The 55,622-nt window shown below is 57.8% G+C and carries 56 protein-coding genes and 1 rRNA gene (1 of these 57 running past the window's edge); 37 read left to right on the forward strand and 20 right to left on the reverse strand.

What is annotated here, in order from left to right:
* The first annotated feature begins 173 nt into the window (after positions 1-173).
* Positions 174-286: ribosomal RNA gene (gene rrf, locus G482_RS0104665) — 5S ribosomal RNA — on the forward strand.
* Positions 287-625: 339 nt separating this feature from the next.
* Here rrf and G482_RS19420 read toward each other — a convergent pair.
* Both G482_RS19420 and G482_RS0104680 read right to left on the reverse strand, forming a co-directional pair.
* The gene (locus G482_RS19420) at positions 626-2,374 is read right to left on the reverse strand and encodes an isomerizing glutamine--fructose-6-phosphate transaminase (protein ID WP_051258734.1); all 1,749 of its coding nucleotides are present in this window, start codon (positions 2,372-2,374) and stop codon (positions 626-628) included.
* An 89-nt stretch (positions 2,375-2,463) separates the two neighbouring features.
* A complete protein-coding gene (locus G482_RS0104680) occupies positions 2,464-3,897 on the reverse strand; it encodes a cryptochrome/photolyase family protein (protein ID WP_028449061.1) in 1,434 nt (477 codons plus the stop codon).
* Positions 3,898-4,048: 151 nt separating this feature from the next.
* On the opposite strand from G482_RS0104680, the gene G482_RS17315 reads away from it, so the two are divergent.
* From G482_RS17315 to G482_RS0104720, 8 genes are all read left to right on the forward strand, one after another.
* Complete coding sequence (locus G482_RS17315; RefSeq protein WP_034618954.1) at positions 4,049-4,423, forward strand: GntR family transcriptional regulator; 375 nt, start codon at positions 4,049-4,051, stop codon at positions 4,421-4,423.
* 3 nt (positions 4,424-4,426) lie between these two features.
* A complete protein-coding gene (locus G482_RS17320; RefSeq protein WP_051258735.1) occupies positions 4,427-5,308 on the forward strand; it encodes an ABC transporter ATP-binding protein in 882 nt (293 codons plus the stop codon).
* Positions 5,305-6,663, forward strand: coding sequence for a hypothetical protein (locus G482_RS0104695; RefSeq protein ID WP_028449062.1), 1,359 nt, complete (start codon positions 5,305-5,307; stop codon positions 6,661-6,663). Before G482_RS17320 ends, G482_RS0104695 begins: the two co-directional genes overlap by 4 nt.
* Positions 6,664-6,803: 140 nt before the next feature.
* Positions 6,804-7,376 (forward strand): YqgE/AlgH family protein, encoded by a 573-nt coding sequence (locus G482_RS0104700; RefSeq protein ID WP_028449063.1) that lies wholly within the window; start codon positions 6,804-6,806, stop codon positions 7,374-7,376.
* A complete protein-coding gene (gene ruvX / locus G482_RS0104705) occupies positions 7,373-7,786 on the forward strand; it encodes a Holliday junction resolvase RuvX (protein WP_028449064.1) in 414 nt (137 codons plus the stop codon). The genes G482_RS0104700 and ruvX overlap by 4 nt, the downstream gene beginning before the upstream one ends.
* A gap of 130 nt (positions 7,787-7,916) precedes the next feature.
* Complete coding sequence (locus G482_RS0104710; protein WP_028449065.1) at positions 7,917-8,879, forward strand: aspartate carbamoyltransferase catalytic subunit; 963 nt, start codon at positions 7,917-7,919, stop codon at positions 8,877-8,879.
* Positions 8,880-8,891: 12 nt separating this feature from the next.
* Entirely contained in the window at positions 8,892-10,166 is a 1,275-nt protein-coding gene (locus G482_RS0104715; protein WP_034619031.1) for a dihydroorotase, read from the forward strand.
* A gap of 180 nt (positions 10,167-10,346) precedes the next feature.
* Entirely contained in the window at positions 10,347-11,642 is a 1,296-nt protein-coding gene (locus G482_RS0104720; protein WP_028449067.1) for an erythromycin esterase family protein, read from the forward strand.
* A 109-nt stretch (positions 11,643-11,751) separates the two neighbouring features.
* Here G482_RS0104720 and G482_RS0104725 read toward each other — a convergent pair whose 3' ends face one another.
* From G482_RS0104725 to xseA, 3 genes are all read right to left on the reverse strand, one after another.
* Positions 11,752-13,833, reverse strand: a complete 2,082-nt coding sequence (locus tag G482_RS0104725; RefSeq protein WP_028449068.1) for a glycosyl hydrolase family 18 protein — start codon at positions 13,831-13,833, stop codon at positions 11,752-11,754.
* Between the two features lie 166 nt (positions 13,834-13,999).
* Positions 14,000-15,109, reverse strand: a complete 1,110-nt coding sequence (locus G482_RS0104730) for a PLP-dependent cysteine synthase family protein (RefSeq protein WP_028449069.1) — start codon at positions 15,107-15,109, stop codon at positions 14,000-14,002.
* 65 nt (positions 15,110-15,174) lie between these two features.
* Positions 15,175-16,533, reverse strand: a complete 1,359-nt coding sequence (gene xseA, locus G482_RS0104735) for an exodeoxyribonuclease VII large subunit (RefSeq protein WP_373277558.1) — start codon at positions 16,531-16,533, stop codon at positions 15,175-15,177.
* 369 nt (positions 16,534-16,902) lie between these two features.
* Here xseA and G482_RS0104740 point away from each other — a divergent pair, with 369 nt between their 5' ends.
* The 10 genes from G482_RS0104740 (at position 16,903) to G482_RS0104790 (ending at position 24,495) form a co-directional block, all read left to right on the forward strand.
* Entirely contained in the window at positions 16,903-17,514 is a 612-nt protein-coding gene (locus G482_RS0104740) for a MotA/TolQ/ExbB proton channel family protein (protein WP_028449071.1), read from the forward strand.
* Between the two features lie 146 nt (positions 17,515-17,660).
* Entirely contained in the window at positions 17,661-18,080 is a 420-nt protein-coding gene (locus G482_RS0104745) for an ExbD/TolR family protein (protein WP_028449072.1), read from the forward strand.
* A 57-nt stretch (positions 18,081-18,137) separates the two neighbouring features.
* Positions 18,138-18,755 (forward strand): alpha/beta hydrolase, encoded by a 618-nt coding sequence (locus G482_RS19425; RefSeq protein ID WP_051258736.1) that lies wholly within the window; start codon positions 18,138-18,140, stop codon positions 18,753-18,755.
* 128 nt (positions 18,756-18,883) lie between these two features.
* Positions 18,884-19,315 carry a cupin domain-containing protein gene (locus G482_RS0104755; protein ID WP_028449073.1) on the forward strand — a complete coding sequence of 144 codons (432 nt, stop codon included), beginning with the start codon at positions 18,884-18,886 and terminating at the stop codon, positions 19,313-19,315.
* A gap of 42 nt (positions 19,316-19,357) precedes the next feature.
* Positions 19,358-20,410, forward strand: a complete 1,053-nt coding sequence (lpxK, locus tag G482_RS0104760) for a tetraacyldisaccharide 4'-kinase (RefSeq protein WP_034618955.1) — start codon at positions 19,358-19,360, stop codon at positions 20,408-20,410.
* Between the two features lie 5 nt (positions 20,411-20,415).
* Positions 20,416-20,595 carry a Trm112 family protein gene (locus tag G482_RS0104765; protein ID WP_028449075.1) on the forward strand — a complete coding sequence of 60 codons (180 nt, stop codon included), beginning with the start codon at positions 20,416-20,418 and terminating at the stop codon, positions 20,593-20,595.
* Between the two features lie 4 nt (positions 20,596-20,599).
* Positions 20,600-21,382: a 3-deoxy-manno-octulosonate cytidylyltransferase gene (gene kdsB / locus G482_RS0104770; RefSeq protein WP_028449076.1), complete on the forward strand. Its 783-nt coding sequence runs from the start codon at positions 20,600-20,602 to the stop codon at positions 21,380-21,382.
* A gap of 119 nt (positions 21,383-21,501) precedes the next feature.
* Positions 21,502-22,158 (forward strand): adenylate kinase, encoded by a 657-nt coding sequence (adk, locus tag G482_RS0104780; protein ID WP_028449077.1) that lies wholly within the window; start codon positions 21,502-21,504, stop codon positions 22,156-22,158.
* Positions 22,159-22,540: 382 nt separating this feature from the next.
* The gene (locus G482_RS0104785; RefSeq protein ID WP_028449078.1) at positions 22,541-23,785 is read left to right on the forward strand and encodes a 6-phosphofructokinase; all 1,245 of its coding nucleotides are present in this window, start codon (positions 22,541-22,543) and stop codon (positions 23,783-23,785) included.
* A 35-nt stretch (positions 23,786-23,820) separates the two neighbouring features.
* Positions 23,821-24,495 carry a MarC family NAAT transporter gene (locus G482_RS0104790; protein ID WP_051258737.1) on the forward strand — a complete coding sequence of 225 codons (675 nt, stop codon included), beginning with the start codon at positions 23,821-23,823 and terminating at the stop codon, positions 24,493-24,495.
* A 226-nt stretch (positions 24,496-24,721) separates the two neighbouring features.
* On the opposite strand, the gene miaA is transcribed toward G482_RS0104790, so the two are convergent.
* Genes miaA through mutL form a run of 3 tightly spaced genes read right to left on the reverse strand, consistent with a single transcriptional unit; the run spans position 24,722 to position 28,474 of the window.
* Positions 24,722-25,663: a tRNA (adenosine(37)-N6)-dimethylallyltransferase MiaA gene (miaA, locus tag G482_RS0104795; RefSeq protein WP_028449080.1), complete on the reverse strand. Its 942-nt coding sequence runs from the start codon at positions 25,661-25,663 to the stop codon at positions 24,722-24,724.
* Complete coding sequence (locus G482_RS0104800; protein WP_028449081.1) at positions 25,656-26,429, reverse strand: hypothetical protein; 774 nt, start codon at positions 26,427-26,429, stop codon at positions 25,656-25,658. The genes miaA and G482_RS0104800 overlap by 8 nt, the downstream gene beginning before the upstream one ends.
* A complete protein-coding gene (gene mutL, locus G482_RS0104805) occupies positions 26,429-28,474 on the reverse strand; it encodes a DNA mismatch repair endonuclease MutL (RefSeq protein ID WP_028449082.1) in 2,046 nt (681 codons plus the stop codon). Before mutL ends, G482_RS0104800 begins: the two co-directional genes overlap by 1 nt.
* An 86-nt stretch (positions 28,475-28,560) precedes the next feature.
* Here mutL and G482_RS0104810 point away from each other — a divergent pair, with 86 nt between their 5' ends.
* Positions 28,561-28,947, forward strand: coding sequence for a response regulator (locus tag G482_RS0104810; RefSeq protein ID WP_028449083.1), 387 nt, complete (start codon positions 28,561-28,563; stop codon positions 28,945-28,947).
* A 61-nt stretch (positions 28,948-29,008) separates the two neighbouring features.
* Here G482_RS0104810 and G482_RS0104815 read toward each other — a convergent pair whose 3' ends face one another.
* Together G482_RS0104815 and tsaE are read right to left on the reverse strand one after the other, a co-directional pair.
* Positions 29,009-30,409: an N-acetylmuramoyl-L-alanine amidase gene (locus G482_RS0104815; RefSeq protein ID WP_051258738.1), complete on the reverse strand. Its 1,401-nt coding sequence runs from the start codon at positions 30,407-30,409 to the stop codon at positions 29,009-29,011.
* Positions 30,370-30,861, reverse strand: a complete 492-nt coding sequence (tsaE, locus tag G482_RS0104820; protein ID WP_028449085.1) for a tRNA (adenosine(37)-N6)-threonylcarbamoyltransferase complex ATPase subunit type 1 TsaE — start codon at positions 30,859-30,861, stop codon at positions 30,370-30,372. The genes G482_RS0104815 and tsaE overlap by 40 nt, the downstream gene beginning before the upstream one ends.
* Here tsaE and queG point away from each other — a divergent pair.
* Entirely contained in the window at positions 30,856-31,935 is a 1,080-nt protein-coding gene (queG, locus tag G482_RS0104825) for a tRNA epoxyqueuosine(34) reductase QueG (RefSeq protein ID WP_028449086.1), read from the forward strand. The two genes, tsaE and queG, sit on opposite strands and share 6 nt — an antisense overlap.
* Before the next feature lie 34 nt (positions 31,936-31,969).
* On the opposite strand, the gene G482_RS19430 is transcribed toward queG, so the two are convergent.
* Positions 31,970-33,853 (reverse strand): PAS domain-containing hybrid sensor histidine kinase/response regulator, encoded by a 1,884-nt coding sequence (locus tag G482_RS19430; protein ID WP_051258739.1) that lies wholly within the window; start codon positions 33,851-33,853, stop codon positions 31,970-31,972.
* Entirely contained in the window at positions 33,850-35,163 is a 1,314-nt protein-coding gene (locus G482_RS0104835; RefSeq protein WP_051258740.1) for a cyclic di-GMP phosphodiesterase, read from the reverse strand. Before G482_RS0104835 ends, G482_RS19430 begins: the two co-directional genes overlap by 4 nt.
* Before the next feature lie 62 nt (positions 35,164-35,225).
* Here G482_RS0104835 and pxpB point away from each other — a divergent pair, with 62 nt between their 5' ends.
* Genes pxpB through pxpA form a run of 3 tightly spaced genes read left to right on the forward strand, consistent with a single transcriptional unit; the run spans position 35,226 to position 37,581 of the window.
* Positions 35,226-35,867, forward strand: coding sequence for a 5-oxoprolinase subunit PxpB (gene pxpB / locus G482_RS0104840; protein WP_028449088.1), 642 nt, complete (start codon positions 35,226-35,228; stop codon positions 35,865-35,867).
* Positions 35,867-36,844 carry a 5-oxoprolinase subunit C family protein gene (locus tag G482_RS0104845; RefSeq protein WP_051258741.1) on the forward strand — a complete coding sequence of 326 codons (978 nt, stop codon included), beginning with the start codon at positions 35,867-35,869 and terminating at the stop codon, positions 36,842-36,844. The genes pxpB and G482_RS0104845 overlap by 1 nt, the downstream gene beginning before the upstream one ends.
* Before the next feature lie 5 nt (positions 36,845-36,849).
* Positions 36,850-37,581 (forward strand): 5-oxoprolinase subunit PxpA, encoded by a 732-nt coding sequence (gene pxpA / locus G482_RS0104850; protein ID WP_034618957.1) that lies wholly within the window; start codon positions 36,850-36,852, stop codon positions 37,579-37,581.
* An 8-nt stretch (positions 37,582-37,589) separates the two neighbouring features.
* Here pxpA and G482_RS17335 read toward each other — a convergent pair whose 3' ends face one another.
* Complete coding sequence (locus G482_RS17335; protein WP_051258742.1) at positions 37,590-38,393, reverse strand: alpha/beta fold hydrolase; 804 nt, start codon at positions 38,391-38,393, stop codon at positions 37,590-37,592.
* A 42-nt stretch (positions 38,394-38,435) separates the two neighbouring features.
* A complete protein-coding gene (locus G482_RS17340; protein WP_051258743.1) occupies positions 38,436-39,239 on the reverse strand; it encodes a fused MFS/spermidine synthase in 804 nt (267 codons plus the stop codon).
* A 214-nt stretch (positions 39,240-39,453) separates the two neighbouring features.
* Here G482_RS17340 and murI point away from each other — a divergent pair, with 214 nt between their 5' ends.
* Complete coding sequence (gene murI, locus G482_RS0104865) at positions 39,454-40,263, forward strand: glutamate racemase (RefSeq protein ID WP_028449091.1); 810 nt, start codon at positions 39,454-39,456, stop codon at positions 40,261-40,263.
* A 74-nt stretch (positions 40,264-40,337) separates the two neighbouring features.
* On the opposite strand, the gene G482_RS0104870 is transcribed toward murI, so the two are convergent.
* Positions 40,338-40,541, reverse strand: a complete 204-nt coding sequence (locus G482_RS0104870) for a hypothetical protein (RefSeq protein ID WP_028449092.1) — start codon at positions 40,539-40,541, stop codon at positions 40,338-40,340.
* A gap of 173 nt (positions 40,542-40,714) precedes the next feature.
* Between G482_RS0104870 and G482_RS17345 the strand changes: the two genes are divergently transcribed.
* The 8 genes from G482_RS17345 (at position 40,715) to G482_RS0104910 (ending at position 46,803) form a co-directional block, all read left to right on the forward strand.
* On the forward strand, positions 40,715-41,092 hold the full coding sequence (locus G482_RS17345) for a CidA/LrgA family protein (protein ID WP_034618961.1): 378 nt from the start codon (positions 40,715-40,717) through the stop codon (positions 41,090-41,092).
* A complete protein-coding gene (locus G482_RS0104880; RefSeq protein ID WP_028449093.1) occupies positions 41,089-41,817 on the forward strand; it encodes an LrgB family protein in 729 nt (242 codons plus the stop codon). Before G482_RS17345 ends, G482_RS0104880 begins: the two co-directional genes overlap by 4 nt.
* A gap of 158 nt (positions 41,818-41,975) precedes the next feature.
* Entirely contained in the window at positions 41,976-42,395 is a 420-nt protein-coding gene (locus tag G482_RS19435) for a hypothetical protein (protein WP_156905347.1), read from the forward strand.
* Between the two features lie 219 nt (positions 42,396-42,614).
* Positions 42,615-43,016 (forward strand): DUF2541 family protein, encoded by a 402-nt coding sequence (locus G482_RS0104890; protein WP_156905348.1) that lies wholly within the window; start codon positions 42,615-42,617, stop codon positions 43,014-43,016.
* 149 nt (positions 43,017-43,165) lie between these two features.
* Positions 43,166-43,588 carry a MaoC family dehydratase gene (locus G482_RS0104895; RefSeq protein WP_028449096.1) on the forward strand — a complete coding sequence of 141 codons (423 nt, stop codon included), beginning with the start codon at positions 43,166-43,168 and terminating at the stop codon, positions 43,586-43,588.
* Between the two features lie 290 nt (positions 43,589-43,878).
* Positions 43,879-44,892, forward strand: a complete 1,014-nt coding sequence (locus G482_RS0104900; RefSeq protein ID WP_028449097.1) for a helix-turn-helix domain-containing protein — start codon at positions 43,879-43,881, stop codon at positions 44,890-44,892.
* Positions 44,893-44,963: 71 nt separating this feature from the next.
* Positions 44,964-46,421 (forward strand): serine hydrolase domain-containing protein, encoded by a 1,458-nt coding sequence (locus G482_RS0104905; protein ID WP_084414460.1) that lies wholly within the window; start codon positions 44,964-44,966, stop codon positions 46,419-46,421.
* A 28-nt stretch (positions 46,422-46,449) separates the two neighbouring features.
* Positions 46,450-46,803: a hypothetical protein gene (locus tag G482_RS0104910; protein ID WP_028449099.1), complete on the forward strand. Its 354-nt coding sequence runs from the start codon at positions 46,450-46,452 to the stop codon at positions 46,801-46,803.
* 143 nt (positions 46,804-46,946) lie between these two features.
* On the opposite strand, the gene G482_RS0104915 is transcribed toward G482_RS0104910, so the two are convergent.
* Together G482_RS0104915 and fabI are read right to left on the reverse strand one after the other, a co-directional pair.
* Positions 46,947-48,287 carry a bifunctional enoyl-CoA hydratase/phosphate acetyltransferase gene (locus G482_RS0104915; RefSeq protein ID WP_028449100.1) on the reverse strand — a complete coding sequence of 447 codons (1,341 nt, stop codon included), beginning with the start codon at positions 48,285-48,287 and terminating at the stop codon, positions 46,947-46,949.
* A gap of 54 nt (positions 48,288-48,341) precedes the next feature.
* Complete coding sequence (gene fabI / locus G482_RS0104920) at positions 48,342-49,109, reverse strand: enoyl-ACP reductase FabI (RefSeq protein WP_034618964.1); 768 nt, start codon at positions 49,107-49,109, stop codon at positions 48,342-48,344.
* A 362-nt stretch (positions 49,110-49,471) separates the two neighbouring features.
* Here fabI and G482_RS0104925 point away from each other — a divergent pair, with 362 nt between their 5' ends.
* The 3 genes from G482_RS0104925 (at position 49,472) to G482_RS19440 (ending at position 51,664) form a co-directional block, all read left to right on the forward strand.
* On the forward strand, positions 49,472-50,230 hold the full coding sequence (locus G482_RS0104925; RefSeq protein ID WP_245575249.1) for a ferritin-like domain-containing protein: 759 nt from the start codon (positions 49,472-49,474) through the stop codon (positions 50,228-50,230).
* A 118-nt stretch (positions 50,231-50,348) separates the two neighbouring features.
* A complete protein-coding gene (locus tag G482_RS0104930) occupies positions 50,349-50,669 on the forward strand; it encodes a PadR family transcriptional regulator (RefSeq protein WP_028449103.1) in 321 nt (106 codons plus the stop codon).
* Positions 50,666-51,664, forward strand: a complete 999-nt coding sequence (locus G482_RS19440) for a DUF1700 domain-containing protein (RefSeq protein ID WP_028449104.1) — start codon at positions 50,666-50,668, stop codon at positions 51,662-51,664. The genes G482_RS0104930 and G482_RS19440 overlap by 4 nt, the downstream gene beginning before the upstream one ends.
* A 125-nt stretch (positions 51,665-51,789) precedes the next feature.
* Here G482_RS19440 and G482_RS0104940 read toward each other — a convergent pair whose 3' ends face one another.
* From G482_RS0104940 to G482_RS0104955, 3 genes are all read right to left on the reverse strand, one after another.
* A complete protein-coding gene (locus G482_RS0104940; protein WP_034618968.1) occupies positions 51,790-52,413 on the reverse strand; it encodes a lytic transglycosylase domain-containing protein in 624 nt (207 codons plus the stop codon).
* A 206-nt stretch (positions 52,414-52,619) separates the two neighbouring features.
* Positions 52,620-54,335 (reverse strand): proline--tRNA ligase, encoded by a 1,716-nt coding sequence (locus tag G482_RS0104950; RefSeq protein WP_028449106.1) that lies wholly within the window; start codon positions 54,333-54,335, stop codon positions 52,620-52,622.
* A 70-nt stretch (positions 54,336-54,405) separates the two neighbouring features.
* Positions 54,406-54,786 (reverse strand): hypothetical protein, encoded by a 381-nt coding sequence (locus G482_RS0104955; protein WP_028449107.1) that lies wholly within the window; start codon positions 54,784-54,786, stop codon positions 54,406-54,408.
* Between the two features lie 123 nt (positions 54,787-54,909).
* Between G482_RS0104955 and G482_RS0104960 the strand changes: the two genes are divergently transcribed.
* A protein-coding gene (locus G482_RS0104960; RefSeq protein ID WP_034618970.1) for an imelysin family protein crosses the window boundary here: on the forward strand, positions 54,910-55,622 show its 5' portion. It continues 388 nt past the right edge of the window; only the first 713 of its 1,101 coding nucleotides appear in the window; it begins with the start codon at positions 54,910-54,912; the stop codon falls past the right edge of the window.

The raw sequence follows: 55,622 nt of genomic DNA on the forward strand, positions 1-55,622 counted from the left end.
CGTTAAGCTAACCGATACTAATTGCCCGTGAGGCTTGATCCTATAACCTGAGACGCGTGTATGCGACGCGATATGATCGACCCAAGATCGTTCATTAAGAGTAAAATACTTCTTCTATCGAATTCGAGTGATTGCTAATCCAGAAGGGTAAGCAGTTAACTCAACCAGTTATGTCTGGTGACCATAGCGAGGTGGTCCCACTCCTTCCCATCCCGAACAGGACAGTGAAACGCCTCAGCGCCGATGATAGTGCGGGTTCCCGTGTGAAAGTAGGTCATTGCCAGACTCCCCTAAAGAAGCCCAGCTCAGAAGAGCTGGGCTTTTTGCTTTGCGCGGCGGAAGTGGAAAGCGCTGAACAGCAGCACAGCGAAGCCCCACACAACACCCACGACAGACAGCAGCGCCGCGAACCGCCCGCGCCCAAGCCAGCGGCGTAGCAAACCAACCCCAAAACAAAGCCCAGCTACGCTGGGCTTTGTTCATTCAGGCATGGAATACAGCAATTCTGGGTGCAGTGAATAGATTTGCAGTGGGGTATGTCGCTTAGGCTATTAATACATATGGCTTATGGGGAAATACTCTGCCGAGTATTCATCTGGCTTAACTTAAAACGTTAGAGCAACATTTAGCTCGTCCGCGCTTTTTGTAGATTACGTGGCGTGTCGATCACGTTGCCGCGTTGCAATGCGCAGTGGTAGGCCAGTAGCTGCAGTGCAATCACGTAGGTGATCGGGCTGAGGTTACCTAGGCCGGTTGGCATGTGGATAACATGAAAACGCTCGCTGGAGGCGAGATTGCCATCGCTTAACACAAAGATCTCGCCGTGATTGCTGCGGATTTCGTGCAGATTGCTTAGCATGCGTTCGGCGTGTTCATTCCAGGGTAGGCAGGCAATGACCGGTAGTTCTTCATCGATGAGCGTAATTGGGCCGTGTTTAAGTTCGCCAGCGGCATAGCCAGTGGCATTCTGGTAAGCCACTTCTTTGAACTTGAACGCGCCCTCGAGCGCCACCGGGTACATCGCATGGCGGCCGATAACAAACAGATTGGCTTTACGATGCAGCTCGCTGGCCCAGCGCCGGATTTCTTTGCTGTGCTCAAGGGTGGTTTGTACGGCCGCGCTTAAACGGCGCATTTGCTGCTCAGCCGTTTGCAAGGCTTCACTGCTGAGTGCCTTACGTGCTTGCCCCAGCGCTAGTGCAAACTGATAGAGCAGCAATAGCTGGGCGGTGAAGGATTTGGTGGAGCTGACCGAGAGCTCATGGCCGCTTTCGGTTAGTAAAGTGTGGTCACAGAGGCTGGTGAGAGTGCTACCGGGGGCATTGGTGAGTGCCACAGTTTGCGCTGCACCTTTGCGCTGGGCAAGACGAATGGCTTCGAGCGTATCGGCGGTTTCACCGGATTGGGAAATCCCAATCAACATTTCATCGGGCGCGGGATGCACTTCACGGAAGCGATATTCGCTGGCCAGCTCGACCTGGACTTTGCAGCCGCCGAGCTGCTCTAGCCAATAACTGGCGATCATCGCAGCATGAAAACTCGAGCCACTGGCGACCAAGGTAATGCTGCGCAATGCGGAGAGCTTGGCCAATAGCGCGGTGCTAAATAATTTACCGCTGTGATAGCGATCTACTTGGGCCGCCAGCGTATGAGTCTGGCTCTGGATTTCATCCAGCATATGGTGCGGCACCTGAATCTGCTTGCCCGAGCTCATGCTGATGGGGGCGGTGCTTTCATCCGCGGCGATGAATGTGGGCTGGCTAAGGCCAAAGCGGACAACTTCCTGTGGTTTCATCTCGTAAGCGCTATTTGCGCTTTGCCGCATCGCCTTGGCACTGGTGGTGCAAATCTGGCGCAGGCCATCTTCCTGCCCGACCCACAGGCCCAGGCCGCCCTGTAGGGCGTACAGATATTGCGGTTGTAACTGGTCTTGCACGATCACGGCATAGTGGCCGCTGAGGGTGGTGGCGAGCTGATGCAGGGAGCTGGCCAGCGTCTGGCCATCATTGAGTTCACTCGCCAACATGGCTGTTACCAGCTGCGATAGGCTGGCACTAGGTAATAGCTGATAACGCTGACACCAGCTGGCATGTTCATCGCAATGCCCCAGTGCGGCCACGCTGAGGCGGCTTTGATGCAGATAGGGGCTAATCGCCCCGCTAGTGGAAAAGCTCGCCATGAGCCAATTGCTATGGGCTTGCGGAAACTGGATGGCCTGCACCGGTGCGGACAACGTAAGCTTGTGCAGTGCCGGTTGCGCTTCACCCGCCAGAATGAGGGCCAGCTGATGTTCATGATGCCCCAGTAAGGCGCAATGTTGGGTAAAGGCGGGTAGGACGTTTTGCGGGGCGGTAAGGGCAAGGATGTCGGGCATAGAAGGGATCAATCCGCAGTAAAATCGGCAGTAATTTGCCATCTCCTTATATTAGGAAAAAACCACTGCTTTGCCCGAGCAATCTACCGCTAGGTGTGGCTTTCCGGTGTGGTTTTGGCGCCTTTGAAGAGCGCCAGAGCGGCTTCACGTTGCACCGCGTGATCCACAATGGGGGCGGGATAATCCTGCCGCCCAAATAGATTGGTCTGCGCGCCACGGCCCTTGGCCGGTTGCCACGGCGCGTGCAGCTGCGCATCAGGCAAGTGCGCCAATTCGGGGCAATAGCGGCGGATAAATTTACCTTGCGGGTCAAATTTTTCCGACTGGCTAACCGGATTAAAAATGCGGAAATAGGGCTGCGCATCGCAGCCCGTTGAGGCGGCCCATTGCCAGCCGCCATTATTGGCAGCCAGATCGAAATCCAGCAGGTGCGTGGCGAAATAGCGCTCGCCCCAGCGCCAATCGATCAGTAGATCTTTCACCAAAAAGCTCGCTGCAATCATGCGCAGCCGGTTGTGCATATAGCCGGTTTGGTTTAGCTGGCGCATCGCCGCGTCCACAATCGGATAGCCCGTTTGGCCCTCGCACCAGGCGGCAAACCAGTCTTCGCGGTTCGGGAAGGGCAGCTGATCGTATTCTGGCTTGAATGCGTGCGCCACTACATCAGGGCGATGCCAGAGCAGTTGCTGATAAAACTCCCGCCAGATTAATTCCGACAGCCATGTTTCCGCGCCGCTGCCACCGTGTTGTTGAGCAAAGCGCGCCAGCTCGCGGATCGAAACGGTGCCGAAGCGCAGGTGAACCGATAAATACGACACGCCTTTCACCGCTGGAAAATCACGCGCCTGCTGATAATCCGCAATGCGCTGCTGAAAATCGGCAAACAAGGTCTCGCCACCGCTGATGCCCAGCGGCATGCGCAGCTCGCTTAAATTGGTTTTCTCAAAGCCGAGTTCTTTAAGAATCGGAAAATACTGCGCCGGCAGCGGCATCAGCTTATGCAGGAGCGACTGGCTGGAATGGCTCACCAGATCGGCTGGTTGCAAGCGCGCCAGCCACGCGCGCTTGTAGGGCGTGAATACGCTATACATCCCACCGCTTTGGGTCAGGATCTGGTCTTGTTCAAAGATGACTTGGTCTTTGTGGGTATGTAGCGCTATGCCATGCTGCTTAAGCGTGCTAGCCACATACTCATCCCGGGTAATGGCAGTGGGCTCGTAATCTCGCGCGCAATGCACACTGCCGGCTCCCAGTTCCCGCGCCAGAGCCGGGATTTCATGGCGTGGATCGCCATGGCGGATCAATAGATCACTGCCATGCTTGCGCAACTCGGTTTTCAGCTCTTTCAGGGTTTCCCAGATAAATTCCACGCGCCGATCAGCGCGCGGTAAATCTTGCAAAATCGTGGTGTCGAACACAAAGGCCACCGCCACCTGATCGGCCTCTTGCAAAGCCGCCGCCAATGCCGCGTGATCAAATAGCCGTAAATCCCGGCGCAACCAAACCAAAGCTGTGCTGGCCATGGCGTTTCCTGCTGAGTGTCAAAAGATACTGAATGGTAGCGCATTTTGGTGGCGATTCGCGAGGTGAGAAAACGTCAGCCATGGGTAATCTGTCTTGACTGTATATGTGTATTGATAAAATAATACACATATACAGTTGTGGAGCACCCGAATGTTCGTGCTAAACCCCCATTTGCCCACGCCGATCTATCGGCAAATTCAGGATCAGGTGCGCCGTCTGATTGCCGGTGGCCAGCTTGCGCCGGGCGATGCCTTGCCCTCCGTGCGCGACATTGCCGAAGCGCACGCCGTGAATCCGATGACGATTTCCAAGGCCTATAGCTTGCTCGAAGCCGAAGGCTTGCTGTTGCGCCAGCGGGGTAAGCCGATGACGGTGGCCGCGCCAAGCGCTCATCACCGTAGCCCGCAGCAGCAACTGGCCCCCTTGCTGACCGATTTGATTATGGCCGCCCGCCAGCTTGGGCTGACCGACGCCGAGCTACAAGCCGCGCTGATGACCGCGCTGCAAAACCCTAGTCAGGAGTAAACCATGCATGTAAGCGATTCATTTCTAGTTGCCCGTGATGTCGAACTGGGCGCCGTGCAGTGCAAAGGCCAAAGCTTCACCATCGAGCCGGGACAGGTGATTGGCTTGGTCGGCAAAAATGGCGCTGGCAAAACTACCTTGCTTGATGGTTTGCTCGGCTACACCTTTTTGGCAAGCGGTGAGGTCAAGGTATTTGGTCATCCGCCCACCGCAATGCCGAAAGAGGTTTGCAGCCAAATTGGCTTTGTCGCGCAAGTCGACGATTTAATGCCGTGGCTCACTGGCAAAGAAATGCTGGCCGCGGCCAAGCTGTTTCATACCCACTGGAATAAGGAGCTGGTTGAGCGTCTTGTTAACAATTGGCGCGTGCCGCTCTCGCAACAGATAAGCGAAATGTCGGTCGGGGAGCGGCAAAAGCTAGCTTTGATTGCGGCGATGGCGCATGAACCGAAATTACTGGTGCTCGACGAGCCGGCGGCCAGTCTCGATCCGGTCGCACGCCGCGCTTTAATCGAAGAAATCATCGCCATCGTTGCCGATGGCGAGCGTTCAGTGCTGCTATCTAGCCATATTTTCAGCGATATCGAGCGCGTGGCTAGCCATCTGTGGCTATTGGAAAACGGGCGCCTCAGTTTCGATGGCGAATTGGACGAGCTTAAAGAATCTATCGTCCGCCTACATTTGACTCACCCCTTGAAGATTGCCGACTCACTTGCGCTTACCACGAGCCGGGTGGTGCGCACCGAGGTCAGCGCTGAGCGTGAAACATGGATTATCCGCGGCTGGAACGATGAGCTCGCCGCCGAATGTGCTGCAGCAATCACTTCACCGTATCACGTTGAATCTTTGGGTTTGGAAGACGCTTTTGTGGAGATCTCGCAATGAGCTTCGTCGCGGACGTGTTCACCCGATGGCAAGATCCGGCGATCCGGGTGCAGCGAAATTGGATTTTTACCCTGCTCTGGGGGCGCACCAGCAATCAGCGGCTGATCTGGCCTTTGGCGTATATGCTGTTGTTGTGCGGCATGGCGATCTTTCCTACTGATTTTGTACGAGCGCTTTATTTTCCCTTGGCTTTTCTAGCCTTTGCGCCAAGCCTGAATACGGCCGCGCTGATTGAGGCTCTTGGGCACTGGCGGGTACGCAAACCAGCTGGCGCAGTGCTGATTGCGCAGGCGCTGTTACTCAATAGTCTGGTATGGAGCTTGATTGGTTTGCTGTTCTGGTATCGCACAGCCAACCCAACAGTTTTGGTGCTCATGGGGTTTGCGTGGCTATTTGGTCAATTTATGGCCTTTGCGCTGCCGCAGGCCTTTGCCCAACGTAGCTTGCATCCAGCCCAAGGCCACGCCTGGCCAGTGCAGCTGGCATTGGCGGTGCTGTTTGTGCCGTTGTTTGCGCTATTGCTGTATCCGCAGTATGAGATCTGGATTAGGGCCGCCTTGCTGCTGTGCACGTTGGCTTTGCTGTTAGGGTTGCGGGTGCAAATACAGCGCTTTGGCCAGCCACGAGTCATGTCGCCTCGCCCTGCAAGCGCCGCTGCGCAACAGGTATCGCTAAGCGCTAAATCAGCGCTGCGGTTCCGGATCGAGACGAATTTAGGCTTTGCTCTGGATGCCAAAGGTTGGCGCAAACTGCTCGGTCAGTTATTGCTCACGCCTTATGCGCTGATTTTGCTGTATCAACATGTGTTGCCGATGCCTGCGGTAAATCAATGGGGTGCTGGTGCTCTGTTTGCGATGCAGACAGGGACGTTCCTCGTGCACTTTTCGGCTCGTCGCCAATGGTCGAATGCCTGGTTAAGCCGCGCGCATAGCCGTCGCCAACTCTGGTGGCAGGATGAGCAGCTGTTTGTGGGTGGCCTGCTGCTCATCACGGGGCTAAATTATCTGCTGCTGCGCTTATTGGGGATGGATAACGGTACGCAAATCATGAATGCCGCGCTCCTGTTTGTGGTGGGGATGGCTTTCCTGCGCTATCTGGTGCTGAGCTTGCCGTGGCTTAATTTATTTGGCCTCAATGCCAGGGGGCGCACCGATCTGCAAGGCGTTGGCTTGGCGTTTATTTTGCTCATGCCGATTTGGTTTGCCGTCGCTTGGGTTTGGAGCAAAGGCGTGCAAGATCAAATTGAGCTGATGATTATTAGCTTGGCTGCGCCGACTCCGATCCTTGCGTATTTTTCTTATCGCTATGCGCTGCAGATTGATTTGGGGGCGATACGCCGCGCCAAATTGAGTTGATATCATGGGTATATTCTTGTAGCCGTTAGGTTGATTGGTTTACAGGGCTATACCTAAGGCATGGATGCCGCGGCAGAGGGCGAGGTGTTTGTGCGGTGTTGGCGCAGCGACTTTGGCAAAGCTATGCGATAATCACGGCTATGGAAAACACTGCCTCTCTGAATCTCAGTCGTCATTTTCTGGTGGCGATGCCGAGCTTGAGCGACCCGATTTTTGCGCGCTCGGTTATTCTGATTTGCGAGCACACGTCCTCCGGGGCGATGGGCATCATTCTCAATCGCCCGCTGGGCATGACCCTGCAAACCCTGTTTGATCAGCTCGAACAAGAGCTGCATCGGCCCGATGTGAGCGAGCTGGGCGTGCATTTTGGCGGCCCGGTGCAGACCGACCGCGGCTTCTTGCTGCATACTCCGATTGGCGATTGGCAATCGTCGCTGATTGTGAGCAGCGAGCTGGCGCTGACCACCTCGCGCGATATTCTCACCCAGATTGGCGAAGGCGGCGGCCCCGAGCGGCTGTTTGTGGCCTTGGGCTTCTCTGGTTGGGAAGCGGGTCAGCTGGAAAAAGAAATCGCCGAAAATTCTTGGCTTACTGTGCCGATGCAGGATATGCAAATCCTGTTCGATACGCCGGTGGATGCCCGCTACGACGCAGCGCTGGCGCTGTTGGGCATTGATATGGCGATGCTCTCGAAAGAGGCGGGGCACGCATGAGCACGGTGCTGGGCTTTGATTTTGGCGAAGCCCGCATCGGCGTGGCGATGGCCAGTACCGAGCTCGGGATTGCCCATCCGCTGGAAACCATTAGCGGCGAAGGCAATGACAGCAAATTCGCCCGCATTGCCGCCCTGATTGCCGAATGGCAGCCCAGCCAGCTGGTGGTGGGCTTGCCCACCCATCTGGATGGCACCGAACACGAAATGACCAGACTGGCGCGCAAATTTGCCAATCGGCTCACCGGCCGCTTTGGTCTGCCGGTGGCGCTGGTGGATGAGCGCTTGTCGAGCGCGGGCGCAACCCAGGCTTTAAATGAAACCGGCTTGCGCGGGCGCAAGCAAAAACCAGCGCTTGATCAGGTGGCGGCCATGCAGATCTTGCAAAGCTATCTGGATGGCGGGGTGTAAAGCAATGATTAATGGGTATGTCTGTGTAAGCCAATTGATAAAAGGCTTGGCTGGCAATACCCCTGTAGGAATGATTGGCCGGCTTTGCTGGCCATTGTTTTAAAGTGCAGTAATCCGCAGCGAGGATGCTATGTATAACCCGCAATTGAACGCGCAAGGTGAGCTGATTCACCTGCTGACCACCGAAGGTCTGCCGCGCCGCATTCTGAACCAGATTCTGGATAAAGCGGCCGAATTTGTTTCGGGTGGCGAGCTCGTTAACCAGAAATTCACCGATCTGGCTGGTACGTCGGTGTTTAATCTGTTTTTCGAAAACTCGACCCGCACCCGCACCACCTTTGAAATCGCCGCCAAGCGGCTGTCGGCCGATGTATCTAGCTTGAATATTCAGGCTTCCAGCACCGCCAAGGGTGAAACCCTGCTCGATACCGTGCACAACCTCGAAGCGATGGGCGCCAATCTGTTTGTGGTGCGTCATTCGGAATCGGGCGCGGCGCATCTGATTGCCAAGCATGTGAAACCGGGCGTGGCGGTGGTGAATGCCGGCGATGGTCGCCATGCGCACCCCACGCAGGCGATGCTGGATATGTTCACGATTCGCCACTTCAAAGGCGACTTTACCAGTCTGCGCGTGGCGATTGTTGGCGATATTCTGCATTCGCGCGTGGCGCGCTCGCAGATTCATGCGCTCTCGACGCTGGGTTGCCCCGAAATCCGCGTGATTGCGCCGAAAACCTTGCTGCCAACCGGTATCGAGCAGCTGGGCGTGCATGTGTACCATGATATGGAAGCGGGCCTGAAAGACGTCGATGTGGTCGCCATGCTGCGTTTGCAAAACGAGCGCATGGCCGGCGCGTATCTGCCCAGCACGCAAGAATTTTTCAAATTCTATGGCCTCACCCCAGAAAAACTGGCGCTGGCCAAACCCGACGCGATCGTGATGCACCCGGGCCCGATGAACCGCGGGGTGGAGATTGATTCGGCCGTGGCCGATGGCGCGCAAGCCGTGATTCTGCCGCAGGTGACGTTTGGTATCGCGGTGCGGATGGCGGTGTTGAGTATTGTGACGGCGAATCAGCGGGGGCTGCTGTAAATGAATGCGCATATGAAACAGATCCAGATTCTGAATGGTCGGCTGGTTGATCCATTGCAGGGTACCGAAACGCAGGCGGATTTATTCGTGGCCGGTGGCCAGATTGTGGGCGTGGGAAGCGCGCCAGCGGGCTTTGTGGCCGAAGAAACCATCGATGCCCGCGGGCTGGTAGTGGCGCCGGGGCTGGTGGATTTTGCCGCGCGTCTGCGTGAGCCGGGCCAGGAATACAAGGCCACGCTGGCCAGTGAAATGGCCGCTGCCGTAGCCGGGGGCGTGACTAGCGTGGTGTGTACGCCCGATACCGATCCGGTGCTCGACGAAGTGGGTTTGGTCACCATGCTGCGCCAGCGCAGTAAAACCCTCGATCTGGCCCGCGTTTATCCAGTGGGGGCGCTGACGCGCGGACTAAAAGGGGTGGAAATCACCGAGATGGCGCAGCTGCATGAAGCCGGCTGCGTGGCGTTCTCGCAAGGCGATGTGCCGATTGCCGATTTGCAAGTGTTGTACCGCGCCATGCTCTATGCGGCCAATTATGGCTTTGAGCTGCGCCTGCGCCCGGAAGAAGCCTCCTTGGTGAATGACGGCGTCGCACACGATGGCCCGTATGCGTCGCGCCTCGGCCTGACCGGGATTCCGGTGGTAGCCGAAACCATCGCCATTGCCCAGATTACCCAGCTGATGCGCGCCACCGGTTGTAAAGTGCATCTGGCGCGTGTTTCCAGCGCGGCAGGGCTCGAGCTGATTCGCGCCGCCAAACGCGAAGGGCTGAAGCTGACCTGCGATGTGAGCATTAACCACATTCATCTGGTGGATCTGGATATCGGTTTCTTTGATAGCCAATACCGCTTCGACCCGCCGCTGCGCAGTGTGGCCGACCGCGATGCGATCGTGGCCGCGCTGAATGATGGCACCATCGATATGATCTGCTCGGATCACGCCCCGGTGGATGATGACGGCAAATTGCTGCCGTTTGCCGAAGCCGAACGCGGCGCCACCGGTTTGGAATTACTGCTGCCATTAACTCTGGCCTGGGCACGGCAGCAGCGCATCAGCCTGCCGGTTGCGCTGGCCAAGATCAGCTCGACGCCGGCCAAAGCCTTGGGCTTTGCCGCAGGGCTGGCCGTGGGCCAACGCGCCGACTTGCTGATCTTTGATCCCGAAGGCAGCTGGTATGTCTTGCCGGAGAAGCTCAAATCACAAGGCAAAAACACGCCGTTCATCGGGCATGAAATGATCGGCCAAGTGAAGTACACGCTGGTGAAAGGCAAATTGGTGTATCAAGGCTGATCTGGATCAGCGCGGCTAAGTCGCTGATTCCCGAAACTATAAGCGGATGGCATGCCATCCGCTTTTTCTTTGCGTGCGGAATAAATCGCCTGTGAGCTAGGGCAATGTCAGCGGCATGGCGGTTTTACGCTTTCAGGAAGATTGCAGTATCCTATTGGCTGCAAAAAGGGGAGAGAACCAATGCGTCATACTTTGCTGGCGGTCTGTGTGGCCGCTGCCTTGGCGGGCTGTGGGGAAAAAGCCGCCAAACCTGAATCGGCTTCGGCCGTCGCCACCGTGGCGGATACACAGGCCGCTCAGAGCTGGCTGAAAGCCAATGTGAAACCACTTAATAGTCTCAGTGCGGGCGAAGGCGTGGATAACGCCGATTTAGCCGAATTTGCCAGCGCGATTGGCGACGCCAAAGTGGTGGTGCTCAATGAAAGCCATTACGCCGATGCCAATGCCTTTGAATTGATGAACCGCTTGGTGCAATACCTGCATCAGCAGCAAGGCTTTGATGTGCTGCTGATTGAAAGCGCGATGTTCGATGTGGATGGCATGTGGCGCAGCGCGGTGGATAAAAATGCCAGCCTCGCCGAATTGGCGCCGGGCCGTGTGTTTTATATGTATTCGCAAACCGAATCGGGCCGCAAAGTATTGCAGTATCTCGATCAGGCCCGTACCACTGCGCAGCCGCTGCAATTGGCCGGGTTTGATATTCCGTTAGCGGGCGCGAGCTCGACGCATGATTTATTGCCGCTGCTGGAAGCTTTTTTGAAGCAGCGCGGTTCTAGCGTCGTGAGCCAGCCGGCTTGGGCTGAATATCTGGCAGTGGCGAAAAAAGCTATCTCGCTCAATAGCGAAGGCGCCAAGCTGGCCGAATTTAATCAAGTGTCGGCGCAGCTGGAAAAAGAACTGTGCAGCGATACAGCTCAGCCGGCTGATGTACGCCAAAGCGCGGGCTGGTGGTGCCGGCAGGTGCGCGGGATTGCCACCAATGTCATGCGCCAGCAGCATCGTGAAGACAAAAACTACGATTATCGCGATACCGCCATGGCCGACAATGCCAGCTGGTTGCTCGATAACGTGTTTGCCGGCCACAAGGTGATTGTCTGGACCAATGCGGCCCACGGTATTCCCGCCACCACTGGCACGAACCCGGATACCAAGCAGGCGATTCATTCTTTCGGCTGGCATTTGCAGGCCAAGCTGGGTAAAGATCTGTATATCGCCAGCTTGCTGCCACTGGGTGGGCAGATTAATAAATACTGGGATCAGGGTACGGCGCCGGTGCAGTGGCCGGCGGATGCGTTGGCCAGCGCGCTCAAGGCCGCGGGCTTGGTGCAGGGCTTTGTGAACGCGCCGCAAGATCCAGCCGCCGTCGCGGGCTTGAGCGGGCCGGTGCTGGGTAAAGATCTGAACGGGGTATTCTTCTACAACGAAGCTAAACCGGCCACTCAGGGGCAATACCCTATCTTGCCACTGCCAAACTAAGCCTAATTCCCAGCCAATCCGCGCGTGAGCTCTGTGGCGCGCGGCGAAAAAAAGCCCGCCAATTGGCGGGCTTTTTAGTGCACGGCCGGTGATACTGGCCAGATCGCGCTTACTTGATTTCAGCCATGGTTTTGGTCAGAGTGGCGTTGGCATCGTCACCATCCAGCGCCCAGCTGAAGTTACCACGCAGCCCTTTGGCCTTCAGGTATTCATTTTTCAGGCGGATGGTTTGCACGTCGTCATAGCTCCACCAGTCGCCCGTGGTGGTGTACAAGTACAGCTGTTTGGTCACTGGGTGGTATTTGCGTACCCCAGCTACGTCTTTCAGCGCTTTGTAATCACCATAACCAGCTTCGGTTTGCACGCCGACTTTACCCGCAGCGCGAGTTTTCTTCTGATACAGACCATCATTCAGGCTCGCTACCCCGCCAAAGCCGCGACCATAGTACGGAATACCCAGCACGATTTTATCGGCTGGCATGCCATTGGCCATTAGTTTGGTCAGCGCATCGTCGATGTTGTACGTGCGGGCGATGCCCACGGTTGGGTCGGCTGGATCTGGATACAGGTGCGAATGGAAGTTGGTGGTGTCATCCCAATCACCGTGGAAGTCATAAGTCATGACATTCACCCAGTCCATTGATTTGCTGTATTGCGCTGGCTCGGTTTGGTCGATTTTCTCGCTACCCGCGCCAATGGCGGCGGTGAGGTAGAATTTCTTGCCACCTTGGCTCGCGCCGTATTCATCCAGCTGTTTGCGGAACTCGGCCATCAGCAAGGTGAGGTTATGCTTGTCGTTGACCGCATCCACCACGTTATTGCCGATACCTTGTACGCCTGGGTATTCCCAATCGATATCGATCCCGTCGAAGATACCTTTGGCCACGCCCGCACCACCAGCCGGATCACCGCCCGATTTTTTCAGATTACCCTTGAGGTAAACGTCGATACACGAAGCCACCAGCGCTTTACGGTTGGCATCGGTTGCGGCAGCGGTGGAGAAGAAACGCGACCAAGTCCAGCCACCCAGAGAGATAAAGATCTTCAGGTTCGGGTTTTTGGCTTTCAGTTTCTTCAGCTGGTTGAAATTACCTTTGAGTGTACTTTCCCAAGTATCGGCAACGCCATCGACCGAGTCTTTGGCCGCGTAATCCATCTGGTAATCCGCCCAGGCATCGCCACCATCGCCGGCGGTATTGCCATCGTTGGCTTTATTGATACCGCTATCGCATTTGATGGTGCCATCGGCTTGTTTGTAGATGTTGCCAAAAGCGTAGTTGATGAAGGTGAGCTTGGCTGCAGCGCCACTGTCTTGCACGGCTTTGGCGAAGAAGGCGCTGTCGTACACGCCCCATTGCGTGAAGTAAGAACCGACTTCACGGCTACCCACTGGCGCAGGTGTTGGGGTTGGGCCGACTGGGGTTGGCGCAGCTGTTGGCGCTGTAGTCGGTGCAGTGGTTGGCGCTACCGTTGGTGCCGTGGTTGGAACCGCTGTTGGTACGGTAGTCGGTTTTGGCGTCGCGGTCGGTGCAGTCGTTGGGGCCGTCGTTGGTGCTGTTGTCGGCGCTACGGTTGGCACTGCAGTTGGCTTCGGCGTAGCGGTTGGCGCTACGGTTGGTGCAGAGGTCGGCGCCGTAGTTGGGGCGGCTGTCGGCACAACGCCGCAGCTGCCGCCAGCTTTCCACAGGGTTGGGGTTGTGGCTGGTGTCCAGCCCGCGCCAACAAAGGCGGTGTGTGCGCTCAGGGCGGTGTAGCTGACGCCGTTGTAGCTCACGACGTCGCCAGTTTTATAGCTGGCGCCTTCGGCCCATACGGCACAGCTGCCACTTGGTGGCACGGTTACGGCGGGCGTAGCGGTTGGTTTCGCGGTCGGTGTTGGGGTGGCTGGAGCGGCGGTCGGGGCAGTTGTTGGTGCTACCGTTGGCGCTGCAGTTACCACTGGGCTTGGGGTGGCCGTACCGGCGCCACAGCTACCCAGATCAGTCCAGACGCCCCACGTGCCCGCTTTGCTCGGGTCTTCGTTCAGTGTCCACCATTTATTGCTGTAGTTATGCCCGGCTTGGCTCACCACGGTGCCAGATTGGCCATAAGTGGTGGCGGCCGACCATGGGGCGGCACATTCAGCAGCCATGACTTGGCTGCCAATGATGACCAGCGAACTGGCCAGCACTGTTTTACACAGTTTGTTCATCTCATCCATCTCCTTGTTGGGGTAGCGCGCTGGCAGATCGCCGCTGCGGCAGTAGCTCTATCTTGAGCCTTGGTGCGGCAAGCTGTGACCCAAGGGCCAGCAGGCGCGCGCTTAGAATGCGCCGGATGAGATCAAAAGTAAATAATTGGTATCACATTAATTTTTATTAAGATACCAGTTTGCCGGGTGGGCTGGCGCTACGCAGCGACGGCAGTGGCGCGTCGCTGTCGGCGCAGGCGGCTAGCTCTGCATACAGCGGGGCTAAGTGGTAGCCCTGGGCGCTCAGCCACGCCGCATCGTAATAGCTGTGGCGGTAGCGCTCACCGCTATCGCACAGCAGCGTCACCAGGCTGCCGGTTTCGCCTTTGGCGCGCATCGCCTGAGCCAGCTCTAAGATGCCCAGCCAGTTGCAGCCGGTTGATCCGCCAACCTTTTTGCCCAGTTTGTCACTGAGCCAGTGCGCGGCGGCCAGGCTGTAGGCATCGGGCACGTGCAGCATCAGATCAATCACGCTGGGGATAAACGAGGGCTCTACCCGCGGACGGCCAATGCCTTCAATGCGCGAGCCGCAAGTCAGGGTGAGGTCTTGCCGGCCTTCGGCGTAGCTGGTGAAAAACACCGAGTTCTCCGGGTCGACGCAGCAAATACCAGTGGCATGCTGGCGATAGCGTACATAGCGGCCGAGCGTGGCGCTGGTGCCACCGGTGCCGCAGCTGGTGACGATCCAGCGCGGAATCGGATACCGCTCCAGTGCCATTTGCTTAAAGATCGATTCGGCGATGTTGTTATTGGCGCGCCAATCGGTGGCGCGCTCGGCATAGGTGAATTGATCCATAAAATGCCCGCCGGTGGCGGCGGCCAGCCGCTGCGATTCGGCACTGATTTGCGTGGGGTCCGCCACCAGATGGCATTGGCCGCCGTAAAACTCGATGGCGGCGATTTTGTCGCGGCTGGTGCTGGCCGGCATCACAGCGATAAAGGGTAGGCCGAGCAGGCGGGCAAAATAGGCTTCCGATACCGCGGTCGAGCCGCTGGACGCCTCGATCACCGTGCTGTGGGGATGGAGCCAGCCATTGGCCAGCGCATACATAAACAGCGAGCGGGCCAGCCGATGCTTCAGGCTGCCGGTGGGATGGCTGGATTCATCCTTCAGATAAATATCAATGCCGGGAAAGCCGGGCAGCTGCAGCGGGATCAGATGGGTGTCGGCCGAGCGATTAAAATCGGCTTCGATGGTCTGGATGGCCTGATTGAGCCATTCGCGATGAGCGCGCATCTGGATACTCCCTGCGGTATGTGCTGCTAAGCATTAATATTAAATGGCTTGGCAGCAATACCCTGCTAGATATCCAGCTGCCCTTGTTGCAGTAGCCCTTGTTTCACTTCCACTTTAATCGTGGCATCGCTAAAGCGAATATCCAGCATTTCCCCAGCGCGGGTGGCCTCGGCGGCGCGCACCAGGCTGCCATCGCCGCGCTGCACCAGCGCATAGCCGCGGGCCAGTACCTGCTGTGGGTCCCATGGCAGCAGCCGGTATTGCAATTGCCCCAGCTGGTGCTGCGCCGCGGTCAGGCGTTGCTGCCAGGCTTGCTGCAAGCGCTGGCGGGCGCGGGCCAATTGCTGTTGCTGCGGCAATAATTGCGGCGCCTGATGCTGTAGCCGCAGCGCATAGCGGCCCAGCTGTTGCTGGCGATGCAACTGCTGGTAATGCAGGGTTTGCTGCAATTGGCGGGCTTTTTGCTGTAATTCGCGCTGCTGCTGCGCCAATCTTTGCCCCGGATGCTGCAAACGGCGGCCCAGTAAATCCAGCCGCTGCATTTGCCGCTGCAGCTGTTGCGCCAGCTGGCGTTGCAGCCGCTGGCCCCGCTGCGCCAGTTGCTGTAGTAGTTCTTGCCGATTGGGGCTGACCAGCTCGGCGGCGGCGGTGGGGGTAGGAGCGCGCACGTCGGCCACAAAATCGGCCATGGTGAAGTCGGTTTCGTGCCCAACCCCGCTTACCACCGGCAGCGGGCAGGCGGCAATGGCTCGCGCAACGGCCTCTTCATTAAACGACCACAGGTCTTCCAGCGAGCCACCGCCACGGCAGACGATCAGTACATCCACTTCGGCGCGTTGGCCGGCGGTTTGAATGGCGCGGGCGATCTGCAGATGCGCATCCGCGCCCTGTACCGCGGTGGGGTAAAGGATAATCGCCAAGCCCGGCATGCGCCGGCGCAGGGTGCTCAGCACATCGCGCAGTGCGGCCGCGGCGGGTGAGGTGACGATGCCGATCCGTTGCGGGAAGTGCGGCAGGGCTCGTTTGCGCTCGGCGGCAAACAGTCCTTCGGCGGCGAGCTGTTTTTTTAGCGCTTCAAAGCGCTCAAACAGCGCGCCTTGGCCGGCCGGGCGCATGGCCTCGATGGTGAGCTGAAAATCCCCGCGCGCCTCGTACAGCGACACCACTGCGCGCACTTCCACCTGCAGGCCTTCGCGGGGTTGAAAATCCAGCAGCGCAGCGCGGCCGCGGAACATCACGCAGCGCACTTGCGCATTGGCATCTTTCAAGCTGAAGTAGCAATGCCCCGAATCATAGCGCTTGAAATTCGATATTTCGCCCGCCACCCACAAGCTAGGAAAGCCACTTTCTAGCAGCAGACGAACATCCCGATTCAGTTGTGTGACAGATACTACAGCTTTCTGGGGGCTTGACAAATCCGGAATCACGGCAAAAACGCCTCGAGTAATCCACAAAATCGAGCATCCAAGCCATGCGGCTGGCTAATCCAATCTTGTAGTTGAGAATTCATGGTTAAGTTATTGATTTATATGCTTATTGATCTGGTGCAAAATATGAGAAAATGATGACGAAACTGGCCGGTAGCGCTTGAAAATGGCTGGCTGGCGCAACTTAGTCACAAAGTTATCCACAGAAATTGTGGGTAAACGGATTTTTCTCAATCAGATCTGTCGCTTAGTCTCCGGCAAGCGGATTGCGACACTTCCCCCGCGCGCAAATAGCGGCTAAAGTTACGCGGTTTTCTGGCTTTACTCCAGAGCCTCCGGATTTCTTTTGATTAGGGTTCCCATACTATGTTCGCCATCATCCAGGCAGCGGGCTGGCCAATCTGGCTGATTATCGCCGCTTCCATCGCCACAGTGACCATCATCATCGAGCGCCTGCTAAGCCTGCGTAAATCGCAAGTCTTGCCGGCCGGCCTCTTGGCCAAAGTGGTGCAGGATTATCGCGCGAACGGCGTCAATGCCGAAACCCTGAATAAACTGGCCGCCTCTAGCCCACTGGGCCGCGTGTTTGCCGCCGGCCTGAAAAACGTGAAAAGCTCACGCGAAATCATGAAAGAGTCGATCGAAGAAGCCGGCAGCGCCGTGGCTCACGATCTGAATCGCTATCTGTCGACCTTGGGTACTTTGGCTTCGGTGACGCCGCTGTTGGGCCTGTTTGGCACGGTAGTGGGCATGATCGAGATCTTCGGCTCGCAGTCACCCACCGGCGGCAGCAACCCGGCTGCGCTGGCCTACGGTATTTCGGTGGCCCTCTATAACACCGGCTTTGGCATTATCGTGGCGGTACCTGCGCTGATGTTCTACCGCTATTTCGCCAGCAAAGTGGATGATTTCGTGGTGGAAATGGAGCAGCAAGCCATCAAGCTGGTCGAAGTCGTTCACGGCGAGCGCCACCAATAATTCGCTAAGAACGGGCGGCAAGCCCACGGCCAGCATAGAGCTGACGCGAAACCGATCTGTACTTGGTAGTGAATGTCGGTTTCCTGTCGCTTTGGTCGCCGGGCGTTTCGCGCCGTTCTTGATGCCAGTTGAAGGACTGAAAAGCCATGAAATTTCGTAAAGGACGCGGCCGCGTCGAGCCGGAAATCAATTTCATCCCGCTGATTGATGTATTGCTGGTGATTTTGATCTTCCTGATGGCCACCACCACGTATTCCAAATTTGCCGAGCTGAAAATCAATCTGCCTACAGCCGATGCTGAAAAACAGCAGGAGCAGCCGAAAACCATTCAGGTAGCGATTTCGGCGCAAGGCCAGTATGCGATCAATGGCCAGACTGCGGCCTTTGGTAGCCCTGATGATTTCTCGGTGCAACTGCGCCGCGCGGCGGGCGAGAGCACCGATCCGATGGTGATTATTAATGCCGACGCCCAAGCTACCCACCAAGCGGTGGTGAACGTCATGGAAGCCGCCCGGCTGGCCGGCTTTGGCAAACTGACCTTTGCCACGCAAACCACGGGTAAATAACTCGGTACTACTCACCAAAACGGCGCTGCGGCGCCGTTTTTTATTGCAGGACGCAACATGCAGTGTGCTCAATTAAGCGCGACCGAATGGCCCTATCAGGGGCTTTTATTTAGCCCCAGTACGCCCGATCCGCAGCAGCGGGTCTTGGTGTATCTGCATGGTGCGGGGGAGCGGGGTGAGGATTTGAGCCTACTCACGCGCTATGGCTTGCCGGCGCTTTTGGCCAGTGGGGCGCTGACGCTGGATTTTGCGGTGCTGTGCCCACAAACTGCGGCCGGCCAAGATTGGCAAATCCCGCAGCTCTGCGCCTTGCTGGCTCAGCTTAGGCAAGAAGGTAAAACAGTATTGCTGGCGGGGTATAGCCTTGGTGGCCTTGCGATTACTGATCTGCTGGCGCATACCCATGCAGAATGCGCGGGCTATTTGGTGATTGCCGGTCAGGCCCGCATGTCGCCGCTGTCCGTTGGCTCCGCGGCGATATTGACCGTGCAGGGTGACTTGGATGATTGGGCCGATACGCGGCAGTGGTTGGCCCAGTTGCAGGCGCAAGGGCATGAAGCGGGTGCTGTGGTTTTGCCTGGCGAGGCGCATTTTATTTCTGAGCTGATTTACCAGCAGCCGGCCATTCTGCGCTGGCTGAACGCACGCGGTTTTGGCTGGCCTGTGCCGCAATAATGGTGTGGCCACGTTCGCACGGCGTTCACGCCGCCGTGATGGCATTTAGCCTGCGACCTAGGGTTTTCCACTATACTGCGCGCCGCTAGCCCGGCCCCGATCGGGCGCATAACTTGCGGAGCGATGAAATGAAGCAACTGGCATTCCTATTGTCGGCCTTGTGCCTGAGCGTGTTGGCGCAGGCGGAAGACGGCAAAGAAGTTTACAAAAAAGAAGTGACCGCCACCGTGGTGTTTAAATCGGGCAAAACGGCCAATGGTCAGCCGATTTTGTATCCGACCACCGACGCCCCCGAAGCCACCATGCTGCATGTGGAAATTCCGGTTGGCAAAGAAACCGGCTGGCATCAACACCCGGTGCCGGGCTACGCCTATATCCTCAATGGCGCGCTCACCGTTTACCTGAAAGACGGCAGCAGCAATACCTTCCGCGCTGGCCAGGGTTTTGCCGAAGTGGAAAATACCCTGCACAATGGCAAAAACGAAGGCAATGAGCCGGTGAAACTGGTGGTGGTATTTACCGGGATTGCCGGGCAGCCGGTTACCGTGAAAGCCCAATAATCCTTGCATACGGCCGCTCCGGCGTGGGTGGCCAGAGATCTCATGAAGCTTGAAGCCCTGTTGCTGCGCATTTGGTATTGCCCTCGGCCACCGCTGCTGGCGTGGCTGTTGTGGCCGCTGTCTGGCCTGTTTGCGGCGCTGGCGGCGGTGAATAAAGCGTGCTTCAAGCTCGGGCTAAAAGCCAGCACCCAGCTACCGGTGCCGGTGGTGGTGGTGGGCAATATTACCGTCGGTGGTACAGGCAAAACCCCGCTGACGATTGCGCTGGCGCGCCGGCTGGGCGAGCTGGGCTGGCAGGTGGGGATTATCTCGCGCGGCTATGGTGGCGCCGCGCAGCTGCCGACCGAAGTGCTGCCAGATAGCCTGCCGGCCACGGTGGGCGATGAGCCGCTGCTGTTACGCCGCGCGACGGGCGTGCCGGTGTTTGTAGCGCGGCAACGTGCCGCGGCCGGGCAGGCGCTGCTGGCGCGCTATCCGGCGGTGAATCTCTTGCTGTGTGATGATGGCCTGCAGCATTACGCGCTGGGGCGTGCGCTGGAAATTTGCGTGGTGGATGGCGCCCGCGGGCTGGGCAATGGCCTGCGCTTGCCGGCCGGCCCTTTGCGTGAAAGCCCGGCGCGCTTGCGCAAGGTGAATGCCGTGGTGGTGAATGGGGTATCTGCCACTGAATCAATCAAATCAATTTCTGCAGCTGAATACCCGGCTGGGTATCTGGGCGATTATCAAATGACGCTGGCCGCCGGCGCTTGCTATCGGCTCGATCAGCCTAGCCTCACTGCTACCGCAGCCAGCCTGCCGGTGCGCGGAGTTTTGCATGCGCTGGTGGGCATCGGGAACCCCGAGCGCTTTTTTGCCACGCTGCGCGCGCAAGGCTACGCATTTCGCCCGTGCGCGTTTCCTGATCATCATGCGTTTGTGCCGGCTGATCTGCCGGTTTTGGGCGCTGATGATGCGCTGATCGTGACGGAAAAAGATGCGGTCAAGCTGGCGGCGATGAATCCGCCGCCGCCAAGTGATAGAATCTGGGTTTTGCCGGTGGCGGCGCATTTATCGCCCGATCTGGCCTGCCGAATCGACGAATTTTTGAAGAGATAATCACAATGGATGCCAAATTGCTGGAAATTCTGGTTTGCCCGGTCTGCAAGGGCCCACTGGTGTTCAACAAAGCCCAGCAGGAACTGATCTGCAAGGCCGACCGGCTGGCATTCGCAATTAAAGATGGCATTCCAGTCATGCTGGAAAGCGAAGCCCGCGCGCTGGCCGACGGCGAAGAGGCTTAAGCGCATGAGTTATGTGGCCATCATTCCGGCGCGTCTGAAATCTACTCGTTTACCGAATAAACCGTTGGCCGATATTGCCGGCCAGCCCATGATTGTGCGCGTGGTGGCGCAGGCGCTGAAAGCGCAGGCCAGCCAAGTGGTGGTCGCAACCGATGCCCCCGAAGTGGCTGCTGCGGTCAAAGCCGCCGGGCAGCAAGTTTTGCTCACCCGCGCCGATCACCCCTCGGGCACCGATCGGTTGGCCGAGGCCGTGGATTTATTGCAGCTGCCCGATGAGGCGATTGTGGTGAATGTGCAGGGCGATGAGCCGCTGCTGGATCCCGCCCTGATTGATGCCGTGGCCGCCCAGCTGGCCGCCAACCCGGTGCTGGCGATGGCGACTGCCTGCCATCCGATCCATGACGCCGCCGATTTTTTTAACCCGAATGTGGTCAAAGTCGTGTGCGATGCCGCGCAGCGCGCCATGTATTTCAGCCGTGCGCCGATTCCGTGGGATCGCGATGCATTTGCCGAAGATAACGAAGACGAAGACTGGGTATTGCCCGCTGAGCTAGGCGCACAAAGGCATATCGGCCTATACGCCTATAGGGCAGGGTTTTTGCGCGCTTATGCCAAACTGGCCGCTTCGCGCCTAGAAGACATCGAGAAACTGGAGCAGCTGCGCGTGTTGTGGCATGGCTACCAAATCGGCGTGTATCAGGCCAGCGATGCGCCGGCTGCCGGGGTGGATACGCCGGAAGATCTGGCCCGGGTGCGGGCAGTGTTTGCTGGCGAGGCTGAGGCTTAAATGAAATTGATGCGTGATGTGCTCGCACGCCACGCGGTGCATGCTGATGAATTGGCTCCAGCAGAAGAAGCCAAAACAATGATTGGATTCACTTTTTAATTAACACGGGGAACCGAGCAATGCGTTTAATCCTTCTGGGCGCACCAGGCGCTGGTAAAGGCACTCAAGCCAATTACATCCGCGAAAAATTCAATATCCCACAAATCTCGACGGGCGACATGCTGCGCGCGGCGGTGAAAGCCGGTACGCCACTGGGCCTGGAAGCCAAGGCGATTATGGATGCGGGCGGCTTGGTGCGCGATGACATCATCATCGGTCTGGTGAAAGAGCGCATTGCGCAGCCAGACGCAGCCAATGGTTTCCTGTTTGACGGTTTCCCACGCACCATTCCACAAGCTGAAGCGATGATCGCTGCTGGCGTGGATATCGACTATGTGGTGGAAATCGATGTGCCAGATGCCGCGATTGTGGAGCGTATGGCTGGCCGCCGTGTGCATGTGGCTTCTGGCCGCACTTACCACGTGACGTTCAATCCACCAAAAGTGGAAGGCAAAGACGACGAAACTGGCGAAGATCTGATCCAGCGTGACGATGATAAAGAAGAAGTGGTACTGAAACGCCTGGGCGTTTACCACGAGCAAACCGAAGTATTGGTCGGTTTCTACGGCAAAATGGCCGCTTCGGGCGACGCTAAAGCGCCTAAATACATCAAGATCGACGGCACGCAATCAGTTGACGCCGTACGCGACGCGACACTGCAAGCGCTCGGCGCCTAAGCTGCTCGCCGCCGCGGCACCTACACCGCCCTTCGGGGCGGTCAGGCTGCTGACACAGTGGAAGAGCAATCCTCGATAAGTCTCGGCTAAGCCGAGCCTAGGAAGCAAGGCTTTGAATCTGCAGCCTTGATGTTTTATTCCCACCCCTCCCGTCCCCTCCTTGAGGGGAGCCTCGCTTCGCGAGTGGGGTTTGTCATCAGTCTAGCCGCCCTTCGGGGCGGTTTTTTTTATGCTGACGATTTCATGCCTGAGCATGAAGTCAGGGCATGCAATGGGGGTAGGGCTACGATCTTGCCGTTTAGCGGCTAAAAGCTGCCGTCGACGCGGCAACGGCTGTTGCAGTGCGCAAAAATAGCAGGATCAGGCTGACTTGGAGCGCCCCATGCCGCGCAATGCTGTGTACGCCCAATCGGGCGGTGTAACCCCGGTGATTAATGCTTCTGCAGCGGGTTTGCTGCTGACGGCGCGGCAGTATCCGGTGCATTTTGGCCGGCTGTTTGCCGCGCAAAACGGCATTCTGGGCGTATTGAATGAAGCGTTGATCGATACCGCCGTGCTCAGCTCGCGTGAGCTGCAGCAGCTGAAAAACACCCCGGGCGGGGCTTTTGGCTCCTGCCGACATAAACTCAAAACCGAAAGCGAGCTGCGCCGGCTGCTGGCCGTGTTGCAGGCGTGGGATGTGGGCTACTTTTTTTACAATGGCGGGGGCGATTCGGCCGATACCTGCCTGAAAGTGGCAGAACTAGCGCGCGCGGCCAACTACCCCTTGCAGGCCATTCATATCCCCAAAACCATTGATAATGATCTACCACTGACCGATTGCTCGCCCGGCTTTGGCTCGGTTGCCAAGTATGTGGCCACCAGCGTGCGCGAGGCGGGGCTGGATGTGGCCTCGATGGCGGCGAGCTCAACCAAAGTCTTTGTGCTGGAAGTGATGGGCCGCCACGCCGGCTGGATTGCCGCAGCCAGCGCGCTGGCCAGCCGCCACGATGCCGAACCGCCGCATCTGATTTTATTGCCCGAAGTACCGTTCGAGCGGGCGCGCTTTGTGGCCACCGTCGAAGATACCGTGGCCAGGTATGGCTATGCAGTGATTGTCGCGGCTGAAGGGGTGAAGGATACCCAGGGGTTGTATCTGAGCGAAGCCGGTGGCAAAGACGCATTCGGCCATGCCCAGCTCGGCGGGCTGGCCCCTAATCTGGTGGAAATCATCAAAGCTGCGACTGGCTTTAAATGCCATTGGGCGGTCGCTGATTATCTGCAACGCGCAGCCCGCCATATCGCCTCGGCTACCGATGTGCAGCAAGCGTTTGCTGTGGGGCAGGCCGCCGCCCAGTTGGCGGTGGCGGGGCAAAACGAAGTGATGGTTAGCATCGAGCGCCTGAGCGATGAGCCCTACACTTGGGAAATCGGCGCGGTGCCGCTGGGCATGGTGGCCAATATCGAAAAACCGCTGCCGGCGGAGTTTATTAGCGCGGATGGCTTTGACATTACCCCCGCTGCGCGCCGCTATTTGCTGCCGCTCATCCAGGGCGAGGCGCCGCCGGCCTTTATCGATGGATTACCGGACTATGGCCAGTGGTCGTGGGTGACAGAAGGCGCTAAACTACCCCCGTATCGCCCATAAGGCGGCTACCCACCTAGCATAGCGGTCCATACCCCATGGAAAAAATCCTGTTTGAAATTCTAAGCACCATCCTGGCCACCATCTCGGCGCTGTTACCCATTGCCAATCCCTTGATGACCGTGGCTATTTTGCCGGGCCTGGCGGCGCATTTATCCGATGCCGAGCGCGATGCCCAAGTGAAGCGCGCCTGTATTTATATGGCCGCCATTCTGGTGACCTTTTTGCTGGCCGGCGCGCTGATTATGGATTTTTTCCAGATCTCGATTCCCGGCCTGCGCATTGCCGGTGGCCTGATCGTGAGTTATTTCGGTTTTGATATGCTGTTTGCCGAGCCGCACGACCCCGCCGCCAATAGCACACCGGGCAAGCGTGATATTTCCTTCACCCCGCTGGCCATGCCATCGTTGTCGGGCCCCGGCTCGATTGCGGTGGTGATCTCGATGTCATCAGGGGTGCATGGCCAGACCGCCTTGCCGATCTGGCTAGGCTATCTCACGGTGGTATGCGGCATTTTGCTGGTGGCCTATATCGCCTGGATTACCCTGCGCGCCTCCAGCAAGCTGTACCGGTTTTTGGGCGAGGATGGCATTAACGCGATTTCCCGCATCATGGGCTTTTTGCTGATTTGTATTGGGGTGCAATTCATTATCAACGGTGTGGGTGGTCTTTTGCACGACCCGCATTTCTGGCCGCACGCGGTCAGCCGCTAAAAATAATTAACGGCGCCTCGGAACCGTTCAGATAGATGACAAACCCAACGCGCAAAGCGAGGCTCCCCTCAAGGAGGGGACGGGAGGGGTGGGAATAAAACATAAAGGCTGCAGATTTAAGCCCTTATTTCCTAGGCTCGGCTTTGCCGAGACTTGAAAATCATGGTTTTCCACTTTGTTAGCAGCCTGAACGGCGCCTTGGCGCCGTTTTTGCTGTGCTGGCGGCTTAAACTGCGGCCCAGCGCGCCACCTGGCTGGCAATTTGCTGTGCGGCATCTGGGGCCAAGCAATCCAGCCGCAGCACATCATCCATACCGCGCAACCAGGTGAGCTGGCGTTTACACAACTGGCGCGTGGCTACGATGCCGCGATAGCGCATCTCGGCGTAGTCGCATTCGCCGGCCAAGTGTTCCCACATTTGCCGATAGCCTACGCAGCGCATCGAGGGCAGCTCGATATTGAGCCGGTATTTCTGTTGCAGGGCACGCACTTCATCGGCAAAACCATTCGCCAGCATCAGGTCATAGCGTTGGGCAATGCGTTCGTGCAGCACGCCGCGCTCGGAAGGCTCCAGCGCGATTTTCAGCAGGCGATAGGGCAAGGCCGCCGCGCCAGGCTCGGCCAGAATCGCCGACATGGGCCGTCCGGCCAGCAGGCAAATTTCAATCGCCCGCTCAATCCGCTGGGTTTCGCTGGGCATTAGCCGGGCCGCAGTGGCGGGGTCGAGCGCGGCGAGCTTGGCGTGCATATGCACCCAGCCATGGGTATTGGCCTCGTGCTCCAGTTCAGCGCGCAAGGCCGGGTCAGCGGGTGGCAGCTCATGCAGACCATTTTGCAGCGCATTGAAATACAGCATGGTACCGCCGACCAGCACGGGCACTTTGCCGCGAGCGCTAATGTCGGCCATCAGCGCCAGCGCATCGGTACGAAACTGCCCAGCGGAATAGCTCTCTTCCGGGCTAATAATATCCAGCAAATGATGTGGTGCGCGGCGCTGCTCCTCGGCATCGGGTTTGGCCGTGCCGATGTCCATATCCTTAAACACCAACGCCGAATCAACCGAAATGAGCTCGACCGGCAAGCCTGCTTCCACCAGCGCAATCGCCGCTGCGGTTTTGCCGCTGGCCGTGGGGCCCATTAAAAAAATCGCGGGGGGAAGTTTATGCATGTTGAGATTCCAAAGTGCGGCGTTGCGCGATCAAGTGCAGGCTGGCTGTGCAGCATACCGCTGCCAGTAGGGCCGGAATCAGGGCGGCAAAGCCCCAGTCGCTGATTCCCAGTGGCCACAATAAGAAGCACACCGCAAAGCCGATCAGCCCGAGCACAAAGCCGCGTAATTGATGCAACAGTGCGCTGCGGCCCTGCAGTGCCAGGGTGAACGCTGGCAAGATCAGCGAGGCAACCGGAAAGCCGCTATAGCTCGCCCCTACGCTGGGTGCGGCCAGGCTCAAGACCAAAATCAGGGCTGCGGCCAAGGCCATGCGCAAAAATAATTCGATTTTCGGTAGGGTGCTTTTGGCTTGGAGTTGATTTTGTCTAGGTATGATCTTGTAAGCTATGGCCAGAAACAATATCGAGTAGATACCGCTATAGGGTATCTGCTGAGCCGAACAGTGCACGAGCACGATCGCCATGACTACGTAACCCAGCAGTGCCAGCAGAATGGTACCGCTGGTCTTAAAAAAGCGGCTCGCGAAGGCCAGCAACAAGATATACGTTGTATTGGCGAATAAGCCAATCGGTGCATACTCAATCACATCGCGGGTAAATGTCGCACCTTGCTCCAGCCATATTATGCCGATAATCAGCAGCGCCAGACTAGGCAGGCCAGCTAAGACGCCCGCCATCTGTTGGCCCCAGCGTTGGCCAGCTAGGCTGGTGGCGCCGATTACCAAGGGGCCAGCGATCAATTTGGCGAACACTACGCTCAGCATTACTGGCCTCGCATAAAGAGTTTATCCAGATCATGCATCGACAGGCGGAACCACGTTGGCCGGCCGTGATTGCATTGGCCTGAGCGCTCGGTGGTTTCCATTTCGCGCAGTAGGGCGTTCATTTCTGGGATGGTGAGGGCGCGATTGGCGCGCACCGAGCCATGGCAGGCCATGGTGGCCAGCAGCTCATTGCGCCGGCCGGCTAGCACTTGCGATACGCCCACCATGCGGATATCACGCAGCATGGCTTGCGCCAGCTCCACCGGGTTGGAGTGTTGCAACAGCATCGGCACTGCGCGCACCGCCAGCTGGGTGGGCGAGGAGACGGATAATTCCAGCCCCAGCGCAGCCAACTCGGCACCGTGGTCTTCAACAGTGGCCACATCGAGTTTATCGGCGCTAAATACATGCGGGATCAGCAGCGGCTGCATCGGCATGGCGTGCAGATCAAGGGCCGTTTTGAGTTTTTCGTACACCACGCGCTCATGCGCGGCATGCATATCGACCACGATCAGGCCGTCTTCGGCCTGGCTGAGAATATACACGCCATGCAGCTGGGCCAGCGCAAAGCCCAGTGGTGGGATCGCGGCATCGTCGGCGGCGGGGATGGCCTCGCGGCGGGCCGCGCCGGCCGGCAAATAGGCATCTACGCTGCGGGCGGCCACCGGGCGTTGGGCCGCCAGTTGCTGCATCCAGGCTGGTTTGTCGCTGCTGGCTACGCTGTTGGCTGCGGTGCTGGCCGTGGCCTCAGCGGGCGCTCCAGCAGCGCGCAAATCGCCAAAGAGCTGGTCATACAATGCCAATGGCGCGCCTACCGCGGCCGAGGCGGCTGGGCTGGGCTGATAGCGGGGTAGGTTTTCCTGCGCGAGCCGCGTGGCTGGCTCGCTGGGCATCGGCAGCGGCATCGCCTGCTGATGGCGGTAGGCGTGTTGCGCGTAATCTTGTGGCTTCATTTCGCCCAGGGGTATGTCTACCTTGGCTATGATTTCTCCGGTTTCTGGGTCGATACCCTCCGGGGTATTACTGGCGCCGGCGGTGGTTTTGGCCAGCGCTTTGGAGAGGCTGGTAAACAGAAAGCGATAGACGGCCTGACTTTCGCGAAAGCGCACCTCGATCTTGGTGGGGTGCACATTCACATCCACGCCTTCGGGGTCGAGCTCCAGAAACAGGCAAAACGCCGCATGCAGATTGTGATGCAGTACGTCGCGATAAGCTTCGCGCAGCGCGTGCTGTACCACTTTATCGCGCACAAAGCGGCCATTCACAAAAAAGAACTGCGCCTCGCGGCTGGATTTGCCCAGCGTTGGTGAGCCGGCGATGCCATACAGCCGCAGGCCTTTGCCCTCGGCGCCAAAGCCTTCGTCCACCATGATGCCGGTGTTGACGAATTCTTCGCCAATAATCGCCGCGGCGCGGCGGGCCAGATCGCCGGCGGGCCAGCGCTGCTGGGCGCGGCCATTGTGCAAGGTGGTAAACGCCACGCTCGGATTGGCGAGCGCAATCCGCTCGATCATGGCGGCGCAGTGGGCGTATTCGGTGGCGTCGGATTTGAGAAATTTCTTGCGTGCCGGCACCTGATGATACAAATCGTGCACTTCAATCGTGGTGCCCGCGGCCAGCGCGGCCGGCTCCGGCTCAAGTAATCGGCCATGATCGGCCTCAACGCGCCAGGCATGTTTGGCCAGCTGGCCGTCTTCACTGAGCCGGCTGGTGAGGGTAAGGCGTGACACCGAGGCAATCGAGGCCAGCCCCTCGCCGCGAAAGCCCAGCGTACCCACGCGGGCCAGATCGTCCATGCAGGCGATTTTGCTGGTGGCGTGGCGGTGCAACGCCAGCGCTAGCTCGTCTTTGGCGATGCCGCAGCCATCGTCAATCACCTTGATCAGCTTGGTTCCGCCGCCGTGCAGCTCGATTTGCAAGCTGCGGCTGCCGGCATCGATGCTGTTTTCCAGCAATTCTTTCAGTGCCGAGGCGGGGCGCTCGACCACTTCGCCGGCGGCAATCTGGTTGACCAGATGGTCTGACAATAACTGGATACGTGGCATGGCGAGGGATGTTCTAAGATGAAGCTAGGCAGGCTGCCAGTATACCAGCCGGGCCGGGGATCAATCAGCAAACAAGGTGTGCGAGCATGTCGATGAAAAAAATCAGCTGTGTGATCGTTGACGATGACGCGATTATGCGCAATTTGATGGCCAGCCTGCTGCGGCGGCTGGAATTTAATGTGTTGGCCGATCTCGGACAGGGGCACGAGGCGCTGCGCATTTGTATGGATCGCAGCCCGCAGCTGGTGCTGCTGGATATCAATCTGCCGCAAACCGATGGCATGGAATTACTGCCGCAATTACTGCACCTCAATCCGGCGCCCAAGGTGATTATGGTGAGCGGTGAGGCCACGGGCGAGAAAGTACGCGAAGCTTTGGCGCTGGGCGCGAGCGGCTTTGTAGTGAAACCCTTCACCCCGGCTCGCCTGCTGGATGCCATCAGCAAGGCGATGGGAGTGAAGATCGAGATGTAGTGGTTTGCTGGGTATTGCGCTGCCAGCCTTTCATCTATTGGCTTTCAGCGCTATACCCTGCTTATTGCTGCGCCAGCTTGGTGCGCGACAAGGGCGGGTTTTTCGCAAAATAGCGCTTGATCCCGCGAAACAGCGCTTGCGCCATTTTTTGCTGATAGTCTTCGTCGATCAGCTTTTTCTCTTCTTCCGGATTGGAAATAAACGCCGTTTCCACCAGCACCGATGGAATATCCGGCGCCTTGAGTACCGCAAAGCTAGCCTGCTCCACATTGGGTTTGTGCAGGCGATTAATCCCGCCCAGCTCGCCCAGCATCACTTTACCGAGCTTCAGGCTGTCGTTGATGGTGGCCGTGGTGGTGAGATCCAGCAGCGTGCGGCGCAAATCTTCCGCGCCCGATTTAATTTTCACCCCGCCAATCAGATCGGCATCATTTTGCGTTTGCGCGAGCCAGCGCGCCGCCGAGCTCGAGGCGCCGCCTTCCGAGAGCGCAAACACCGAGCTGCCATTGGCATCAGGCCGGGTAAAGGCATCGGCGTGAATTGAGACAAACAAATCGGCCTGCACCGCGCGGGCTTTTTTCACCCGTACGCCCAGCGGCACAAAAAAATCAGCATCGCGCGTCATCACCACGCGGAAATTCGGCTCGTTTTGCAGTAATTCGCGCAGTCGCTTGGCAATCTGTAGCACCACGGTTTTTTCATGCGTGCCCGATGGCCCTACCGCGCCAGGGTCTTCGCCGCCGTGGCCGGGGTCGAGCACTACGGTGATCAGCCGATCAACTTTCAGCTTGTCGCGATCCACGCTGTCGTTAGCGCGGGTTTTCTCGCCCTGGCTGGCTTTATTGTCGGCGGGCTTGGCCTCGGCGGTTTTGGTTTCGCCGGCTTTGCTGGCTTGGCTGGCGGATTTATCCGGCTTATTAAAGGCTGGCGGATTGGGGTCGGTTTTCAGCTGGCCGTTGTCGTTCAAAAAGGCCAGTAGCTCGTCGGTTTGCACTGCCGGGTACAGATCGATCACCAGCCGGTTTTTGTATTCGGCCACCGGGTCAAGGGTAAAGATCTGCGGTTTGACTTCGGCTTTGAGATCCAGCACCAGCCGCACCACGCCGGGCTTATTGCGGCCCGCGCGCAAAAGCTTGATATAGGGGTCGTTGTCGCCCACTTTGCCGGCCAGGCTTTGCAGCTCGCTGTTTAAATCCACGCCTTCCAGATCGACCACCAGCCGCTCCGGGTCTTTGAGCGAAAACTGCTTAAAGCTAAGCGGTGCATTCGATTCAATGGTGACGCGGGTATAGGCATTGGCCGGCCACACCCGCACGGCGATCACGCTGGCCGCTGCGGCAGCGAGCCCCACCGGGGTCACCGAGAGCAGCAGCGTGCCGGCCAGCGTGCGCAGCACGGCACGGCGAGCGAGCGGGGTTTCGCTCAGGGCGCTGGTGAATGAGGGTGTAACTTGTTCTGACATGCCAAACCTAAAGTAGTGAGCGCGCGCAGGGTGAAGCGCCGGCCTGCGCCTTCCGGGGTCAGGGTAATGATCCAGTCGGGGGCGGGTAATTGGCCCTGGGCTTTATCTGCCCATTCGATCAAACACACCGAGTCCGGATTGAAATAATCACGGAAACCGGCGTCTTCCCACTCGCTTGGATCATTAAACCGATACAAATCAAAGTGATAAAAGTATAAGTTAGAAATTACATAAGGTTCAACCAAGGTATAGGTGGGGCTTTTCACACGCCCCGCATAACCGAGGGCCCGCAGCAGGCCGCGGGTGAGGGTGGTTTTGCCGGCGCCGAGGTCGCCTTCCAGAAAGATGGTCATGCCGCCCGCCAGGGCTGGGGCCAATTGCTGGCCGAGCGCCAGCGTAGCGTCTTCATCGCTTAAAAAACCAGAGAAGGCGGTATCATTGTGCGTATGCATGCATCGAACCCAATGGATTATCAGGCGCTGGCAACTCAGATTAAAGAGTGGGCCAGCGAGCTTGGCTTTGCCCGCGCGGCGATTACTGGCGTGGATTTAGCACACGCCGAAGCCGGGCTGGCCGACTGGCTGGCGCGCGGGTTTCATGGCGAGATGGATTATATGGCAAGGCATGGTTTAAAGCGTGCCCGACCGGCAGAATTAGTACCAAATACCGTGGCGGTGATCAGTGTTTTTATGCCGTATCGCGCTGGGGGCCTTGATCCACATGCCGTGCTGGCCGATACCGAGCGGGCGTATATCTCGCGCTATGCCTTAGGGCGAGACTATCACAAGGTGCTGCGTAATCGTTTGCAGCAATTGGCAGACCGGCTGGCGGCGCAGATTGGCCCCTTTGGGCATCGGGTGTTTGTGGATTCTGCCCCGGTGCTGGAGGTTGAGCTGGCCAAGCAGGCGGGGCTGGGTTGGCGCGGCAAACACTCTTTATTGCTTAATCGTGACTTTGGCTCGTTTTATTTTCTGGGCGAACTATTTACTGATTTACCGCTGCCACCTGATCCGCCGTTACCGAAAGAGCATTGTGGCAATTGCACGGCCTGTATCGACGCCTGTCCGACGCAGGCGATTGTGGCGCCGTATCAGGTGGATGCGCGGCGCTGTATTTCCTACCTGACCATTGAGCTGAAAGGCCCGGTGCCGCAGGAGTTTCGCCGCGCCATCGGTAATCGCGTGTATGGTTGCGATGATTGCCAGCTGGTGTGCCCGTGGAACCGCTTTGCCGCCACCAGCGCCGAAACCGACTTTGCGATTCGCCATGGCCTAGATGATGTGACGCTGCTGGCGCTGTTTGCCTGGAGCGAGGACGACTTTAATACCAAGATGGCCGGTAGCCCGATTTACCGAATTGGCTATGCCAAATGGCTGAGTAATCTGGCGCTGGGCCTGGGTAATGCTACCCCCAGCCCAGCTATCGGCGCGGCGCTAGCCGCGCGGGCGGACGACCCGAGCCCGCTGGTGCGCGAGCATGTGGCATGGGCTTTGCAGGAAGGCGGGTATTTGGCTGCAGGCTTTTAGCTGTATGGGTTACAGCTAGATACGGCGCTGGGTATTAGTCTTTGCGCGACTCGCGGCCATAGCAGGCCAGCACATCATCGATCGTCAGCAGCGCCTGACTAATCTGCAGCGGCTTACTCAGATAGGCGACAAAACCACTGGCCAGTGCGTCGTTAATTTGCTCGGGTAAGGTGTTACCCGAGAGCGCCACGCAGGGGATATCGCGGGTGCTGGCATGATTTTGCAGCTGGGTGTAAATGCTTTGCCCGGTGCCATCGGGTAGCTGCTGATCGAGCAAAATCAGGTCGGGTTTGAGCTGCTTGGCCATGGCGATGCCATCTTGCCCGGTTTTGGCCACATACACATGGTATTGCGGCCGCTGTTTGAGCAGCACATTTTGCAGCAGCTTTTGCGACAGTAAATCGTCTTCGATATACAGCAAGGTACGGCTGCGATCATCGGCAGGGGCGGTGATGATGCTGGCCTGCGCCTTAAAGGGCTCCGCGCCCGGCAGTTCGATCCAGAAAGTACTGCCCACATCCAGCTGGCTGCTGACGCCGACTTGCCCTTGCATCAGTTGCGCCAGCTTGCGGGTAAACGCTAGCCCGATGCCAGTACCCTCGATCCGATCCAGGTGCGAACCGACGCGGTTGAAGGTGGTAAAGAGCTGCGCCTGATCTTCTTCGGCAATTCCAAGCCCGGTATCACGCACATTGATGCGCCAGCCGTGCTCGCCCGCGCGCTCCACCTGAATATCCACCCGCCCGCCTTGGCGATTGTATTTAATGGCGTTCGAAATCAGATTGAGCAGCATTTGCCGCAGCCGGCGCTCATCGGCCAGCACGGTGGCGGCGGGTAGCTCGGCGGCGCTAAGCGTCACCTGGTTATCCCGCGCCAGCAGCTGGGTGAGATTCAGGCATTCCTGAATACAGGTGGGCAGATTGACGGGCTCTAGTTTGAGCTTGAGCTTGCCCGCCTCGATACTGGCCAGATCCAGCACTTCATTGATTAATTCCAGCAAATGCCGGCCGGCTTGATGGATATAGCCACCCAGCACCTGATGCTCATTGCCGCTATCGTTTTCAATCACCTGGGCAAAACCCATCATGGCATTGAGCGGGGTACGCAGCTCGTGGCTCATGTGGGCGAGGAAATCGGATTTGGCCTGATTGGCTTGCTGGGCCTGATCGCGGGCTTCGCGTAGCTGGGCTTCGATGGCTTTCAGTGCCGAAATATCATGCAGGCAAAACAGCCGGCCGATCGGCGCATCGCGGTATTGTTGCGGGCAGCTGGTGATTTCATATACTCGCCCATCGCGCAGGGCAAAGGTTTGCTGCTCGCTCACAAACGGGTCGTGATAAAGCAGCCGCAGCCAGTCGTCAAAGCGGCGCGCGTCGGGTAATTGCTGTTTGAATTCGCTCAAGGGCTGGGCAAACAGATCGGGCAAGCGCTGTTCAATCGGCCAGACTTGCAGCAGGCGATGGTTGTAGTGCTGGATAACGCCATCCAGATTGGTAACCAAAATGCCATCCACGGTGGATTCCAGCGTGGCGGCCAAGAGGGCGCTGGTTTTGTCGCTTTCTTCTTCCAGTTTTTTGCTGGCGCTGATGTCTTGCACCGAGATAATGCACACCGGCCCGTCGCCGCTATCCACCAGGCGGATGGTTTTACTCACGCTAAACAGATGCCCTTGCGCGTGGCGGTATTCGCCTTCGACGCGGGTGACTTCCTGTAGCCCGCATTGGCGCACGTCTTCCCAGAAAAACACATCCTGCAGACCAACTTCGATCTGGCTGATCGGCAGGCCCAGCAAGGTGCTCAGCGGATAACCGAGCAGGCTTTCGCAGGCCGGGTTGGCGGCCACGATGACTTCCTGCTGCGGGTCCACCGCCAGAATGGCGATCGCGCAATAATCACTCAGCAGGTGTGGGGCGATCATGCTTGGGGCTCGCTGGGGCTAAAGTAATACGTCATCCGTTTGCGCGGATTCAGGTAGCTCAGCACCGGCCGCGCCAGCTGGCTGGCTTTGAGTGCCTTGCTGATATTCAAATCCGGATGACGTTCCAGATCCAGCACCATGGCCTGCTCGGCCGGGATCGATGGATCATAAACCAGCACTTGTGGCTTTAAGGGGCGCGAGGCATTCACCGCCACCACCAGGCCATAATATTCATTGGACAACTGCACCAGTGTGCCCGGCGGGTATACGCCCAGGCTGCGAATCAGCATATTCATCGCCGCCGGATCGAATTTGGGCTTTTGCTGGGCAAACATCAGCGATAAGCCCTCATGCGGCGTGAGCGAGGTAGCTGGATTGATTTTATTGCAGTGATTGTCGTAGGTATTCACCACCGCCAGAATCCGCGCCAGCGGGTGGATTGAATCAATGCCCAGCTGCTTGGGGTAGCCGCTGCCATCGCAGTGTTCGTGATGCTGGGCGATAATCAGCTGGGTCTCGGCATCGAGCCCCGCGCGGCGGGCGGTATCGACGCCCCATTGGCAATGCTGCTCGTAGAGGCTTTTTTCGGCGCGATTGAGAGGCTCGGTTTTCAGCAAAATCCGGTCGGGCACTTCGACCTTGCCGCAATCGTGCAGCAGGCTGGCCAGCGCCAGTTTTTCGATTTGCGCCCGGCTAAAATTCATTTCCCGCGCCAGCATCATTCCCAGCACGGTGGTGTTAAGCGAATGAAAATACAGATCATCGCCCAGCGCCTTGTCGTTCATCAGGTGAATGGCAATGTCGTTGTCGGTGAGCAGTGTGTCGAGCATGGTGCCCACCAGCACTGTGGCGGCGGTCACACTGTCTTTGGGGTTGCTGTGCACCTCGCGATTGAGCTTGCGCACCGTGCCGGCCGCCGAACTAAAGGCCTTGGTACACTCGGCCAATAGCGCCCGGCGGCGCTCTTGTTCGAGCTGCCGTTGGCGTTTGGCCGCCATTTCGGCGGCAATGGCTGGGTCGATTTCGATGGGGGCGGCAGCGCTGACCGCCGCGGGCTCGAGCGCCTGAGTAGCTGCTTCGGCCGGGGGGCAATCGCTTTTTTCCGGGCTGTAACGGATTTGTTTCAAGCCAAGATTTTTAATTGTCTTAATTTGCTCGTCAGATTTGAGCTTGAAACTACCGAAAGGGAACGGGTGGTCCATCCAGTTCAGATCCAGATGGATAAACAGGCCGACTTGCAGTTGCTCCGGTGAAATATATGCGGCAGATTCGTCTTGGGGCATGGCCTGGCGGGGGATCTCGGTGGGCATTCAATCGTCTATTAGTATGAGCTAAAAATGTTACTTTTGCAGTGTCGACGGAGCTAGCCACGATGAGTTCGCCAATGATTCATCCGCTGGGGGAGGCTGCGCTGGTGCTGGATGCCGGGGTGAGTGCGCAAACACGCTTGCTGGCCATGGGGTATCTGGCTGAACGCAAATCAAACCGGCCTTTCCAGCTTATACCCGGGGTGGGTAATATCACGATGCGTTTTAACCCTCTGCAGCTGGCAAGTAGCGAGGCGCTGGTGCTGCTGCAAAGCCTGTGGGCGCAAGCCGAAACGGTCAGTTTGCCGCCGCCGCGGCAGTTTGAAATACCGGTGGTGTATGGCGGGGCCGCCGGCCCTGATCTGGCTCTGGTGGCCGAGCATTGTCAGCTCAGCGAAGCGGCGGTGATCGAAGCGCATGCCAGCCCGTGGTATGACGTGCTGTGCATTGGGTTTTTGCCGGGGTTTCCCTATTTGGCAGGTTTGCCCACCGCTTTGCACACCCCGCGGCGCAGTGTGCCCCGGCATCAGGTAGCCACTGGCGCCGTTGGGATCGGTGGCGCGCAGACGGGCATTTATCCTTGCCCCAGCCCCGGCGGCTGGCAGCTGATTGGTCAAACCAGCGTCAATTTGTTTGACCCGACCCGTGCCGAGCCCTGTTTGCTGCGCGCGGGCGATCAATTGCGCTTTGTACCGCAGGAGGCCTGATGGGACACAAACACATACTGCTGCGGCTAGAGAAAGCCGGCGTACAAAGCACGGTGCAGGATCTGGGCCGGGTAGCCGCGGCCAGCTGGGGCGTGCCGGCCGGTGGCGCCGCTGATCTGCTGGCGCTGCAGCTGGCCAATCTGCTACTGGGCAATCCACCCGAAGCCGCTGCGCTGGAAATCACGCTGGGTGGGCTGCGCGGGCAATTTGAACACACGACTTCCTTTGCGCTGGCTGGCGCCGATTGCGAAGCGCGACTGGATGGCGAGCGCCTGCTGCCCAATGCCGTGTACCGTGCCTGCAAAGGCCAGCAGCTGGTGCTGGGCACGCCGGCGCACGGCATGCGTACTTATCTAGCCTTGCCGGGCGGGCTGGATGTGCCGCTGCTGGCCGGTAGCCGCGCTACCTTGCTGCCGGCGGCGCTGGGCGGCTGGCAGGGGCGGCCACTGCGCAAGGGCGATGTATTGCGTGGCCTGCGGCGCGATAAACACTGCCCGCCCTGTGCCATGGCCTTGCCGCCCCGCGGGCATATCTTGCGCTATTTGCCCGGTCCGCAGTGGGGTGAGCTGGGGAGCGAAGGCCAGCGCCGCTGGCAACACACGGCCTGGCAGCTCGATCAGCAATCCAACCGGATGGGCTTGAAACTCAATGGCGCCGAGCTGGTCATGGAAACCCCGCTGCAGCTACGCTCGCATGCGGTCCTGCTGGGTACCGTGCAGTTGCCGCCTGGTGGCCAGCCGATTGTGCTGCTGGCCGATGCGCAGCTCACCGGCGGCTATCCGGTGATTGCCCAGATTATTCAGGCTGATTTATGGCGGCTGGGGCAATTGCGCGCCGGTGAGCGCGTGCAGATGCAGCTGGTCGATGAAGCTAGCGCGCTGGCAGCGCTGCGCGAGCAGCAGCAGTGGTTTCGCCGGTTGGCCCAAGTGCGGGCTAGCCTGCGCCCGCTGCAGCCAGCGCAAAGCAGCGTAGAATAAGGGCTATGCAGACTCATATTGATTTAAACGCCGACCTGGGCGAGGGCTTTCCGCTGGATGCCCAGCTGATGCCTTTACTCAGCTCGGTGAATATCGCTTGCGGTGGCCATGCTGGTGACGTGGATTCGATGCGGGCCACCGTGCGCCTGGCGCGCCAGCATGGCGTGCGCATTGGCGCGCACCCTAGCTACCCGGATCGCGAGCAGTTTGGCCGGCGCAGCATCGATCTGACCGAGAGCCAGCTGGTGTTTAGCCTCACCGCCCAGCTGTGGGCGCTGAAAGCCGTGTGTATCGAAGAAGGCGTCTCGGTGGCGTATGTAAAGCCGCATGGCGCGCTGTATAACGATGCGGCGGCGTCGCGCCCGCTGGCGCAGCAAATCGCGCAAATGATTCGCGAAGTAGACCCCGATCTGGCGCTGATGGGCTTGGCCGGTTCGGCGCTGATCGATGCTGGCCGTGCGGCAGGTTTACGGGTGATTGAAGAGGGCTTTGCCGATCGTGCATATCTGCCTGATGGCCAGCTGCAGCCGCGCAGCCAGCCCGGCGCGGTGCTCACTGACCCCACCGCCGTGCTTGAACAGGCGCTGTGGCTGAGCCAGCGCGTTGATTCCCTGTGCCTGCATGGCGACAACCCCGCTGCGCTCGTGCAGGCCCAGCTGATTCGCCAGGCGCTGGAGCGGGCGGGGATCCGCATCGCGGCCGATTATGATCCGCATGCTGGTTTGTTTGTGAGCTAAATCGCGGCTTAATCCCAGTGCTGCGCGGCCAGCCAGGCGCACAGGCGGGCGCTGAAAGCCGCCGCGCTGCTATCCCACATCATCGCATGCCCGGCCCCAGGCAGCCGCTCGGCGCTCACGCCCCAGGCTTGCGCGGTGAGCGCAACATCGGACCACGGGATAATATTGTCATGCTCGGCCCCGAGCACCCAGACCGGGTAATTCACCGCTTGCGGCCAGTTTTTCCACCATTGCGGCAGCCATAATTCGCCGAGTGCGGCCATCGATTCGGGCTGGGCGCGGCTGGCAAAGGCTTCCACTTGCAGCATGGGAGTTTCTGGCGCGAATAAAAGATGCCGCAGCATCGCGGCATCCAGCTGGGTGGTGTGCCCGAGCGCAAAACCCTGCAAGCCCAGCAGCAATTGCGGATGCACGGTGCTCATGTATTGCAGCGAGCCGGCCAGCCCGTAAGGCGGAATACTGGCCAACAAAATCAGCGCTTTGGGTGGTGTGGCGCGGGCGATTTCCTGTGCCAGATAGCCGCCCAGAGAATGACCGAGCAAAATGCAGGGCTCGTGAATTTGCGCCAGTGCTTGCCGCACATCAGCCAGATAATCGCCGAGCTGATTGTGCGCTAATTCCCAAAAACCGCTGCTTTGGCCGTGCCCGCGCAGGCTCAGTGCATGGCTGGTGTAGCCGGCAGCGGCGAGCTGGGCTTGCACTCCTTGCCAGCACCAGGCGCCGGCAAAAGCGCCGTGGAGCAGCAGGAGGGGCGGGGCGCCATTGGCTTGGCTGGGTTTAAGGCTAATCAGTTCGAGGTCGGGTGCGGGCATGGTGGGGAGCAAAAATAAAGAGGAAGAATGGGCGCCAAGCGCTTAGGCGCCTTCGCGCGGGCCGGGCAGGCCGGGCTCGAGGCCATCGTGGCGCTGTAGAGCGCGGCTCAGGCGCTGGCCGAGTTTGGCTAGATCAACACTATGCGCCGCGCTGCGCTCGCGGCACCGGCTTTGCAGCAGGCGATTGGCCGGCAAGCGGCCACTGGCCAATGCGTACACAATCCGATTGGCGCTGTGATCGGCGCCGATCGCGAGCGTGGCGCCATGAAAGCTGGTGCGGATGCGCTGGTAGTAGCTGTCAAAGCGCGGATCACTGCCCCAGAGATTAACCACCAGCACCCCATCCGGACGTAGCTGGCGACGGCAGGTGTCAAAGAAAGTCTGGCTGGCCAGCCGCTCCGGCATGCCATTGGGGCCGTAGGCATCAATCAATAGCACATCAAAGGGCGCATGTCGTTCTGGCAGCCAATCGCCCCCATCGGCGCAGCTAATCTGCAGTCGCGGGCTGTGGGGCACGGCAAACTGCGGGGCCAGCGCGATCACGGCCGCGCTGATTTCGGCCACGGCAATCTGGCTGGTCGGCAGGTAATGATGACAGTACTTGGCCAGCGAGCCACCGCCCAGACCTATCATGCCGATATGGTGGGTATCTTCCTGCAGCAAAACAAAACCAAGCATGCTGCGCGTATACCCCAGGATAAGCTCATTCGGATGTTGTTTATTCATCCGGCTCTGGACGGTTTTTAGATCAAACATCAGCGAGAGCTCGTCGCCTTCGTCGTAGACAAAGGGTTGGCCGGTTTCGCTTTCGGCCAGCAAGCTGGCAAAACTGGGGCTCTGACTCACGGGGCGAGGCCTGAAAGAAGAAGGCTTCACGCTACCGTCGCGCGCGCAGCTTGTCGAGTCTGCGCCCTCGTTTGCCACCCGTGATGCACACTGGCTTGATCTGCGCCAAGCTTGGCGCGGATTCTGCGCCGGCGGCGGCAGAATGCCCGAGCAATGCCTATCACGCCCCGCGCGCGCAAGGTAGAATGGCGGCTTTTGTGACTGCGGCGTGCGTATGCAAACTTCTTTGCCTTCTCATCCGATTGGGGTGTTTGATTCCGGGGTGGGTGGACTGACCGTGGTGCGGGCCCTGATGGATCGCCTGCCGTTTGAAAACATCATCTACTTTGGCGACACCGCCCGCGTGCCATACGGCGTGAAATCGGTGGCCACCATCGAGCATTACACGCAGCAGATCGCCGATTTTCTGCAGCAGCAGCAAGTGAAAATGCTGATTATCGCCTGCAACACCATGGCGGCGGTGGCGGCGGACAAAGTGCGGGCCAATTCGCCCGTGCCGGTGCTGGATGTGATCGAGGCCGGCGCGCGCAATGCCGTGGCGCATACCCGCACTGGCGGCATCGGCGTGATCGGCACGCCCACCACGATTAATTCCAATGCCTATGCCCGCGCGATTCATCAGCTAAACCCGGCTACCCGCGTGTATTCGCAAGCCTGCCCGCTGTTTGTGCCGCTGGTGGAAGAGGGCTGGCTGGATCATCCGGTCACGCGCATGACCGCGCAGGAATACCTCAAGCCGGTGTTCGTTGAATCGATCGATACGCTGGTGCTGGGCTGCACGCACTATCCATTATTGAAACCGCTGCTGCTGGATGTGTGCGGCAACCGCATGCAGCTGGTGGATTCGGCCTTGTCGATTGCGGATCAGACCGCCGAAATTCTCAATAGCAGTGGCCTGGCCAATACTGCCCATCAGCTGCCCGAGTACCGCTTTGTGGTTACTGATTTGCCGGTGAAATTCCAGACCATTGGCGAGCGCTTTCTGGGACGCAGTCTGGGCAAAATCGAGCTCACCCAGCTCTAATCCAAAGCCCGTGCCCCACGCAACAAAGCCCGCAGCAGCGGGCTTTGTGATTTTATGACATTGTGCATTATTGCCTAGGCGGCGCGGCGGCGGCTTTGGGCCCGATCGAATAAAATACACTCAATGGCCGCACACATCGAATGCGCCTTAAAGACCGAGAAGGCACTCGGGCGTTGACGAATCAGCGTGTGCAGGCTGTCTTTCAAGACATTGAGTTCACTATCAGGTAACTCATACAGCCAATCGTACGGGGTAGAACCATAATTGGGGCGTGGCATGATCAAACCTCTGTGCAACAACAATAGCGTTAGCAATGACATTGGCTTTCAGCTTGAACCGATTTTTTGCTGATTTGAAGCTGTTGCTGATAAGTGGTTTGGTGTCTTGAATTTGTCAGTTTTGCTGTGGCTGGGGCAGTTGCTGCCCTTGGCATGGCCGGGGTGAATTAATCATGTTGTACGGCATCACCATTATTTTCGCGACTTTATTCGCTGGCGAAGCACTCAGCCGGCTGTTGCAGCTGCCGATTCCCGGCGCGGTGATGGGCATGCTGCTGCTCACGCTGATCGCGATTTTACGCCGTGGTCTGGATCGACGAGTGGTGGATGCTGCCGGCGCCATGCTGCGCTATCTGGGGGTGCTGTTTATTCCGGCTGGGGTGGGTTTGATGACCTTGGGCGACGAAATCGGCCGGCAGGGCTGGGCCTTGCTCGCCACCTTGCTGATCTCCACGGTGATAACCATGGCCGGCACGGCTTGGATGCTGCAACACCTGTTGCGCCGCAAAGACCGGCTGAATAAAAACGCCATTCAGGATGAGCTGCCATGAATACCTTGTGGTTGTTGTGGCTGCAGTTAAGTCATATTCCGGCGTTCTGGATTGCGCTGACCTTATTGGCCTTTGGAATTGGCGATGCGCTGTATGTGCGGGCGGGCGGTTTTCCGCTGCTCAATCCGGTGCTGATCAGCGTGTTATTGCTGATTAGCCTCTTGCTGTTCACCCATGTGCCGTACCCGGTGTATTTCGCCGGTGCGCAGCCCATTCATATGCTTTTGGGCCCGGCCACGGTGGCGCTGGCGATTCCGCTGTATAGCAATTTGCAGCGGGTACGCGATTACGCACTGCCCCTGTTGTTGGCCTTGCTGTTTGGCTGTGTGTTGGGGATCGTCTCGGCGCTGGCTTGCGGGCAATTGTTTGGACTGTCGGCCAGTAGCTTGGCCTCGATTGCGCCCAAATCGGTAACCACGCCGATTGCCATGGCGCTGGCCCAGCATGCTGGTGGCAATGTGTCGCTGGCGGCGGGGTTTGTGATTCTGACCGGCATTTGCGGCGCTGTGTTGGCCGTGCCGATTTTCCGCCTGTTGCGCATCGAGCATGAAATTGCCCAAGGCTTTGCGCTGGGGATGGCTGCGCACGGGGTGGGCACATCGCGAGCGATTCAGCTCTCCGAAACCGCCGGTGCGTTTTCCGGCTTGGCGATGGGGCTGAATGGGGTGCTGACGTCCTTGCTGCTCTCGGTGGTGCTGGGCTCGTGGTGGTCGGTGTTTGGCTAACTATTGCTAGGGGTATTGCCCTGAAATCAAAGCATTGAAAGGCGCTTTGGGTAATACGTGCTGGGGTATTTTGTAATATGCCATCGACGTGTGTTGGCTGATGGCTGGCGCGCGCTAGCCGTGCTCTAATGCCAGCTCCGGACGATGGAGGAACAATAATGACAATCCGTATGACCCTGGCGCTAAGCGCGCTCTTGCTGTGCAGCCCACTCGTGCACGCGCACGACGAGGCCACCATGGCCGCAATGAAAGCCCCCCATGGCGGCCAGCTGAAAATGGCCGGCTGGTATCACTTTGAACTGGTGCAGCAGGGCCGCAAAGCCGTGCTGTACATCACCGATCACGCGGGCGTGGCCAAGCCCTCGGCAGGTGTGCAGGGCGAGCTGAGCACCGTGAGCAATGGCAAAACCCAAACGCTGACGCTAAGCCCCGCCAAACCCAATCTGCTGCAGGGTCAATGGGCCAGCGCACCGGCGAAGGGCGCTACCATTCAGGCCAAGATCACCTTTCCGGATGGCCGCAGCGAGCAAACCAGCTTTGGCCCCGCCGCCACGATGGATCACAGCCAGCATCACTAATCGCTTCGCGAGCCCCCAGCGCCCACTGTGTCTATGCACCGTGGGCGTTGTTGTTTTAGCGCGTTGGTCGCGCTGGAGTAGCTGGCAATAGTGCACAAATGGGCGAGTTCCCTTCTTGTAAGGTGGATTCTTACGCAGACTGGTCATGATGGTGCTTGCTACGCTTGGTATATTCATTTGTGGCGCCAGCTCGGCGCTATTTTGCTCAGGAGGTGCCCAATGGCCCGTGTTTTACCTATGTTGATGTTGTCATTGTGTTTATTGGTTTTTAGTGGCTGGGCACAGGCGCGCGGTGAGCATGGCGGCAGCTGGGAAAAACTGGCCAGTAAAAATGTGGGTATTCTGGGCGATCGCGATAGCATTCATGTGAATCGTGGCCCGTATAACAAGCTGCGCCTGAGTGTGCACAAGCGGGCGGTAGAGTTTTCCCGGGTGTTTGTTGAGTTTCGCAATGGCGATCGGATCGAAGTGCCAGTGCGCGAGCGCATCCACGCCGGCGGCCAAAGCCGGGTGATCGATCTGCCCGGCCGCGGGCGCTATATCAAAAAAGTCATCCTCTGGTACAAAACCGCGCCGGGTACTCTGGAGCGGGCGCAAGTGGCGGTGTGGGCGCGGCGCTAGGGCTGTAGCGGGTGGGTGAATCTGGCATTGTTTTGTGCAGTGCAGCGTGATAGGCTCAAAGCCTTAGTGTTTACGCAAGTGTTTGTTTCAATTGGTTTGATCAGGTTTGTATTGCCTTAATTTGCACGACTCAGCCCGGAGACGCCCGCATGCCGTACTACTTCGAAGACCTGACGCTCGATCTGAGCGCCGAATACCGCAAAACTCTCACCGAAACCGATGTGGTGCTGTTCGCCGGCCTCACCGGCGACAACAACCCAATGCACATCGATGCCGAATTCGCCGGCCAAACCCGCTTTGGCGAACGCATTGTGCATGGGATGCTGACCGCTAGTTTTCTCTCTACCGTGATCGGCATGCACTTGCCCGGGCCGGGTTGTATTTACATGGCGCAGAATATCCGCTTTGTAAAACCCGTTCACATCGGCGAAACCGTCCGCGCCACCGCCCGCGTCGTCGAGCTGTGGCCCGACAAGCAACGCGCCAAGCTGATTACCGAGTGTTTTGTGCGCGATACCGTGGTGCTGACTGGTGATGCGCTGGTGTGGGTGCCCAAACGGCCAGTGGCGTGATTGCTATACCTGCCATCTGAGGTAGCGGCGGTGTGCCTAACAACTGCTGGGGCTCGTCACAGGTGGCTGGCTGCCTGATGTTAGCCAATTCATCCGGATGTGGGGCGGCGGTGCAGGGGGGGGCAAATTGCATTCTTGCCCTTTTGCTAGCCGCGGCATGACAATAACGCCCTAGTTCCTTGGCTTTTAACCTTGATGCCGTACCCCGCACCGGATTAATTTTTTGCTTTCCAGTTTCATGCTCTTCTGCTTGTTTACCTTCGTATCAGTCATACCTTTGTGGTGTGGTAATGGGCGCTGATTACTCTCGCCGCGTACATCTCGCGCAAGACTACATACGTCACCACTGTGAAGCCGATATTGAGCTGGCCGACGTCGCGCAAGCTGCGCATTTTTCCCCGTATCACTTTCACCGTATTTTTACCGCCTACACCAAAGAAACGCCCAATGACTTCTTGCGCCGTATGCGCGTAGAACGTGCGGCGCAATTGCTGTTTCGCCGGCCCGCTATTCCGATGATCGACATCGCGGTGCAATGCGGTTTTAAATCGCAAGCGGTCTTCGCGCGTGCGTTTCGCCAACATTTTGGCATGACAGCTAGCGAGTGGCGCAAAGGTGATTTCTGGCTGCACGATGGCTCATTTTGGCGCTGGCAACACATCAAGCAAGCAAATAGCAAGCAGCAAAATAGCAAGATTTGCAAAAAGCCTGGCTATGGTGATGCTCTACTATCCGACTTGTTTGCGGCGCGGCGCGATGAGTTTCTAGCGGTGCGCCATGGTGAGCGGCCAGCCTTTATCCGCAACCTGAGGATTGTTGAAAAACCGGCGTTTCGCCGCGCTTTTATTTGGCGCCAGGGCATTTTGCGCGAGCAAATTTTAGATTTATGGGCTGAATTACTGCACTGGGCCAATGCCAATGGCGTATTTCGGCCGGATTTAATCGGCGTGGCGCGTAATTTGGATAACGCCAATGTGACGGCAGAAGCCTTGTGCCGTTACGAAGCAGGTTTTGTGCTGAATGAAGCTAGCCCTGATTTTGCCCGCCATACAGGGCAGCAATCGATTTTGTTTGATCAGATTGAAGGCGGCTTATTTGTTGAAATTGACTTTGAAGGCACGCTGGCTGATGAAACCTTGGCCGAAGAATATTTTTACAACTACTGGCTATCCAACAGTGGCTGGCATTTGGCGCATCGCTCGGGCTACGTTGAAGTGCCAATGAGTAATGCACTACAGCCATTACACACCGAGATGAGAATTTGCACCCGCTGGTATATCCCAGTGTGCAAACAACGACTTTAGCACAGCACTGCTTGGGGTATAGGCCTGCAAGCATTGTTAAATATTAAAGCGAGAGGGGTACGGTGGTGGGTATGAAGAAACTTTGTTTATGTCTCGCGCTGATGAGTCACTGCGCAGTTGCAGCCGATCTGCCTAGTGCCAGCCCCGAGTCGCAAGGCATTGACTCGGCGCAGCTTGATGCCGTGCTGAAAGACATTCAAGCCAGCGGCGCTGCCATCGACAGCGTGCTGATCATGCGCAATGGCAAGGTGGTGTTGGAAAGCTATTTCTACCCTTATCGCCGCGACGTGCTGCACCCGCAGTTTTCCGTCACCAAAAGTGTTACTTCCAGCCTTGCTGGTATTACATTGGCTGCGAATAAATTAAGCGGCCTCAATCAGCCGATTGCGCCTTATTTTGCAGCACTGCTGAAGTCTGAACCGCAAAAGGGCGCTATTACGATCGGGAATTTATTAGATATGCATTCAGGGTTGGCTTGGTATCCGCTGACGTCGAATGATCCTGAATCGAGTAATTTCCAGCTGCGCCAGAGCAAAAATTGGCAGCAGTATGTGTTGCAACAAAACATGGATGATGAGCCGGGACGTACGTTTAGCTATAACAACGGCAATTATGTGCTGCTCGCCGGTATTCTTGAGCAGGCTTGGGGGCAATCGCTACAGGCCACCGCACAGCAGCAGTTATTTGCCAAACTCGGTATCGCAAACAGTACATGGCAGAAAGACCCGCAAGGGCACAATATCGGTGAAACTGGTTTGGCTCTGACTACGCGGGATATGGCGGTGCTGGGGCAGTTTTGGTTGCAAGATGGTGTTTGGAATCAGCAGCGAATATTGCCTGTGGGCTGGATAGCTAATTTGTTTTCCGATACCAGGGCCGCGCAAAGCGCCGGTTATCGACGTGGATTTTGGGTGAATTTAAGCGAGCAGTATTTTCAAGCGGCGGGCTCGTTTGATCAATTTATCCGCGTCGAGCCGCAGCATCAGTTGGTGATAGTGATGACGGGCAAAGTAGCTGAACAAATCAGCACGCAAAGTACCCTAAACCAATTGCATCGCATCGCCCAAGGCGGTGCGCCATTAGCGGCCAATCAGCAGGCCCAGCAGCAATTGGCGAAAACCATCGCCAGTGTTGGCCAAGCGCCATTTGTGACAAATACTCGTGAGCTAGGCAAGAGCTGGTACGGCAAAAAATGGCGTTTTGCTACGCAGCCATTGGGTATAAGCGCGGTGAGCTTTAAACCCGACCCGAATGACGCCGCGGCCATCGTGTGGGAAGTTGATGCTGGCTGGGTAAAAAACGAATGGCCGGTCGGAATGGATGGGCGCTACTTGGAAAAACGCGACCGCAATGGTCAGACACTACAAGTGCGTGGGCGCTGGCTGAATGAAAACACCTTAGAAATCAAAACCCAATACGCTGAAGAAGCTTGGCAATGGAAATACCGTTTTGATTTTAACGCGGACGGTGTAACAGCAAGCTACTCAGATAATGTGACAGGCGAAATTCAAACGGCGTTTGGGCGATAGAAGCTAGAACAAAAAAGGTGGCGATGGCATGGCGTTTTTTTACCAGTACATTTTACCTGTGCTGATTGTTGGATCATTTGCCGGTGCTTTGCTTTATATGTTGTGCGCGCGGCTGGTGTACTATCATTTGCATGAGCATTATCGCGATGCGCTGCCAGAAAAGAACGAAATTGCGTTTGGCGATGCTGATGATGGGATGGGGGCGTATATCGCTGCGGTGTGGTATGCATCCAGAACTGGCGGGTATAAACGCATTCAGAGCAATACTTGGCGTGGGTTTTATACAGCAACGCGTGTGCTCGGTGCATTTACTGGGGTTTGCTTGGTGCTTCTGAGTGCGTCATTTTTCTTCTGGACGGAGCTTAAATCGCTGCTGGCCTGAGCACGGCGTCGATAATCGGTCATGGGGTGTGAACGCAGGCAAATGACAAAGAATTGGGGGGCATGATGCCCATAAAAATGCCGCTCACCGGGTTTAAGTGAACGGCATTTTGCGCCCGCGGGGCTTTTCGGTGTGCTGTGGCTTTACTTCCTCGCGTGCGCCACCAGCACCATCACTGCGGCGGAGGCTAGGCGGGTTTTTACATCATCGGCGCGGCTGGTGAGCACAATCGGCACGCGGGCCCCGAGCACAATCCCGGCCGAATCGGCTGCGGCGAAGTAGCTCATTTGTTTGGCCAGCATATTGCCGGCTTCAATATCGGGCACCACCAGGATGTCGGCTTGGCCGGCCACGGGCGAGTTGATTTTCTTGGTTTTGGCGGCAGCCATTGAAATGGCATTATCAAACGCTAACGGGCCATCCAGCTGCGCGCCGTGAATCTGGCCACGATCGGCCATTTTGCACAGCAGGGCGGCATCCATGGTGGAGGGCATTTTATCGGTGACGGTTTCTACCGCCGATAGCAGCGCGACTTTTGGGCATTCAATGCCCAAAATATGCGCCAGATCGATGGCGTTTTGGGTGATGTCGACTTTGTCGGCCAGGGTGGGGGCGATATTGATCGCCGCATCGGTCACCAGCAGCGCGCGCTCATACGCCGGCACATCCATCACAAACACATGGCTAATGCGCCGCGCCCCGCGCAGCCCGGTGCTGCCGCTCATCACGGCCGACATCATTTCATCGGTATGCAGGCTGCCTTTCATTAAGGCGCTGGCTTCGCCGTTGCGACAGAGCTCAACGGCCTTGAGCGCCGAGGCGTGGCTATGCTCGGTGCCCACAATGCGCACGCCGCCTAGATCAACGCCCACTTGCTGGGCCAGCGCGCGGATTTTGCCTTCTGGCCCGACCAGAATTGGCACGATCAGTTTTTCGTGGGCGGCGGCCATCGCGCCGAGCAGGGAATCAGGATCGCACGGGTGCACCACGGCGGTGGGTACGGCCGGGAGCAGATCGGTTTTGGCGCGCAATTCGGCAAAAACATGATGGGCGCGCAGGGTAAATTGCGGCGCTTCGGCGTATTGGCTGCGCTGTTTTTCGGTGGGGGCTGCCACTTGAATGGGGCCAGAGCAAAGCCGATCGCCATGCTGGTTTTCACACACCGCTTCCAGCGTTACGGTGTGATTGCTGGCGTGTTTTTCACTCACGGTGAGGGTGAGATTGAGAATATCGTCTTCATGCACCCAGCCACTGCTGCGCAGGCCATGCTCACGGATCAGCGAGCCGGGGCCGGGGAAGGAGTTGGTGGCGGTGGCGGTCAGAAATAAAAACACGCCGGTGGCGGGTACTTTGATCTGGCCTTCTTCTTCCACCTTGCCGCCCATCATGCCCAGCATCTCCACATCGCTGCGGCGGATCAGATGCTGACGGTGATATTGCTGGCCGAGGGCCAGATCAGCAAACAACACATTTTGCGTACTCATGATCAACTCCTGCGGCCCCGGGCCGCCTGCTGTGGCCAGCGCACCGGCCGAGGTTTAGCCCATGATGTTGACGCCACCATCGATATAAAAAGTGGAGCCGGTCAGGCGTTTGGCGCCATCCGAACACAAAAACACCGCCGCAGCGCCCACATCATCGATGTCCACCAGCTCGCGCATTGGCGCTTGCTGAGCGGCTTGCGCCAGCATGGCGTTAAATTCGGGAATGCCGCTGGCTGCGCGGGTCATGATCGGGCCGGGCGATACCGCATGGACACGGATTTTCTTTGGCCCCAGCTCGTTGGCGAGGTATTTCACGCTGGCTTCCAGTGCGGCTTTCACCGGGCCCATTACGCCATAATTGGGCACCACGCGCTCGGCACCCAGATAGCTCATGGTGAGCAGAGTGCCGCCTTCGTGCATCAGCGGCTCGGCCAGCTTGCACATGCGGATAAAGGAATGGCAAGACACATCCATGGCCAGAGCAAAGCCTTCGGCACTGCTATCCACCACGCGGCCGTGCAGGTCGTCTTTGAGCGCAAAGGCAATGGAATGCACCGCCATATCCAGCTGGCCCCATTGCTGGCGGATTTTGCTAAACACGGCTTCAAGCTCGCCCGGCTCTTGCACATTACATTTTTCCAGAATCGCCGGCTCCAGCTCGTCCAGCAGCGGGGCGATAAAATCGCGGGTGCGCTCGGTTTGGTAAGTGATCGCCAGCTCCACGCCTTGGGCTTTTAAGGCCTTGGCCACCCCGTAGGCAATCGAATTGGCATTGGCCAAACCCAGAATCAGGGCGCGTTGCCCGCTCATTGCTGTGCTCATGGTAGATATCCTGTTGATTAAAATGGCGAAAGTGGTAATCAGGCGCTGGCGCAGTTAGCTGGCATGTTGCACTGCGAGATACTTTGCATGCTAGCCTTTGTGGCTTTGTTGTGCAATGCAATATAACCAGCCAATATGACCAAACCAAGATGGCCACGTCAGGTGCATTGATCCCCGGCCATGTATTACCACTCTCGGCAATAAATCCATAGCTTAGCGCCCGATACGGCAGCGGGTATCTTGGCGTGCAGTGCTTTCGATCTAGATCAAAAGTGCAACTTGTCAGCGGCGGGCGAAGCGGCAATACTCTTGTCGCTGCAATGGAAGGAAAACCCGTGTTTAGTGCTGCCTATCAGGCCCTTATGGCCACTGACCCCCAAGAAAAAATCGCCCTAGTGCAGGCGATCGCGATCCCCGCCGTGCCCCCCATGGCCGAGGCTTTACCGATTCAAACGGTTAACCCACCGGGCCGTCCCGCGCGGCCGGAGTTGGTGCTGCCGGCGAAAGTGCCCAAACGCAGCAATTTGCGCCTGACTGAAAACCGCGCCGCCATGCTGCATGCCTTTGCGCATATCGAATTTAACGCGATCAATTTGGCGCTGGATGCCATTTACCGCTTTCGCGAGATGCCGCTGCAGTACTACCACGACTGGCTGCAGGTCGCGCGCGAAGAGGGCTATCACTTTAATCTGCTGTGCGCGCATCTGGCCGATCTGGGCTATCAGTATGGCGACTTTGCCGCCCACAACAGTCTATGGGAAATGGCTGTGAAAACCGATGCGGATGTCATGGCACGCATGGCACTGGTGCCGCGTATTCTGGAAGCGCGCGGGCTCGATGCCGTGCCCCCTTTGCAAGCCAAACTCGGCGCGGTGGGCGATCAACGCGCCTGCGAGATTCTGGATATTATCCTGCGCGATGAAATCGGCCATGTGCGCATCGGTAATCGCTGGTTTCACTGGTGTTGCGATCAGCGCGGCCTAGAGCCGATTGCCACCTTTGTTCGCCTGGTGCGCGAATACGATGCACCCCAATTTCGCGGCGCGATGAATCATTTGGCGCGGGTGGAAGCGGGCTTTAGCCAAGAAGAAATCGAGCTGATCGAAACTCTGCGCACTTAGCCCAGATGGGGGGCTGATGCATCCTCGTAAGTTGTTTGTCTTGCTATCTTGCATTAAAAGGTACCGGGTAATATGATGGTTGTGCCGAGAAGGGATACGCAAATGCATTGGAGAGGCGATGAAAATCCAGCTTAAGAAAGGGGTGCTGGAAATGTGTGTGCTATCAGTGCTCGCGCGTGGCGATAGCTATGCCTATGAAATTGTCAGCACTCTATCCAGCACGATGGGCATCAGCGAAGGCACGATATATCCATTGATGCGCCGGCTTGAAGCCGAGCAGTTTGTGAGTACGTATCTCAGCCAATCCAGCAACGGGCCTGCACGCAAATACTACAGCTTGACCGAATCTGGGCGGTTAGCGCTGCGGCAAATGCAGCGGGAATGGCAGGAATTTGTGGGTGATGTCGAACAAGTAATACAGCAAGGAATCGCGAAATGAATCAGCAAGAATTTATCGCGCAGCTTGAGCGCGCGTTACGGCAGTTACCCGCCGCTGAAGTACGGGATATTGTGACTGAGTATCAAGGCTACTTTGCTGAGGCCATCGCCAATGGGCGTAGCGAAGCTGAATTTTGCGCAGCACTGGGTTCGCCATTTAAATTGGCGGAAGAAATTCTGGCGCAAAGTGCTGTACCTGCCTTGGCAGAAGAACAGATTCAAGGTTTTGAAACCGATGAAAAATCAGGCTTGAGCTGGATTCTGCATTCGTGGCGAGTATTTAAACTGGCTCCTGTACTGCTCATGGGAATATGCGTGATTACCGCTGGTGTTGATTTGCTAATTGAAAAAATTCCCGATCATGGGCTGCTGTCCAATTATCGAGGTGCCATCTTTTCTGCCCTGATTGTTGCCATGGCTTGGCGTTTAGAAACAAAACGCAAGCTTGATTTTAGCTCTGGTGATCGAGAGTTTGCCTGGGTGGTGATTCGAATTTTGGGTTTGGCCACGTTGATGGCGGTGTTGGGTTTCCTGCATGTTGCGATCAGCGATCAGATCTCTGGTCGGCCGATTAGTATGGCGTTTGGCCCTGTCTTTGGAGGCGCTATACATGGTGTTGAGCTGTGGTTTACCTTTATTTGGATCGCTGTAGAACTCTTAATGATGTTTGCCGGTGTACTGATCGTCTTGCAAAAACAGCCGCTGATTGCTGCAACCAAATTAAGCGTCAAGGCGAGTTTGCTGTACTGGCGGCAAATCTTGGCCATGTATCTCTGGATCATGGCAGGCGTAATTATCCTGCTGCTGTTAGGTTTGATGTGTGTGAAGATCTATGAAGCAGTCACGGGTGATGTGGTGCCTTCCGAGATGCTCAAGACACATTTTCTTCTGTCGTTTATTAGTTGGGGTGCGGCGATTCTCTGTTTATTGCCTTACAGTGCTTGGGCTGCTATTTTCCGTGATGGCACGATGAGAACTGAAGTCCGCCACTCTTAAAATCAAACGGCACTAACTATATAAAAAAACCGACCTCATGGTCGGTTTTTTCATTGAGCTAATCTATGGGGGTATTGCCATCTGAATAAATCAAATATTGAAGTGCAGTTACATACCCTAGGGGGCTATTTCTGCGCGACTTTCTGACCAGTCGGGTTATCCCAGTCGTAATAGCCTTTCCACGCGTTGTAAACCAGATTGGGGTATTCCGGCCGGCCGAGGCTGCCGTTGTAGCGGCCGAGCGCACGGAAGAGATCGCCGTTTTCGATATCCAGATAATGGCGCAAGATGGTGCAGCCATAGCGCAGATTGGTGTTCATATCGAAAAGGCTTTGGTCAGGCGTGCCGATGGCGCGTTGCCAGAAGGGCATCACCTGCATCAGGCCGCGTGCGCCCACCGGGCTGATGGCGTAGCGGTTAAAGCGGCTTTCGATGTGAATCAGCCCCAGCACCATTTGCGGGTCGAGCCCAGCGCGGGTGGCTTCGTATTGAATGGCGGTGAGTAATTTGCGGCGGACAAATTCATCGGGAATGCGCGATTTTAGCCGCTCGGACATCTCATCCAGCCAGGCTTCCCCTTCGGCTTTATTGGCAAACATCAGGCGTGGCTCGATGCGATCGGCAATGCTGCGGCGCAGGCTGGTGGCTACCGAATCCGAGAGAAACTCCTCGCGCTGCGCGCCGGCATGGGCGGCGCCACTGAGGAGGGCAAGGCAAAGGCTAAGGGGGAGAGCGAACTTCAACATCATGAATTTGCAACCAAAATTACTGTCGCCATTGTGGCGGCTGATGGCGCTAGGGTCAATCGCTGCGCGGCCCAGTGTGAGCCAGACGGCAATCTGGCGCCAGAATGCAAACAGCCCATACGCGGGGTATGGGCTGTTCAGGCTTGCTAGGGGTATCGCTGGCGATGGCTTTCAATGATTGGCCTGGCAGGTTATACCCTAGCAGGCACTTAGGCCAGTTGCTGCTGGATAAAGCTTAGTGCGTCGCCGATAGCGATTTTTTGCATTTCACCGGCGCGGCGGGCCACGTATTCGACTTCACCATTGGCCAGTGCTTTGTCACCCACGGTAATGCGATGCGGAATACCGATCAATTCCATATCGGCAAACATCGAACCCGGCCGCTCGTTGCGATCATCCAGCAGTACTTCGATGCCGGCAGCGCTAAAGTCAGCATACAGCTGCTCGGCGGCGGCTTTGACGGCGTCTGATTTGTGGTAGCCCACCGCTACGATGGCTACGGCAAATGGTGCCATCGCTTGTGGCCAGATAATGCCGCGCGCATCGTGGTTTTGCTCGATGGCGGCGCCCACAATCCGTGATACGCCAATGCCATAGCAGCCCATTTCCATTGGCGTGAGCTGGTTTTGCTCGTTCAGGAATTCGGCCTTCATGGCTTGCGAGTATTTGGTGCGCAGCTGGAAGATATGGCCGACTTCAATCCCGCGGCACAATTCCAGCACGCCGCCTTTACCATCGGGGCAAACGTCACCGTTTACCACATTGCGGATGTCTGCCACCACGGCGGGCTCGGGCAGGTCACGACCAAAGTTCACGCCGGCCAGGTGGAATTTCGGCTTATTCGCGCCGCAGACAAAGTCGCTCATCGCGGCCACGGTGCGATCGGCAATCACGCGAATGTTCGCATTGATGCCAACGGGGCCGATAAAGCCCGGTGGGCAGTTCAGATTGCTGCGGATTTCTTCTTCAGTGGCGAAGCGGAAATCGAGCATGCCATCTACTTTGCCGATTTTCACTTCGTTCAGGTTATGGTCGCCGCGCAGCAGGGCCAGCACAAACTCGCCGGCGGTGGTCACCAGCGCAATGGCTTTCACTGTGCGCTCGATGCCAATGCCGAGCAGGGCGGCCACGTCTTCGCAGGCGGTTTGTTTCGGGGTGTCTACTTCGCGCAGCGCTTCGCTGGCAGCCGCGCGTGGGGCGGCGGGTGGCAGTGCTTCAGCCAGCTCCACGTTGGCAGCAAACTCAGAAGTCGGGCAGTAAGCCAGCAAATCTTCGCCGGCATCGGCCAGGACATGGAATTCATGCGAGCCATCACCGCCAATCGCGCCGGTATCGGCGGCTACGGCGCGGAACTGCAGGCCCAGGCGGCTAAACACGTTGGAGTAGGCGCCATACATCACTTTGTAGGTGTCTTGCAGCGAAGCCAGATCCGCGTGGAATGAATACGCGTCTTTCATCATAAATTCGCGTGCGCGCATTACGCCAAAACGTGGGCGGATTTCGTCGCGGAATTTGGTTTGCACCTGGTAGAAATTCACCGGCAGCTGTTTGTAGCTTTTGATTTCCGAACGTGCGATGTCGGTGATGACTTCTTCGTGGGTTGGGCCAAAACAGAAATTACGCTCGTGGCGGTCGGTGATTTTCAGCATTTGCGGGCCGAAAACATCCCAGCGGCCGGTTTCTTGCCACAACTCGGCCGGTTGTACGGCGGGCATCAGTAGCTCTTGGGCGCCGGCTTTGTTCATCTCTTCGCGCACCACGCTCTCTACCTTGCGCAAGACGCGCAGACCCAGTGGCATCCAGGTATACAGGCCCGAGCCCAGCCGTTTGATCAGGCCCGCGCGTAGCATCAGCTTGTGCGAGAGCAGTTCGGCCTCGGAAGGCGCTTCTTTCAGGGTAGAGAGAAATAAGTGTGAGGTGCGCATAATGGCAAAATCCAATAGAGAAGAGGGTCGTGGCCCCGGCAAAGGGGCCATTTTAGCTGATTGGCGCTGATTATTCAGTACGCTCGGCCGCTTCACCCTGGGCGCGCTCGGCTTCCAGACGGGCGATTTCGGCGGCTTTTTGCTCGGCGCGTTTGGCGGCAAATTTCGGGCGCAGCAGATTCATCAAAATAATGTCACGACCTTTCATCAAAGCCAGCAGCCACACCACCAAAATCGCCGCGTACGACCACGAATCATTGCGCAGGCCCGGCGCCAGCGCCGCCATCAGCGGGTTGAGGGCAAACTGCACGCTGGCCAATACCACCAGCAGCAAAATCACCGTCGAGATGGCGCGCTCACGCAGGAAAGTCCCGCGCAGCAAAACGCGCTGCTCCCAGGCCGAGAGGCCAGCTAATTCAGGAACGGAATCCGGGCGGAAATAGAAGGTCATAACGCTGTTATCCAGTTAACACATTGGCGGGCAATGTTACGGGAAAGTGCATATAAAGCAAGCCCGTACTTCCCGTTTGGCCGCCTACGTGGTATCTGTTAGGCCATAACAAGGAGACGAATGATGTCACATGCTTTACGCCCGCTTGTGCTGGGTTTCAGTCTGGCCCTGCTGACCGTACCGGCTAGTTTTGCGGCCAAAAAAGCCAGCGCCCCGGCCAAAGCCGCTAGTAGTGCCAGTGCCGTGGCCAACGCGGCGGCGGCCACGCCCGCGCAGCCGCCACTGGGCAATGCGCAATTTATGCTCAATCAGTTCAACGAGATTTTGCTGCCAGCGCAAAACGCGCTGGCGACGGCGGCCGCCGGCTTGCCGGATGCGACCCGGCGCTTCTGTGCCGCCAGTGCGGCGGATAAGCCCGCAGCGTTTAGCGCGCTACAAGCGCAATATGTGGCCACTTTGCTCGCTTGGCGGGCGATTGAAGTCGCGCCGATTGGCCCCAGTGCCGACCCGGAAGTGGGCCAGCTGATGGAAGGTGCGAGTCGCGCACCGGCGGAAATCCTCACCCTCACCAAGTTGCAGCCGGCGGCACAGATGGTGGATGGTCAGGCGGCGTATGAAGCGAAAAAACTTCCTGCTTGGGGTATGGGCTTCAAAGCTATTGAATCATTGATTTACACCGATACACCCCAGCAGAGTATTGCCCGGCTGAGTGCGGCGCCGGCTTGCCAGTATTTGCTGTGGCAAAGTCAGGTGGTGAGCTATCAGGGTGAAACGCTGCGCCGCGCCTGGGTGGGGCTCAGCCGCGGGGTGCAATATGATTTGAGCTATCCGCGCAC

The organism is Chitinibacter tainanensis DSM 15459 (assembly GCF_000429785.1).
Classification (GTDB): domain Bacteria; phylum Pseudomonadota; class Gammaproteobacteria; order Burkholderiales; family Chitinibacteraceae; genus Chitinibacter; species Chitinibacter tainanensis.

Bases quoted from the DNA above. Each gene is read 5' to 3' on its own strand.
- G482_RS19420 (WP_051258734.1), bottom strand. From the start codon at position 2,374: ATGCCCGACATCCTTGCCCTTACCGCCCCGCAAAACGTCCTACCCGCC.
- G482_RS0104680 (WP_028449061.1), bottom strand. From the start codon at position 3,897: ATGGCCAGCACAGCTTTGGTTTGGTTGCGCCGGGATTTACGGCTATTT.
- G482_RS17315 (WP_034618954.1), top strand. From the start codon at position 4,049: ATGTTCGTGCTAAACCCCCATTTGCCCACGCCGATCTATCGGCAAATT.
- G482_RS17320 (WP_051258735.1), top strand. From the start codon at position 4,427: ATGCATGTAAGCGATTCATTTCTAGTTGCCCGTGATGTCGAACTGGGC.
- G482_RS0104695 (WP_028449062.1), top strand. From the start codon at position 5,305: ATGAGCTTCGTCGCGGACGTGTTCACCCGATGGCAAGATCCGGCGATC.
- G482_RS0104700 (WP_028449063.1), top strand. From the start codon at position 6,804: ATGGAAAACACTGCCTCTCTGAATCTCAGTCGTCATTTTCTGGTGGCG.
- ruvX (WP_028449064.1), top strand. From the start codon at position 7,373: ATGAGCACGGTGCTGGGCTTTGATTTTGGCGAAGCCCGCATCGGCGTG.
- G482_RS0104710 (WP_028449065.1), top strand. From the start codon at position 7,917: ATGTATAACCCGCAATTGAACGCGCAAGGTGAGCTGATTCACCTGCTG.
- G482_RS0104715 (WP_034619031.1), top strand. From the start codon at position 8,892: ATGAAACAGATCCAGATTCTGAATGGTCGGCTGGTTGATCCATTGCAG.
- G482_RS0104720 (WP_028449067.1), top strand. From the start codon at position 10,347: ATGCGTCATACTTTGCTGGCGGTCTGTGTGGCCGCTGCCTTGGCGGGC.
- G482_RS0104725 (WP_028449068.1), bottom strand. From the start codon at position 13,833: ATGAACAAACTGTGTAAAACAGTGCTGGCCAGTTCGCTGGTCATCATT.
- G482_RS0104730 (WP_028449069.1), bottom strand. From the start codon at position 15,109: ATGCGCGCTCATCGCGAATGGCTCAATCAGGCCATCCAGACCATCGAA.
- G482_RS0104740 (WP_028449071.1), top strand. From the start codon at position 16,903: ATGTTCGCCATCATCCAGGCAGCGGGCTGGCCAATCTGGCTGATTATC.
- G482_RS0104745 (WP_028449072.1), top strand. From the start codon at position 17,661: ATGAAATTTCGTAAAGGACGCGGCCGCGTCGAGCCGGAAATCAATTTC.
- G482_RS19425 (WP_051258736.1), top strand. From the start codon at position 18,138: ATGCAGTGTGCTCAATTAAGCGCGACCGAATGGCCCTATCAGGGGCTT.
- G482_RS0104755 (WP_028449073.1), top strand. From the start codon at position 18,884: ATGAAGCAACTGGCATTCCTATTGTCGGCCTTGTGCCTGAGCGTGTTG.
- lpxK (WP_034618955.1), top strand. From the start codon at position 19,358: ATGAAGCTTGAAGCCCTGTTGCTGCGCATTTGGTATTGCCCTCGGCCA.
- G482_RS0104765 (WP_028449075.1), top strand. From the start codon at position 20,416: ATGGATGCCAAATTGCTGGAAATTCTGGTTTGCCCGGTCTGCAAGGGC.
- kdsB (WP_028449076.1), top strand. From the start codon at position 20,600: ATGAGTTATGTGGCCATCATTCCGGCGCGTCTGAAATCTACTCGTTTA.
- adk (WP_028449077.1), top strand. From the start codon at position 21,502: ATGCGTTTAATCCTTCTGGGCGCACCAGGCGCTGGTAAAGGCACTCAA.
- G482_RS0104785 (WP_028449078.1), top strand. From the start codon at position 22,541: ATGCCGCGCAATGCTGTGTACGCCCAATCGGGCGGTGTAACCCCGGTG.
- G482_RS0104790 (WP_051258737.1), top strand. From the start codon at position 23,821: ATGGAAAAAATCCTGTTTGAAATTCTAAGCACCATCCTGGCCACCATC.
- miaA (WP_028449080.1), bottom strand. From the start codon at position 25,663: ATGCATAAACTTCCCCCCGCGATTTTTTTAATGGGCCCCACGGCCAGC.
- G482_RS0104800 (WP_028449081.1), bottom strand. From the start codon at position 26,429: ATGCTGAGCGTAGTGTTCGCCAAATTGATCGCTGGCCCCTTGGTAATC.
- mutL (WP_028449082.1), bottom strand. From the start codon at position 28,474: ATGCCACGTATCCAGTTATTGTCAGACCATCTGGTCAACCAGATTGCC.
- G482_RS0104810 (WP_028449083.1), top strand. From the start codon at position 28,561: ATGTCGATGAAAAAAATCAGCTGTGTGATCGTTGACGATGACGCGATT.
- G482_RS0104815 (WP_051258738.1), bottom strand. From the start codon at position 30,409: ATGTCAGAACAAGTTACACCCTCATTCACCAGCGCCCTGAGCGAAACC.
- queG (WP_028449086.1), top strand. From the start codon at position 30,856: ATGCATGCATCGAACCCAATGGATTATCAGGCGCTGGCAACTCAGATT.
- tsaE (WP_028449085.1), bottom strand. From the start codon at position 30,861: ATGCATACGCACAATGATACCGCCTTCTCTGGTTTTTTAAGCGATGAA.
- G482_RS19430 (WP_051258739.1), bottom strand. From the start codon at position 33,853: ATGATCGCCCCACACCTGCTGAGTGATTATTGCGCGATCGCCATTCTG.
- G482_RS0104835 (WP_051258740.1), bottom strand. From the start codon at position 35,163: ATGCCCACCGAGATCCCCCGCCAGGCCATGCCCCAAGACGAATCTGCC.
- pxpB (WP_028449088.1), top strand. From the start codon at position 35,226: ATGAGTTCGCCAATGATTCATCCGCTGGGGGAGGCTGCGCTGGTGCTG.
- G482_RS0104845 (WP_051258741.1), top strand. From the start codon at position 35,867: ATGGGACACAAACACATACTGCTGCGGCTAGAGAAAGCCGGCGTACAA.
- pxpA (WP_034618957.1), top strand. From the start codon at position 36,850: ATGCAGACTCATATTGATTTAAACGCCGACCTGGGCGAGGGCTTTCCG.
- G482_RS17335 (WP_051258742.1), bottom strand. From the start codon at position 38,393: ATGCCCGCACCCGACCTCGAACTGATTAGCCTTAAACCCAGCCAAGCC.
- murI (WP_028449091.1), top strand. From the start codon at position 39,454: ATGCAAACTTCTTTGCCTTCTCATCCGATTGGGGTGTTTGATTCCGGG.
- G482_RS0104870 (WP_028449092.1), bottom strand. From the start codon at position 40,541: ATGCCACGCCCCAATTATGGTTCTACCCCGTACGATTGGCTGTATGAG.
- G482_RS17345 (WP_034618961.1), top strand. From the start codon at position 40,715: ATGTTGTACGGCATCACCATTATTTTCGCGACTTTATTCGCTGGCGAA.
- G482_RS0104880 (WP_028449093.1), top strand. From the start codon at position 41,089: ATGAATACCTTGTGGTTGTTGTGGCTGCAGTTAAGTCATATTCCGGCG.
- G482_RS19435 (WP_156905347.1), top strand. From the start codon at position 41,976: ATGACAATCCGTATGACCCTGGCGCTAAGCGCGCTCTTGCTGTGCAGC.
- G482_RS0104890 (WP_156905348.1), top strand. From the start codon at position 42,615: ATGGCCCGTGTTTTACCTATGTTGATGTTGTCATTGTGTTTATTGGTT.
- G482_RS0104895 (WP_028449096.1), top strand. From the start codon at position 43,166: ATGCCGTACTACTTCGAAGACCTGACGCTCGATCTGAGCGCCGAATAC.
- G482_RS0104900 (WP_028449097.1), top strand. From the start codon at position 43,879: ATGGGCGCTGATTACTCTCGCCGCGTACATCTCGCGCAAGACTACATA.
- G482_RS0104905 (WP_084414460.1), top strand. From the start codon at position 44,964: ATGAAGAAACTTTGTTTATGTCTCGCGCTGATGAGTCACTGCGCAGTT.
- G482_RS0104910 (WP_028449099.1), top strand. From the start codon at position 46,450: ATGGCGTTTTTTTACCAGTACATTTTACCTGTGCTGATTGTTGGATCA.
- G482_RS0104915 (WP_028449100.1), bottom strand. From the start codon at position 48,287: ATGAGTACGCAAAATGTGTTGTTTGCTGATCTGGCCCTCGGCCAGCAA.
- fabI (WP_034618964.1), bottom strand. From the start codon at position 49,109: ATGAGCACAGCAATGAGCGGGCAACGCGCCCTGATTCTGGGTTTGGCC.
- G482_RS0104925 (WP_245575249.1), top strand. From the start codon at position 49,472: ATGGCCACTGACCCCCAAGAAAAAATCGCCCTAGTGCAGGCGATCGCG.
- G482_RS0104930 (WP_028449103.1), top strand. From the start codon at position 50,349: ATGAAAATCCAGCTTAAGAAAGGGGTGCTGGAAATGTGTGTGCTATCA.
- G482_RS19440 (WP_028449104.1), top strand. From the start codon at position 50,666: ATGAATCAGCAAGAATTTATCGCGCAGCTTGAGCGCGCGTTACGGCAG.
- G482_RS0104940 (WP_034618968.1), bottom strand. From the start codon at position 52,413: ATGATGTTGAAGTTCGCTCTCCCCCTTAGCCTTTGCCTTGCCCTCCTC.
- G482_RS0104950 (WP_028449106.1), bottom strand. From the start codon at position 54,335: ATGCGCACCTCACACTTATTTCTCTCTACCCTGAAAGAAGCGCCTTCC.
- G482_RS0104955 (WP_028449107.1), bottom strand. From the start codon at position 54,786: ATGACCTTCTATTTCCGCCCGGATTCCGTTCCTGAATTAGCTGGCCTC.